We start from the raw sequence: 57,671 nt of genomic DNA on the forward strand, positions 1-57,671 counted from the left end.
TGCTCTCGGGCAGGGCCCCCACCTTGACGGTAAATTGTAATCCTGTGCTGTCTGCCATGAAGCGCTCCTTAACCTGCCTGTCCGCTGCCTGAGCCAATCACCACACCGCCGCAGCCGACGGCGGTGCCGGTCACGGCGATGGGCTTGCCGTTGACCAGCACAGAGCCGACCCCGCCCGAGATGCTGCGCGGATGGGGTGGGTTGTTGGGTTTGTCGTGGGGGGCCAGCGGATCACCCTGGCGGGCCACCGGCTTGCCATCGAGGAACACATCCGGGCTGGCGGCAATCACGGGGGATGGGTGGAAACCATCGTGGTCGGTGCCGATGTCACCGAGCAATGCAATAGAAGGACACATCTGGATTCTCCGTGGGGCAACCATGGTGCAAGCGCAGCCTGGTGCAGAGACAGTTGGAACGGCGACCCAGCAGCCTCCATGCCATGCCTAAGTCGCCCACAATCACATTAAAAATCAGTCAATTACGATTCAAGATCGCTGCTTCTGACCAATCTGCTGCAATCCATTGCGCAAGACAGGGCAAGTTTCCCGGCAAACCTTGCCTTGCCAGTCAAACCCACCATGTCTTGCGCAATTTTTTGCTCAAGGCAGTACTTTCAGCTACCAGGAGCACCCTGCTGCAGCTGATAGAGGCGGATATTGAGTGCTTTCAGATCATTTTCCAGGTTTTTGAGCTCGGCAGCCGTGATGGGCTCCTGTGAGGCTTTTCTCGCCTCCAGTTCACCGAGGCGCAGACTGAACGGGATGTTCTGCATCAGGTTCTTCTGTACTTCGTAGAGCTGGGACTTGAGGTAGGAGATGGTCACCGTCTTGCGCTGGCGCTCCAGCTCCAGCAGCTGATCGAGCAGGGCATCCACCCCGGCGCGGGCATCCAGGTAGGTGGGCACGTTGATGACATCCCCCTGCTGACCGCCAAGCTGCGTCTGCCACTGCTTGTCCAGCGCCTTGACCGCCAGCGAGTCGGGATAGAGCATCAAGAGCGAGTTGCGCAGCCCTTCGCCGTAGCGATACCAGTAGAGCGGCGACGTCTGCTCGAGCCGGGTCAACTGGTTCTGGTAGCGGGCCACCAGATCGCTCTCCATGTTCTGCAGGGTCTGCTCCCCCAGCACGATGCGTGCCTGGCGAATGTCGTCATAGCTGAGGGCTCGGGGCAGTTCGGCGGCTGGCTGCACCAGACGCTGGGCTGCCACGGTTTTCTCCTGCTGATGTTGCTGCCAACCGAGCCACCCCATCACCGGCAAGGCGCAGCTGAGCAGGCCGCAACCAAACCAGAACCAGGCCGGACGCTGTCGGCGGTGCTGCTCTATCTTGAGCACGGTGGGCTTGACCTGCCCCTTCTCTCGCCCCACCAGAATGCTGCCCTGAGGCAGGTGCGGGGTCGATGCCGAAACCGTGCCGCCGAGATCACTCTCCAGGTCGGACTTGAAGAACACCATGGGCGGGATCTGCAGATCCTCCTTGAGGCCCGGCTCGTCGGAAACGATGACGATCTCGGTCTCGTCAAAGAGGTGGGTATACCCCTCGATGAAGTGCACCAGATTCTCGACCCGGGGAATGCGGCTCAGATCCGCGTTGTGCAGCTTCTCGCTGATGAGCTGCAGCGCCCGCTCGCAGCGATAGATCAGCCGCTTGTCCCCGTGGCTGATCTGGTACTGGCGAATGACGTCGCTGATGCGGGCGATAAACCAGTCGAGCATCTCGATGCGGGCCCGCTCCTGATGGACCGGTGGCCAGAAGCTCTCCCACTGGGTGACGATGAGGTTGGCGAGAAACTCGCATCCTTCGGTAAAACCGCTCAGCCCCTGCAGGCGCGAACGCGCCAGGGTGAAGTAGATGGCGGTCTGCAGATCCACCCCGTGTTTTTCGAAGATAAGGCTGGCGAGCTGATGGATCCGCTGCCAGTCCACTTCGGGGCGCGAAGCGTGGCTGAGCTTGTTGATCTCGGCCCGCAGCGCCTCATACTCCGGCAACATCCTGGGGTCGCGCCCCACTTTCAGGGCCTGCTGACCTTGTTGATTCTGTGACATATGAACTTCCAACGCAGGAAGGGGGCACAACGTGCCCCCGACGCGATCAATAGAGGGATTCGGGCAGTCTGAACTGGCTGAACAGGCCGCCGGTGAAGGGGTTTTGCGCGCTGTCGGTGTAGACGCGATAGGTCATGGCCCCCTGATCCACCGGGAAGCGCACATCGAAGGTGGCGTCATTGACCTGGGTCAGCTCCCCCTTGTCCATCAGGCGGAACATGGCCCAGGGGCCGACGAAGCCTTCACTGCGCGGTGAACGCTCGCGGGCGGCCGGCACCAGGGTGATCTTGCTCTCAGCCCCGTCGCGCATGGTGTTGGGCCACACCAGCGGGATCTTGGTACGACGGCCGTGGGCGTATTCCAGCAGCTGGCCATCCAGGTTCAGCACGCTGCGCCGCTTGTTGGCGGTGAGCTCGATGGGCTCGAGGGCGAACTGCACCTCCAGGTTGCCCTGCTGACTGAAGAAGATCTGACGAATGCGGGCAGCACGGTCCAGCTGCTTGACCAGCTCTGCCTGGATGGGCGAGCTGAACTCCCCTTCCATCAGGCCGCTCTCCACCATGGGTTTGAGGTTGACCTGATAGAAGCTGTCCAGCGTCCCGTTGGGTGCGAAGAAGCGCTCCATCTCGGAGAGGGGCACGTCCTTGTTCGAGCTCGGGTCAAACGGATAACGACCGGCCAGCTGGCTGTTGAAGGGGGCCAGCACCTTGTCCTGCCACTCCTGGTTGAGGGAGGACATGGCAAGGTCGATCACCAGCCGCGAGCTCTGATCGGAGAGTTGACCCACCCAGCGATCGAGCGGGGCCGGCAGGCTGCGGGCATATTGCTGCAGGGCGAACACCGGATCGGCGTACTTGTTGGTCATGCGCAGCTGCACCGCTTTCAAGGCGGACTGACCCGGCTCGGTGGCGTTGACGATGAGCTCCAGGTAGTGCTGCAGCTCCACCAGCTTCTGGTTGACCTCCTGAATGAGCGGTCCCTGCTCACCACGTCCAGCCAATACTCCATTAGTGGCCATAAAGGGACGACCGATACGGGCGCTGATGGCCTGGGCCGGGTCCCCTTCCACATCGGAGATCTTGCGAATGCGGGTGTTGTCATCCAGCGAGGCCAGTACCCGTTGGAACGGCTGATCGTTGCCAGTAATGGCGGCCAGCACGTCGAGCGCCTGCTCCGGGCTCTCCAGGGTCTGCACGTCCAGATTGGTCAGCAGTTTTTGCCACTGGTTGACGTAATCGGTGACGTAGCGGTCGTTGACCTGACGGGTGATCTCCTTGCGATCGGCCTCGCTCAGCTGGCTCAGCTTGCGCTGGCCCAGCACCCAGGCATCCATCGCGGTGAGATCGATGAGTGCCTTGTCTTGTTTCAGGAAGAAGTCGTTGAAACCGGGCCAGGTGAGCAGCCGCGGCACCTGGCCGGCGTTGTCGCTGCGCAGGGCAAACACGGTGTCGAAGGTAGGGCCCACCTCGTCACGCACGTTGAGATCCGGCGGCAATACATCGCCCGCCTTCACCACCAGATTCTGGTAGACCCGCTGATACATGGGCAGCTTGCCGAGCTCGCGCTGGGCACCGTAGACCGGCTCCTTGAACGGCACGAAGGCGGTGATGGCGGCCTGATCCCGCTCGGCCCTGGCGCCATACCAGTTGGTGTGATCGAGGGCATAGTCCAGGTGCCCCATCAGCTGCTCCTGTACCGCGCCCTGCCCCGGGAAGGCCTTCTGCCAGCGGCTCGCCATGTACTGCGCCACCAGCTCCTTGTTGCGACCGGACGCATCGTCCAGCATCCGCATCACCCGCAGGATGGCAAGCTTCTCTTCGCTGCCGGCAGGCGCCTGGTTGAGATCCGCCAGCAATCCCTGCATCTGGGCCGGCAGGAAGCGCAGGCTCAGCAGTTGCAGGTAGGAGCCTTCCACATAAGGACCGATCTCGTCCCCCTGGTAGAGGCCGAGGTCGGCCACCAACGGCATCCGCTCGCGGTAGTTGCCAAAGGAGAGGGTCGCCTCGCGAATGAGGTTCAGACGCGGCAGCTGGCTCACGCCGAAGGCGTGGGCGTCGGCCACCTCGTTGGTCTCCATGAAGGCCTGAGCCTTGGTCAATACGTTGCGGCCCGCCTCCTCGTTGACCCGGTAGAAGTAGTGCCAGCCACCGATGAGGGCGGCCGAGAAGAGCGACAGACAGCTGAGGCCGATGGCCATGCGGCGCCGGCGATAGAGGGTATGCAGCCGGTTTTCGCCGGCCAGATGGGCCTCCGGGAAGATGATGGAGGAGAACAGCTGGCGCACGAAGTAGGTGTTGGACTCCCCACGCAGGGCCGAGTGGATGGGCTCTGGCAGGTTGTAGCGGCGGGAGGCCGCCTGGGCAAACGCATCGAACGGCACCCCTTGCTGATAAACGGAGCTGACATAGACCCCGCGTACCAGCAGCGGCTTGCTCTCCTCGATGGCCAGGGTCTCGGCCAGCAGGCTGGTCACGTAATCCTTGAGGCCCGCCAGCTGGCGCACGAACGAGAACAGCGCGTTGCGCTGGGCGGCATCGAGCCGGCTCAGCATCAGCTCGGGCAGATTCTGGTTGAGGTTGTCCACCCACTGATCCCAGAACAGGGCCAGATCCTGCTGCCAATCGGCGCTAGGCTTGAAGGTCACCCCCAGCACGGCCTCGCGGGCCTCCTTGTCGAGCTGCTGGTAGATCACCTCAAAGCCGCGCAGCAGATCGAGCTTGGTGAAGACGACATAGAGCGGCAACCGGGTATTCATGGTGGCCGACACCTCCTGCAGGCGCGAGCGCATCAGCTGGGCATAGGCCTTGCGCTCGGCCACGCTGGCGTGGGAGAGCCAGGCCAGATCCACGGTCAGCACCAGGCCGTTGAGGGGCTGGCGACGACGGTGTTCATTGAGCCAGCCGAGCAGGTGCAGCCAGAGCCGCTCATGCTTGCGGGCCTGGGGATCCAGTTCTGCTTCGCTCTGGGAGAGCAGCACCCCGGCAGGATCCAGCATCACCGCCTGTTCCCCCAACCAGCAATCCACCAGCTGATCCTGCGCCACGTCGCGCAGCTCGGTATCGAGTCTCGGGTTGAGCTTGTTGGCCGGGTTGGCGCGGTGAATGAGGCTGCTCTTGCCGCTGCCGGGCAGCCCCAGCACCAGATACCAGGGCATGGCGTAGAGCGCCCCCTTGCCCAGATGGGTATTCAACGCCTGCAGCCAGCGATCGAGGAACAGCGCCTGCCTGTCGATGAGCCCCTTGACCGGATCCTGCTCCAGCACCACCTCGTGCTGACGCTCGGCCTTGAGCTGCTGCATCTTGCGCCACACCCGCCAGGAGACCACTCCCAGCAGCAACCAGAGCAAGAGCAGGGTGAACACCACCCGCCCCCACAGCGGCTCGAACGGCTTGGCGTCGCGCACCTCGAGACGAGGGCCCAGCCACCACACCAGAATGAGAGCCAGCACCCAGAGCACAGCACCGAGCAGGGGCCAGGAGGGTTTCAATTTCGGCAGCTGTTGCCGCAGAAAAGTAAAAATGGTTTTGAACATAAAATGTGATCCAACTCCGACTCAATGACTCATTTCGGCATTCATTTCGACAACGGCGCCGCCAGGCTCTCCAGGCGGTTGACCAGCCCGGGCTCCCAGTGCGACAACCCAAGGCGACTGGCCTCTTGCCACAAGTGTTGATAGTGCTGGCGCGCAAGCGCCTCCATGCCTTCCTGCGCCAACAGCTCCGCCTGCACCAGCAAGGCGTGGAAGCGATCTCTTGGCTCTTTCAACTGCGCAATCCGCTCATCGAGCAGGGCGAGCGCCGCCGCGACCCCCTGCTCGCCGTGGCGCTGGGCGACCTCCTCGGCCAGCCCCGCCTCGCCACTGCCCGCACTGCCGCCCTTGGCCGGTTGCAGCCAGCGGCTGCACTCGGGGGAGAGAAACGGCGTACCGTCACTAAAGGCGAGTTCCCGCAGGGCCGGCAGGCGCTGCAGAAAAGTCCCGAGCTCCTCGGCGATCGCCTGGGCCACCGCCCCAAAGCCGAGCTTCTGGGCCACCTCGGCCGAGAGCCTGTGTCCCTCGAACCAGTAGGGCGCCAGGGTCAGGCTCTGTTCGATGCGCTGCCAGAGCCCCTGATCAGGGCTGTTCATGGCGGCGCGGTACTCATCCACCATGTCCGCCGACATGGGCGCCAACGGGGTTTTATTGCCCGCCCCGCTCATGGGGACCGCCGTGATCCCGGCCCAGACAGCGTGACGGCGCAGTCGATAGCCCACTGCCGCCTCCGGCTGGCGCTCGATCAGGAGCTCCGCCACCTTGAGCTGGGTCTGGCGCCAGGCGCGATCGTTGGAACTGTCGACGTCGACGCCGGCATTGCCGCCACCGCCGCTGAGCACCATGGCGCCGACACCGCTGGCGGTCGACGCCACCGATACCGGGGAGCCCGCTGCCGCCGCGCCGCTGCTCTGGGGCTGCCCTGCCGCATTGGCCTCGGCCTGTGCCACCTGCTGGCGCTGGGCCCGCTTCAGTCCCATCACCAGCGGGTCGAGCAGCTCCCCCTTGTCGGGACACTGCGCCAGCCAGACCCGCTCCAGCTGCTCGGCCTGGGCCAGCAGCTGGGCCAGCTCGGCCGCCGAAGCGCTCTCGCAAATACGCGGCAGGGCCCCTTCGAAGCGCTTGACGATCTGCACCATCAGCCGCTGCTTCTGGCTGGCATTGCCGGGCCAGGCCAGCAGCCAGTAAGCCTGGATCCAGGCCTCCAGCAGGCTGATCGCCGCCCCCAGCGGGGTCGCCTTGGCCGGGTGCTGCAGACAGCGCAGCAGCTGGGCCAGCACCCGCATGTCCTTGGTGCGGCTCTCCAGCAAGCCGAGGCAGGCCTCGGCCACCGCATTGAGATCGACCTGGCTGTGAGCGAGGGATCCCAGCTTGACCAGCTCGGTCTCCACGTAGTCCCAGCGCGGCTCGTCGGCCAGCACGGCGCCTCTTATCTGTTCATCCGGCAGGCTGGTGAGCAGGCGTGCACACCAGGGATGTTGATAGCTCATCGCCCCTCCTACCAGCGGCACTGCTGACGCAGCGGTGCCAGCGCCTCTTTCAGGCCGCTCAAATCGACCCGCAAGAGGGAGCCGTTGTCGGCCCGCACCTGCAGCTCGCGATGGCCCTGCCAGCGCTTGAGCTCCTCGATGGCGGGCAGACCGCGGCCATATTCCAGCAACAGACCCTGATCCCGGATAAACCAGCTCTGGGAGCCGGCACTCGGTTGACCATCCAGCTCGACCTGCACTTTCTCGCCGCTCCAGGGGCTGTCCAGCCGCAGCCGGATATGGGTGATGCTGTCGACGCAGCCGATGGCCAGGGTCGCCCCGCGCAGTGCCGGGCGGGTGAGGGTTTCACTGCCACTGCCTGCGTCGCTCTGCAGCAGAAAGGGCGCGCTCGCTGGCGTGCGGGCCTGCTCCTGGGCCCAGATGGCCTGCCAGGCCGCTGACTTGGGGGCTGCCCCTTCGGCGGCACTGGCCGCACCATTGCCGATGGCGTCGTAGCAGGCGAGCCGTACCAGCGGCGAAGGTTCCTGCCGGCAGGCCTGCCAGCGCGCCATGTCCAGCGGGACCTCGGCCGCACTGGTGGCCAGCAGCAGCGGCAACAAGCCGAGGATGCTCATCAGTTCACCTCCAGTTTCTGGCACTTGTGATCCAGGGTGCGCTTGGGAATGTTGAGGCTCTCGGCCACCAGCATCCGATTGCCCTGGAAGTGGCGCAGCCGCGCCTCGATGACGGAGGCCTCGTACTGCTGCATGGCCCGGCGCAGATCTCGGATGTGGTTGTAGTCGTCCATGGTGCCGGGCAACTCGACGCAGACCCGCTCGCGCAGCTCCGGCGGCAGCGCCTCCAGCCCCACTTCCTCCCCGTGACGGGTATGGGCACAGGCCACCTCCAGCAGGTTGCGCAGCTCGCGCACGTTGCCGGGGAAGTCATAGGTCTGCAGCTGTTTCAAGAACTTGCGCTGCAGCCCCACCAGGGTCTTGCCATCCTGGGCGGCAAACTGGGCCATGAAGTGCTGACAGAGCAGCGGCACGTCATCCATGTGCTCGCGCAAGGGGGCGATCAGCAGCAGGCACTGACAGAGACGGTGATAGAGGTCGGCCCGAAACTGCCCCTCCTCCACATGGCGGGTGAGCGGCTGATGGGTGGCGGCGATGAGGCGAAAATCGGAGTGATACTCCTGCTCGGCCCCGAGCGGCCGGTAACTGCGGGTTTCCAGCACCCGCAGCAGCTTGGCCTGCATTGCAGCGGGCATGTCCCCCACCTCGTCCAGAAACAGGGTGCCGCCGTTGGCCTGGGCCACCAGCCCGGTCTTGTTGGCAAGGGCGCCGGAGAAGGCCCCCTTCTGGTAACCAAACAGCTCGCTCTCGATGAGGTTCTCCGGGATGGCGGCGCAGTTGATGGCGACAAAGGGCTTGTTGGCGCGATCGGAGCACTGGTGCACCAGCCGTGCCACCACCTCCTTGCCGCTGCCGGTCTCCCCCTGGATCAGCACGGTCAGCTTGTGCTGGCCGGCCTGATTGATCTGCTCGCGCAGCCCGCGGATCACCGCCGACTGACCGACCAGCTGATCGCCGAGCAGTTTCTCGTGCTGGCGCAATCGCTCCCCCTCTCCCTTCATCTGGCGCAGGGAGTCACGCAGTACCCCCTGATCCCGCCGACTGCGACCGAGATCGCGAATGAGGGTGAGCTGGTTGCAAAAGACCTGGGAGAGCTGGGCCAGCTCGGGGCCGTCGGCCCAGGCCCGCAGCACCTCCCCTTCATCCATCAGGGCCAGCACGGCAAACGGCTTGCCGTTGCCATCCAGCAGCGGATACGCATGCAGCCCACACTGCTGGCCAAGGTTGGCCAGCAGTGCGCGAAAACCGGCGTGCTCGATGCGAGCACCGCCGTAGAGGGAGTCCCAGGTGCGGGACTGGGCCTTGTGCAGCACATAGGCAAGGGGGTGGGAAAAATCGTCCACCGCCAGCCCCAGCGCCACTTCCTTCCCCCTGACCCAGCCTTGGCACTCCAGCTGGCGGCCGCTCACATCCAGCATGCCGAGCAGCAGCCCCCTGGGCTGGAAACTGGCATGGACGGTCGAGCTCCACCAGTGGCACAGGTGCGGCTCATCGCGCTGGGCGGTGAGGGCCAGGGCAAATGCGAGGGCTTGCTCCATACTCAAGCCCCCACCTCGGCCACGAACTGGTGATCGGCCACGGAAAAGTGGACGCGCTTGATGGGTTCACCGGCCGAGAGGCGCTGCAGCAGCTGCAGGGAGACCGGCGGCAGCAGGGCACCATCGATGACGGATTCGAGCATGCGGGCACCGTTCTCGCTGCGATTGGCCCGCAGCAGGATCTCCTCGGCCACCTCGTCGTCCAGCACCACCTCGGCGCCAAAGCGCTCCTTGAGCAGCTTGACCAGCCGGTTGAGCTTGCCGCCCACAATCTGCACTAGCGTATCGTGACCCAGCGGCAGATAGGGGATCACCTCCATGCGCGCCAGCAACGCCGGCTTGAAGAAGGCGGCGAGCTCCGGATAGAGGGCATCCAGCAGCACGTCGGGCTGCTCGGCGTGATCGACGATGGTCTGGAAACCGAGGTTGGAGGTGAGGAAGAAGACCACGTTCTTGCAGTCGATGATGCGCCCTTCCCCGTCCGCCAGCTCGCCCTTGTCGAACGCCTGATAGAAGAGATTGAGCACGTCCGGGTGGGCCTTCTCCACCTCGTCCAGCAGCACCACGGAGTAAGGTTTCTGCCGAATGGCCTCGGTCAGCACGCCCCCCTCACCGAAACCGACATAGCCGGGCGGCGAGCCGATCAGGCGCGAGACGGTGTGCTTCTCCTGATACTCGGACATGTTGATGGTGGTCAGATACTGGCGGCCACCGAACATCAGCTCGGCAATCTGCAGCACGGTTTCGGTCTTGCCGACCCCGCTCGGCCCCACCAGCAGGAAGGCGCCGAGCGGGCGGCCGGGACGACGCAGATCGGCGCGGGCGGTCAGCAGGTGCTTGTGCAGGTGGGCCACCGCCACATCCTGCCCCTTGATAAGCTCGCCAAGGTATTCCGGCAGGCGGGTCACCACATCGAGCTCCCCCTGGGAGATACGATTGAGGGGCACCCCGGTCCACTCGGCGATGACGGCGGCGATCTGGGTCTTGTCGACGTGGGCGGAGACCAGCACTTCTCCTTGCTGCAACTCGGCCAGCTCGCGCTCGAGGGTGGCCAGCTGCTCGGCAGCGGCCTGCGGATCGAGCGGTGCATCGGCGAGATCCAGCGCCTCTCTGGTCAGCATCTCATCCTGCTGATCGGCCAGCAGGGCTGCACGCAGCTCGACAATCTGGTGCACCAGCCCTTGCTGCTGCTGCCACCGGGCTTCCTGCTCGGCCAGTTCTTCACGGCAAGCCTGTTGGGCCGCCTGCAACTCGGCCAGGCGCTCTGCGTTGTCACCGAGACCGATCAGGCTCTGGCGCTCCAGCTGGCGGATCTCCAGCTCACGCTGACGCAGCGCGTTTTGCAGGTGGCTGACCGCGCGTGGCGGCGTGGTGAGGTTGATGGCCACCCGGGCACAGGCGGTATCGAGCACGTCGATCGCCTTGTCCGGCAGCTGACGGCCGGAGATGTAACGGGCTGAGAGCTGGGCAGCGGCCTGCAGCGCCTCCTCGTCGATCAGCACCCCGTGGGCCTTCTCGTAGATGCTGCGCAGGCCGCGCAGGATCACGGTGGCCTCGTCGGCATCGGGCTCACCGACTTTCACCAGCTGGAAGCGGCGCGACAAGGCCGCGTCTTTTTCCACGTACTTCTTGTACTCGCCCCAGGTGGTAGCGGCGATGGTGCGCAGCTCGCCCCGGGCCAGCGCCGGCTTGATAAGGTTGGAAACATCCAGCCCGCCGGCCTGGTTGCCGGCCCCGATCAGGGTGTGCGCCTCGTCGATGAACAGAATGACCGGTTGCACGGCGTCCTTGACCTCCTGCATCACCCCCTTGAAGCGCTTCTCGAACTCCCCCTTGACCGAGGCGCCGGCCTGCATGGCACCCAGATCCAGGGTCATCAGCTCGACCCCGCGCAGCTTCTCGGGCACCTGACCCGCCACCATGCGCAGAGCCAGCCCCTCGATGAGGGCGCTCTTGCCGACACCGGCCTCCCCCACCACGATGGGGTTGTTCTTGCGACGACGGGAGAGGATGTCGATCATCAGGTCGATTTCGTGATCCCGGCAGAGCACGGGATCCAGGCTGCCCTGGCGGGCCTGTTCGGTCACGTTGACGGTAAAACGGGCCAGCAGGCTGGCATCGGCCGGCAGGGCTGCCTGGGCCGTCTTGCCGCCGGGGGCGGTGGTCACTTGCGTCTCGGCGGACTCCTTGACCCACTCGTCAAACTGCTGGCGCAGCAGCTCGCGATTGACCTTGGCAAGCAGGCGGGTCACCGAGCCCGGCAGGTAGCGCTGGGGGGTCATCAGCAGCACCAGCAGCATGACGCCGCTGCGCAGCTGGGCATGTTGCAGCTCGGCGGAGGCGAGCAGCCAGCTGTCTTGCAGCCACTCCACCAGCATGGGCGAGAAGGAAGGGTAACCCTGGCCATAGCTGCTGTCGGCAGCGGACGGTTGCAGCAGGGTCTTGAGCTCTTCCACCTCCACCTCGGCCACCTTCAGGATCTGGCGCACGTCGCTCAGCGGGGTCTCCAGCATCTTGAGCAGCAAATGCTCGATGCGGATCTCGGCTCCCTGGTGATTGACACAGAGGGCCGCGGCCTCCTCCAGCATGTGACGGCAGATGGGGTTGAGTCTTTCCACCAGTACCGGTAGCTCTATACGAATCAAGGCGTGCTCTCCTTAGTATTTTATTTTAATAATTCGCCCAGTTGACGCAGAACGTCCTGGGTCTGGTTATTGAGTTGGTGGTGATAGAGGCCGAAGATCAGCGCCAGGATCAACGCCCCGCCCATGAACAGGCTGCGCAGGGAAACCTGCTTGCGCAGCTGGTAGCGGGAGGCCTGCTGCCCCAGATCGAGGTGAAACACGCTGGGCGCCTCGCCACCGGCCTCGGGGGCCAACTGCTTGTGCAGCTGGCGCACGATGCGCTCGAACTCCCCTTGTCCCTTGCTCATCACCTTGTAACGCCCCTCGAAACCGAGGCACAGACAGAGGTAGATGAACTCCAGAATGTCGCGATAACGCACCGGGTCTTCCTGCAGGCGGGCCAGCAGCACGAACACCTTCTCGCCGCCCCAGGTCTCGTTGTGAAAGCGGGTCAGCAGGGAGTGCTCGGACCATTCGCTTTGACTGCCCCAGTCGCGGCCCATCACGGCCTCGTCGATGAAGGTGCAGAGGATGTAGCGAAACGACAGCACCACCCCGTTCTCGTAGCCCTGGGCCATCAGCTCCTGCTCGATGGCCTGGATCTCGGTCACCACCCGCTGGTAGAGCTCGGGCACCCGGTCGTAGCGCGACAGCAGGCGTACCCGCTGCACCAGCCCCAGCAAGGGGGTCACCGCATCGATCATCGGGTTGATGCTCTGGCCGCGCAGGCGGAACCAGTAGTCCGAATCCATGTCCAGCTGCTCGGCATGATCGAACAGCAGGTCGCTGAGTTGCTCGTTCTTGATAATGTCCGTGGTCATCTCTGCTTATTCCTTGGTGCGATCACTGGCTGCGAATGGCCCAGAGCTGCATGTCGAGCTCGGGGAAGTCGCCGGCGATGTGGAAGGCAAGGGTGTTGCCCACCGCCAGCATCTGCCAGGCCGGGCTCTGCCGATCGAGCTGGAAGTAGCTGTAACCGGCGTGATAGGGCAGCTGGCGCGGCGCCACCGGCAGCGGCAGCAGCGGAATACCGGGCAGCTGCAGGCTGATGAGCTCGCGGATCTTGTCGCTGGAGGCCACCTTGGTCTGCTGCAGCAGTTGTTTGCGCAGCTGCTCCTGCGGCATGCGGGCACGCACCGCCAGCACGAAGTCGGCGCTGGTCATCAGCTCGCTCTCGTTGACCATGGCCACCATGATGCCGTACTGGTGCTTGCGCAGCTGGATGGAGACGGCGCGCGGCGACAGCACTGTGCTGAGCGCCTGGCGCAGGGCCAGCATCACCGGCTCGAAGCTCACCTGCTGATCGTCGTGGCGATAGGCGGGGAACTCGGGCGGCAGGCGGGACTCGTCGGTAAAGGTCATCAGTTCGCCGCAGAGCTGCACCAGCGCCTCGTGCAACCGCTCGGGGTGCAGAGTGCCAAGGCGCGCCAGATGGGAGAGCTGGGGCTGGGCTCGGTTGAGCAGTTGCAGCATCATGAACTCAGCCACGTCGGCCACCCCCTGCTGACCCGGCGCGGCGATGCGCTGGGAGAGACTGCGGGCCCGCTCGGCCACGAGGCCGGCCGACTCGCCGAGGAAGCGCTTGAGGGTCGGGATGGCGGAGACGCTGATGCTGCAGGGCATGAAGTTGGGATCCAGCACCAGGCCGCCGTCCGGCCGCTTGTCCAGAATGCGGGCGATGGCCAAAGATGCGTAGGCACTACGGTCTTCTCGCTCCAGCATCAGCCGCAGGCTGACCCGCCCTACTTCGAGGGAGACCACGTCCCCCCCTTCGCTGTGCAGATCGCGCACGTCGTGGCGATGGGCCTGCAACCGGGTAGCCACCTGGCCGCCCTGATTGACCTCGTTGACGCCGCTCACCGAGAGCGGCAGTGCCAGATAGACCTTCTGGTTAGCCACCGAGGCGTCGGTGACTTCCAGCGGGGTCGGCAGCACGTCGTCATTGGGGATGTTGAACACGGTGCCGTCCGGCAGGATGCCGGTGGCCCCCACCAGGGCGATGCGGCCAAAGCCCAGGTAATCCTCGTTGATGGCGAGCGACTGCAAGCCATAGAAATAGTCGGACAGCGCGCTCAGGCGAGCGTGCAGCGCGTAATCCGAATGTCTTTGTTGTTGCTGGAAGTGCTGGGGCTTGATGAACAGCCCCTCACGCCAGATAACCCGATTTCGACTCGACATGGTTATTCTTCTTCTTTTTGCAGTTCCACTTCATCCAGGCGCAGGTGCACCAGGATTTGATAAGCCGTTCCCTTGCTCTTGATCTTGATGACCTTGCGCCACTCGGCGCTGTCGGGGTCGGCGTAGCGTGCGATCACCCCGATGTAGCGGGTCTTCTCGTCGAGCTTGATGGGGGGCAGGTATTTGAACTGGCCCGGCAGCAGGGTGTAGTCCTGATGATCCAGGTAGTTCTTGCCAAGGGCCTTCTCCACGTCCGCAGTCACCTGGTCGTAGTCGGTGGCGAGCAGCTTGGAATCCTCCGCCAGCAGCACCACCTGAAACTCGATGGGCGCCGCCTCCCCGCTCTCGTTGGGGTTGACGTCAGGCTCCGCCAGCAGGCTCAGTCCCAGGGTCGTCGGTTGACTGTCATTGCTGCCCACCTGGATATCCGGGTTCATGGCCACGTCGGCCATCTTGCCCATGGTGGTACAACCTGCCAGGGCCAGCAGCGCGGCGCCCAGCATCAGCGCACGTATCATCAAATCAGTCCCTGTTGCTGACGCACGGCCTGGTCATAGGCCTGGGCATACACCTGGTGGAACAGCTTGTCGAAGCCCTGCTGGCGGGCGGAGGTGAGCTCGCGGTAGTAATGCTGGTACATGTCCCAGGCCCAGCCTTCGTCGGCCGTGCCCGGTGCACCGCTGCGGCGGTATTGCTCGAAACGCCCCAGCAGGGCCTGCGGCGAAAACGCCTGCAGGATGCTGTCAAGCGCCGCGCCGATGGCCTGCTGGTTCGCCACGTGGTGGATCCGCACATTGTGCAGGCTCTCGGCCACCGCCGCCGGTGCACTCAGGTGGACCGGGCTCTTCTGCTCGGCAAACAGCACCGCCAGGGTCTCGTCATAATCGAGGCCCAGACGCAGCGGGTTGTCCTCGATGGGGCGCAGGTGCTTGTCCGCCAGCGCCGCCTGTTCGTTTTGCAGCTGCAGCAACCCCTCCACCATGGCCCGCACCGTCTTGCCCATCTCTTCGAGCATGTCGTGGGCCTGCTGGGTGTCCTGCAGTTGCAAGGGTTGACCCAGGCCGCGCATCAGCGGGGTCAGGGCCACGTGATCGACGCCGTCCAGCGACAGCTGATAATCGGGATGGTTCTCGATGGCGGGCATATCCAGAAATTCTTGGTTCATGGTGTTCTCGACAGCAGAAAAAGGGGCAAGAGGGGGAACGTCCACATCCGGTTGTGAACGCAGTGAAGCCTGCAGACGACCGTCCGCCAGCGGGCCATCCATCAACGGATTGGGCGCCCTGCGCTCCTGCTGCAATGCCAGCAAGGGATCGGCCGCCAGGGTACGCGGATCGTCTGCGGGCACGACGGGTTCATCGCTGGTCAGCCACTCGTCCAGCTGCTCGGTGGGGCGATTGCCCAGCACCTGTTGCAGGCTCTGCTCGGGGGTGATGGCCCCCAGATAGGCGCGCAGCCGGAACGGGCCGACCACGAGCTCGTCCCCCTGCTCCAGATGCACCTTTCGGGCCCGCCCGATGGGCGAAGTGGCCCCGTTGATATAGGTCTGGCCGCTCAGATCGCACAGGCAGAAGCGACCGTCGTTGAGCTCGATGCGGGCGTGGGCGGGCATGACGGCCCCCAGCCTGTCGCGCAGTTGCCAGTCATCCTGTTCGGAGGCCCCCAGGGTCCCCCCCATCTCGTCGAAGCGGTACTGCACCTGCTGGCTGCCGTCGAGCTGTTCGCTGTTGAGCACCACCAGGGAAAGTTGCTGGTTAAAATCGTCCACAGTTACTCCTGCACTGATTCCTGTAGTTAAATTTTCTGCGCTGCTGATGTCTGCACTTATTCCTGCACGCAGATGGTCACGAACGGATCACTCGGCGGCTGGCCGAGAAAGGTACTCCACCCCAGGCGGGCACTCTGCTCCTCACCCAACCTCAGTCCCCTCGCCTGTTCCTGGCCGAACCCCAGGCGCAGATCCCAGGCCAGCTGATCGCGCAGGATGAAGGAGACGAAGGTCACCAGGGCGTGAAAGTGCTCCCCGTTCGGCAGAAAGCCGAGAAACTGGCCAAAGCTCAGGTTGTTGATCTTCAACAAGAACTTGCCGGCACAGTCGTTCACTTTGTCGCCTATGACAAAATCGCTCCCTAGAGTGGCGCAGGCGCCGCCGAGGCGATTTTGCTGATCCTGATGAATAGGCACCTTGCGCCACTGCCAGGCGCTCACCTGCACATCGGCCAGATCGAAACAGTGAGCCACCAGACCGGCTACCACCTCGGGGGAGCGGCTAGGGCTGGCCAGCATGCCCGCATAGGAGAGCATCTTGGCCCGGTTGACCGGCAGGCTCTGACAGACCGCCTCGTTGCCAAGCCCTACCAGGGCAAACATCAGACGGGAGAAGCCATCCTCGCCGTTGTCCTGAAACCGCACGTGGTAGCGATACTTGCGCCAGATCCGGTGCAGCAGGGTCAGCAGACGGTGGTGGAAGAAGTCCAGAAACAGGCCGAGCTTCTGCTCCCCCTGGGCGTACTCCCACGCCAGCGAATCGAGGTAATAGCCGGGCATCGGCGACTGACTGCCGTGCAGGCCGAGGAAGGCCACCTCCAGCTCGTGGCGCCCCTGCCCGTCCCGACCAATCTGCAGCACGTCGCTGGTGGGGAACCCCAGAGAGGCGGTCGCCTTGAAGCGGATGTTCTCGTCACCGGGCAGGTAGTCGAGCCCCCGCTCCTGATCGGCGCCATCCAGCCGGTTGAGCAGCTCAACCAACTGGAAAAAGTTGAAGCGGGGCGCCTCCCGGGCGGCGTTCACATCAGGGAGTGCTGACCGATCTGGACTGGCCATTGGTAGCGCTCCTTGTTGTCGAGATTGACCACCTCAAGCAGGTGGAAGGCGTTGACGCTGGCATAGAGCGAGAAGAAGTGGGCCAGCACGGTACTGAACAGATAGAGCTCCCCTTCGCTGCCAAAGGCGGACTGGCGGATGGAGAGCACCGACTTGAGCCCCCGCACCGGCATGCCGCGCACCAGCCGATCCACCGGCTTGGTCTCGATCTCCTCGATCCCCGCCAGCCGCTTGCGCGAGGCCTGCTCGGCCTGTTTGTCGTGCAGCGCCGGAAAATCGTAGGTGCGCAGCACCTGCACCAGGGCATCGCGGCGCAGCAGGGAGACATAGTTGAGCGACAGGTTGGAAATCAGCGTCCAGTGCAGACTGCCGTCCAGCGCCGGGCGCAGCGGCCGGGTCGGCCGGATCAGGTTGCGGAAGGTGGCAAACGAAGGAGAACTGCCGGTCGGCACGCAGACACTGCCCACCTTGAGACGGGCGGCGCGAGAGCGGTTGGTGCAGGTGAGCGTCACCGAGATGGATTCATCCAGTTCGACCGTAGTGGTTTCATCCCCGCGCACGAACGAGAGGCTGTGCTCGAAACCATCCCCGCTCACCGCCTCCTTGACCCGCACGCGGTAGTAGAGCGCCAGCCGCTGTTTGGCCCGCTCAATCTGGTGCTGGAAGCTCTCGAATGGCTGATAGATTCGCGGCGTACCGCGGGAGCGGCCGAGGTTCCCCTCGACCCAGCCTTCCACCTGATCCACCGAGAAGATCTCGAAGCTGTCGGCGTGGCGATAGCTCGCCTTGAGGGGATACTCCGCCTGACGGCCATTGAGGTTGACCGGTTCGCTGTCGTGCTGGAACAGGTTGATGGCCGGCACGCAGTTGAGCATGAAGGAGTCGGGACGGATCTTGAGCTCCGCCGGCAGCGGCCGGTCGAAGCAGAAGTGCACCTTGAATTCGCTCACCGGCAGCGGCTGTTTGGGCCACTCGCCACCGGAGAGTTCGAAGAAGAGGAAGCTTTCCGGGAAGCAGAAGTACTCCTGCAGGATCCGGTAGCCGGAATAGACGTTGTTCGGATAGGGCAAGAGCGCGTCGTCGCGCTCGAAGCCGACCGATTTGAGGGCCTTGGCCTCCTGGCGAAAGCGCTTGCCGTCGATCTCCAGCTCGATATGGGAGAGCTGGTTGGAGAGCCAGAAGTAGAGCTCATAGGCGGTGTAGCTGTCACCACCGAGGAAGAAGCGCAGCTTGTCCAGCTGCAGCTCGCTGAGCGGCAAAGGAGCATGCAGGGCGATGTCCAGCGAGATGGTAGAGAGATCGTTGCCACTCTGGGCAGCGATATGACGGATATCGGCCGGATAGACCCAGGTATCGTGACAGGTCTGGAAATGACAGGTCACCTCGTCCAGGGGCAGACTGTCGAGCTGACAACCTTGCCTGACCAGCGCCGGCTGGGCGATGGCACCCGGAATGACCGAAAACTGCATGATGGTCATGCTGGGCACGGGACGCAGGTAGTTGGGCCAGAGCATGTTGAGCAGACCGTGGGTCAGCTCGGGAAACTCATCCTCAATCTTGGCGCGCAGGTTGCCCGTGAGGAAGGCGAACCCCTCCAGCAGGCGCTCCACGTCCGGATCGGTGTTCTGCTCCGACAGAAAGCGGGTGAGCTCGGGATAGGCGTCGGCAAATTCGCGCCCTTGCAGGCGCAAAAATGCCAGTTCATCCCTGAAGTAATGTTCCAGCGACATTGATCAGACCATGCGGTAGTGACGGTGACTGTCCATATGGACGTTGAACGAGGTAACTTGCTCGATATGCTCCAGCCGCACGTGGGCCGTCACCTGAAACGACATCTCAAGCGGACTCGCCTGATAGTCGGGTGAACGAACATCCACATGGATGATCCGTGGTTCATAACGACGGATGCATTGCCGGATCGCCTCCCGGATCCGCCCCTTGATATCCGCACTGCCCTGAGTGGCGTCATTGAGATCAATGACCCCCAGATCGGGTGCACTGCGGCAATTGCCGGGACGGGTGTTGAGGATCTGGTCGAGCTGCCGTTTGACAGAGTCGACCAGTTCATCAACTTCCGAACGAGGGGAGGAGCCAAGCCCCTCCCCCCGGATGCGATCAAACAGGCTGGCCGCATTTCCTCTATCCCAGGAAGAGAGATGCGGCATCGGGCCTTATTCCTTGTCCAGTCGACCTACCAGAGAGAGCTCGAAGCTCGCCCCCATGTACTTGAAGTGCGGGCGCACGGCCATGGCAACCTGGTACCAGCCCGGCTCCCCTTCCACATCCAGCACCTTGATCTGGGCGGCGCGCAGCGGACGACGGCTACGTACGTCTGCCGGCGGGTTCTCCTGATCGGCAACGTACTGCTTGATCCAGCCATTCAGCTCTCGTTCCAGATCCTGACGCTCCTTCCAGGAGCCGATCTGCTCGCGCTGCAGCACTTTGATGTAGTGCGCCAGGCGGTTGATGATGAACATGTAGGGCAGCTGGGTACCCAGCTTGTAGTTGGTTTCCGCTTCTTTGCCTTCCTTGGTGTTCGGGAACACCTTGGGTTTTTGTACCGAGTTGGCGGAGAAGAAGGCGGCGTTGTCGCTGTCCTTGCGCATGGTCAGGGTGATAAAACCCTCTTCCGACAGCTCGTATTCGCGACGGTCGGTGATCAGCACCTCGGTCGGGATCTTCGCCTGCAGCTGACCCATGGCCTCGTAGACGTGCACCGGCAGGTCGTGGATGGCACCACCGCTCTGCGGGCCGATGATGTTCGGGCACCAGCGATACTTGGCGAAACTGTCGGTCAGGGAAGTGCCCATCAGGTAGGCGGTGTTGCCCCACAGGTAGTGATCGTGGTCCGAGCTGATGTCTTCCTGATAGTTGAAGCCCTTGATGGGGTTTTCGGTCGGGTCGTAGGGCAGACGCGCCAAGAAGCGCGGTGCGGTCAGACCCAGATAACGGGCATCTTCCGATTCACGCAGGGAACGCCACTTGGTGTAGGCCGGCCCTTCGAATACCGATTTCAGATCCTTGATGGAAGGCAGATCGGTAAAGCTGTCGACGCCGAAGAAGGCTGGTGCGACGGAAGAGATGAACGGCGCATGGGCCATGGCTCCCACCGCACTGACATACTGCATCAGCTTGATGTCGGGTGAGCTGTGAGTAAAGGCGTAATCACCGATCACGGCGCCGACGGGCTGGCCACCGAACTGACCGTAGCCAGTCGAGTAGACATGCTTGTAGAGACCGGACTGGGTGATTTCGGGCGAGAACTCAAAATCTTCCAGCAGCTCTTCCTTGGTGGCATGCAGCACCTGGATCTTGATGTTCTCGCGAAAATCGGTGCGATCCACCAAGAGCTTCAGGGAGCGCCAGGAGGACTCCATCTCCTGCAGCTCTTTGGCGTGCAGGATGACGTCCATCTGCTTGCTGAGCTTCTTGTCGAGCTCGACAATCATGCTGTCCACCAGCGCCTTGTTGACTGGCTCGCTGGTGGTACCGCTGTCCAGAATGTTGGCGATCAGGGCTGCAACCCCCTGCTTGGCAACGCTGTAACCTTCATCCACCGGGGTAATGCGGGCCTGCGCCATGATTTCGTCCAGCAAGGACGAGGAGGCGGCACTCGCCCCCGCTTGAACCTGTTCTTCGACCAAAGACATGTTTATTCCTTTCTCGTTCAGTCAATCCAACCCGGCGATCACTCGGCAGGCTTAATCAAATCCAGCTCTTTGAGCAGCTGCTCACGAGCGTCATCACTGGACAGCAGATCCTGCAAACGATTGCGGAAGGCGGGGATATTACCCAGCGGCCCCTTCAGGGCAACCAAGGCTTCGCGCAGTTCCAGCAGCTTGCGCAGCTCGGGCACTTGCTGTGCCACGCTGTCAGGGGTGAAGTCTTCCAGAGACTGGATCTTGATCGAAACCGGCAGCTCATCCTGGCTGTTTTCTTCCAGACGATTGGGAACGGAAAACTTCAGTTCCAGCGCGGATTCTTTCATGACAGACGAGAAGTTATTCTTGTCGATAGAGACGGTCTGACGCTCCTCGATCGGAGTGTCTTCAGTACGGCCCTTCATATTGCCGACCACCATCATGGTCAACGGAAGCTCTATTTCCGCTTGCTGACCACCGGTTGCCGGTACATATTTGATGTTGATACGTTCTTTGGGCGCAACAGTGCCGCCGTCAATTCCTTTTCCCATGCTCTAAATACCAAGTTAAGGGTCAACCAAGACCCTAAAGCTTATAGCCAACGCCCTTACCAACAACTGTCAAAAATGACAGTTGACTGAACCACCGATGGATTCAGTGAGAAGTTCATCAGCTGACGATGCGTCTCCGATATACCAAAGCAAAAGCTCTAATAACCAAAAACGCAGTATGCATCTTGTTATCTATACAATCCGATTTTGCCTCTACTCTTTGTTAGAGGTCATATTGACCTAAGAGCCATTTGCGCCGCATGGTATATGTGTGTAGCACCGATAGTCAATTTATTATTTATCAAAGAAGAGACCTTAAAATACAAAAACAAAGCAAAAACAGACAGTTACAATCAAATTGAGACAGTTGCATTTGATTATTGAAAATAGGCCTCACTCTCATAAAAATAGATTCCAGAGTCAATAAATTTGAATGTTAGTGATTCATGCATCTCACCATGAGGCAGTGCGACAAAGACGGTCGCGACCAGACAAAAATATGTAACAAAAAATGACAATTCAAGAACAAAAAATCCCTTCACCATGCAAAACAATGAAGGGACTGAAGGACATAATATGCACGATGATGTCACTAAGGTGAGCCTGCTTATATCAATCACTCTGAGTCATCGACAGTTCAGGTAGATTGTAAGCTCACCGCTGTTGACAAAAAAACTACTAACTGTTCAATTTCTTCCCTTGGGAAAGCGCTACAAACCAATGCTGAGCAAGTTTTTGCCCTGCGCTCTTCTCTTTTTCAGTCATACCTTTTTCAAGCTCATCACGTGCTTCAGAAGCCTCACTATTTCCATCCGTGGCAGCAAGCAGATACCACGCATAAGCATGCAGTCTATTGCGTGGAGCTCCCAACCCCTGCTCTCGCATCATGCCCATGCGGTATTGGGCTGATCGGTGCAGGGCATTGGCGGCCAGTCGATACTGTTTAAGCGCCTGCGGGTAGTCTTCCTTGCCGCCCAATCCCAGCCGTAGCATCTCGCCATAGGCATAATGAGCATCGACGTTGCCCTGTGCTGCTGCCAAAGCAAAATACTGGCGCGCTGTGACGAGATCCCCTTGCTCTTGCTGCCATTGCGCCAATGCCAGCTGAGCTTCGCTGAATCCCCCTTCTGCGGCACGTGTCAACCAATGTTCTCGCGCGGCGCTATCGCTCTGTTGCAGGCTCAATTGATATTCGGCCTCATGGGAACCACTGCCTGCTGCCAGCTCCAACCAATAACGGCCAAGCGCAAGATCCTGGGCAACCAGATCACCGACCAGATAGGCTTGTCCCAACCACAACTGGGCCGATACAGCCCCCGCATTGGCAGCTCGCTGATAGAGGCCGAATGCCTCTTCAGATGGCGCCTTGCGCGCCAGCACCAACAAGGCATCCGGCTGTTGCTGGGCAGCAGCTTTCTCATACCAGCGCAGGGCAAGATCGGGGCGCCTGCTCACCCCTTTCCCTTGTTCATAGCGAGTGCCAAGCTGGAATTGGGCATCACGATTACCTTGTTCGGCGGCTTTCTCCAACCATTTTACGGCATCTGCATCAGCCCCCGCCTGACCTGCATACCACTGCCCCAGAGCCAACTGGGCATTCGCATGATCGCGCTTGGCCGCCTGTTCGAGCCAGTCAAGGCACTCACTGGCCAGCTTGCCCTTGTGCCGTTGCCGGCAGTCCTGACTCAGTTGATAGCTGGCCTCCGAATTGCCCAACTTGGCGGAGCGCTGCCACCACTGCTTGGCCAGTACAGGATTTTTAGGTTCTCCCAACCCCGCCTGATACCAACTTCCCACCTGTAGTGCAGCCTTGCCCCTAATATCGGCATCTGCCGCCAGCGGACCGACTTGATCGGCGGCCTGCTTCATCCAGCGCATCGCCTCGGGATAATCCGGCTTGGTCGCCAGACGCTTGGCTAGCTCATATTGCGCATTGCCCTGGCCTTGCTGGGCGGCTTGCAACAACTGCTGCTCATTCTGAGTTGACATATTTACCGAGCATCCTGAAATTGTCCAGGACAATAACAGAATACCAGTCACTGACATTAATTTTAAAAACATATTCCCTGTCACTACCTTGTAATAAAAATCAACGAATAACAATGAGAAACATTGAATTAAAGGTGTATTTGTTTTTTGAAATTAAAACATATTTACACTGACCTCATGCTATTCACACATGGCAATGCGACACATTTTTTCAAAAACCATTGGTTTTTATTTCATAACTTAATGGAAGTGTATCGCCATTCCCATCATCAGTATCAAAAGGTTTGCAAAAATCAAACCCAGGATCTCTCAGTGCGCTTATCAGCAACTCCACAAGAAATTCTTTATGTGAAATTGATAACCCACTGGTACTAGGATCATGGAAAAACATTTTTTCAATAAGTTACAAACATCACCCCTATTGTTTGGAGCAAACTTATTAAAATACACGCCTAGCGTCTCTTCACGACCATAGATATCTAAATTACCGATGAAGTCAGATACTGAAGGTTTAAATTCAATTTTTGTGTTTTGGCAATACACCTCATATCTTCCTTATGTTCTTATATGAAACCGAACCCTCATCAAAGAAAAAACTCCAGCGTGGAATTTTTCAACATACAAGTGATGAATAAATACTCATATAAAAAGATGACTGGTCTTCACCAACAGAATAACTGTATTCATCTTTAGAAATAAAGATAACGTTCCCATCTTTATTTATCATAACAAAGTCATCAAGAAATCCATTTGATGTTACAGACTGTTTTATAATTCTCTCTAAAACTCCCCCGTCAGAGCTTAGCTGAACCTCAACATCTATATTCACATCTTTAGAGTTAAAGATAAGCAACCATGCGCCTCCCTCCCCTTTAGAAATATGGATGAAGTGGCGAATCAAGGCAGTTATTGCAGCATCAGAATCATGATACTCATTGATGACATTAGCTCGAGAAAAAACCTTCTTATAAAACTCTGAAGCAGGGGATTGTTCAATAAAGCGATAGTTACAGTTAAGTCCCTCAAAAAACATCGAGGTATTTTTCTGCTTCATATAGAGCTTAAGTCTAGAATTCATTTCTTTACCTTCCCTTTTCTGAAACCAAATTTTATTTCAGGAAAATGCCCTGGGTACTGTTTGTACTTGCCGGGAAGCATGGGAGAACCTTTACTATCATCAGCGCCATGAAAGTGAGGGCCTCGACCAAACTTGTCATCATCATGAAGCACGATATATTTTTTGCTCCCATGAACATCAAACTCATAGACAGTTCGATTCTCATATTCTTTATCATAAACATATTTATGTGTTTTATATTGAGCTGAACGTGGGATGCCTGCTGCTTCTTTTGCAGCGCGAAAGCTCTCACGCCTTGAAGGCGACGCAGCGGGACACTGTCCCGGCACATTACTTAACCCCAGTGGATCCACCCAGCCAGTCGGGTTCGGAGCATACTGATAATTGTTAAGGCCACCGGCCAAGCCTATCGGGTCGGGGGTGATAAATCTACCCGTGTCGGGCTGGTAGTAACGGTGGCGGTTGTAGTGAAGCCCCGTCTCGGCGTCAAAATACTGCCCCTGGAAACGCAAGGGCGTTGCCACCTCGGCGATCTCTTCGCGCCAGACATTGCCATAGGCTCGATAGCGCACCTGCCAGGCGGTAGCCCCGCTTGTGCGGGTCAGTGCCAATGGTGTACCAAGGTGGTCAAGCTGGTAATGGAATACCTCAGCCTTCTGCCCTTCCCCTTCCAGTTGTGCCAAGGGTTTGAAACTGCCGGGTTCATAGATAAAGCTGCGGTACTGCTCGTCAGTACGGCGCTGATCATCACCGAGCTGATAACTGCTCTCAGCAATCAGGTTGTTGGCCTGCCACAAGAATTCGGTGACTTGCCCGCCTTTTGCTCCGCTCACTGTCTTGCGAATGCGACGACCAAAGGCATCGTAGTCATAACAGGCGGTGCTGCCATCGGGCAGCTCAGCCCGCACCAGTTGATGCTGACAATCGTAGTGATAGCGGGTCACCAGTTGCTGGCCCTTGCCGCGCCGCTCTACTGCCAATCGGCCAAATTCGTCGTACTCGAAGTGACGATCGCCACTCAACAGCAGCCGGTTCCCCTGGGTACGGGCCCCATCGAATGGACCACCCGAGCTTTCACCCAGGAGGTTGCCGGCAGGGTCATGCAGGAAGCGCTCGGTCAACTCGCCCCGCACTTCCAGCAAGCGGTCCAGCGGATCGTAGCGGTAGTGCACCTCTCCCTGCACGCTGTCATCAATGCGTAGCAGGTTGCCCGTTGCGTCATAACCGTAACGCCGCTCGCGGGAGACCTGTTTGCCCCGCTGCAGACGCAATGCCGTCAGGCGCCCCTGCTCGTCATATTCGTACTGCTGGGTAAGCGCCCCTTGCTGCCTGCGCAGCTCAAGCCCACCCACCACCTGGTGGCGCGTGAGCTCGGCACCGTTGAGATCAATTCCGCCAAGCGCTCCGTGCTGATAGTGATAGCCAAGTTGGTTGCCGTCGGGCAGTTGCCAATGTGACAGCCGCCCCATGGCATCGTATTGGAAATGGCTTGAGGCCCACCCCTGATGCTCCGCCAGCAGATGACCGGCACTATCGTAGTCAAATGCCATGGGCCAGGCGCCATCATCGACCCGGATGAGCTGACCGTGACCGTCGTACTCAAAGGCGATCTCGCGGCCATCTGGCAGGGATTTTGTCAACAAGCGCCCCATGGGGTCGCGCTCATAGCGAGTGACCAGTTCGGTCTCCTGCTTGCCGAACTCCACCTTTTCGCTCAGACGTCCGTTGAGGTCATAACGGTAGACGGTGGTGCGCCCATCAAAACCGGTTTCCCGTGCCACCAGCCCGTTGGGATGGTAGTGGATACGATGCTGTTCACCATGCTCGTTCTCAATCTCGCTGAGGAAGAGCTTGGCGTTGTCATAGCGGTATTTGAGCTCGCTGCCATCTGGGTTGATGCGCCGACTCACGAGATGAAGGCCGGGGTGATATTCAAAACGTGTCTCACGTCCCTGCTCGTCCCACTGCGCCGTTACCTTGCCATAGGCGTTGTACTCATAGCGACGAATGCCGCCTCCGGGCAAATGAACGGTACTCAGACGATCGGCCGCGTCCCATTCATAGCGTGTGATTGCGCCACGCGGATCTTGCCGCACGATCTGGCGGCCCCGCTCGTCATAGCGCCAGCGGCTTATCCCGCCATCAACCCCTTTCTCTTCGATCAACTGGCCTAGGCGGTTCCACACCAGCTCGGTGCGGCTCCCGTCTGGGTGAACCACAGCGCAGAGCTTGCCCTGGGGGGTATAGTCATAACGGGTTTCGCTCCCCAGAGGATCCCGCCTGGTAATCAGATCGCCTTGCAGGTTGTGCTCGAAACGCCATTCGCGCTCCCCCTGCACTATCTTGCGAACCCGGCCATCCCAATATTGATAGACAGTTTGAGTACCATCGGGAGCAACTTCGAGGGACAAAAGCCCTTCTTCGTCATAGTGATAATGGGTCTCGGCCCCCAGCGGATCACGGACCAGCACTTTCTGCCCTTTGGCGTTGTAGGCAGACTCGGTAATCGCACCATCCGGATCCTGCTGGCGAACAAGACGCGCCTGACTGTCGTGCTGATACACTTCCTGACTGCCATCGGCATTGATGACCGCTACCTCACCTTTGTCATCATCCCAGCTATAGGTGACATCAAAGCCCGCCACATCGCTCCAGTGACGGATGGCTCGGGCGGCCTTGCCTTCCCCTTCCCCTTCCCACTCCCAGAAGAAGGCGGCACCCCCCGCCAGACGGCGCTCCACAATGACCCCATCATCACGATAGCGATATCGCTCGCACTCCCCGGCCCCATTCTCAGCCGCCACCAGGTGACCATGGGCATCGTAGTGGTAGCGTTGCAGCGTGGCTTGGGGCTGCCAGGCAATGCTATCAAAGCGCAGCGACTCGAGCGCCATGATGTGGTCGCCCTCATAGGCGAGACGAAGGGCCAGCCCCCCTTCGTTTTCCACCCAGGCGGGGCGTCCTTGACAGTCAGAGCGTACCGTCAGCCGATTGCCGTAGGGATCGGAAAAACCGCTCAGCCGCCCGCTGTCGCCATGCCAAGTGAAATGCAGGAATGGCGAGCCGGCCTTGGCCACGATGACCTCATCAGTCTCGTCACCGAGGTAGACCGCCGCCTCCGACAGCAGGTTGGTCACCATGGGTTTGGCTATCGATGGCAATGGCAGTTCAGTTGCCAGGGACTCCTCATCCCACCAGGTCAGGGTATCACCGTGACGTTCAAGCCGGTGCGCAAGGGCATGAGTCCAGCCGCTCCCCATGCCGCAGGATTGCGAGACGGCGGACGTGCGATAGAGGCGCCCAAAGACAAAGGACAGCAAACCGGGCAGTTCGCCATCTTGCAAGGCCAGCAGTTCTTCCCCGGTCACCATGGAGACCGGGCAGTTGTTTTTGCAGGTTTTGGCTTCAGGTTGATGGGGGCGATTGGCCGGGGTAACTGCCTGTTTGGAGGCATCAGGAGTCTTGTTCACCTGCTTGATCTCGGTGTGCCCCTGGAACCGGCGTTTGGCCGCCGTTCCTTTTTCCACCAACGTTTTGGCATTGCCATCGACCAACTTGAGATCCGCTTTTTTGGCCGGGCTCAACGGAGCCGCCCCCGCGACCAGCACTTTTTTCGCCTTCTGGGCGTGCTGGGCCAGGTTGTGTTTCTTGGAGAGATTGACCAAGGAGGTGACCAGTCGCATGACCCGGTCACTGTTCTTGGCCATGGAAGCAGCCTTGGCACCATAGCGCGCCGCAAGGCCAGCCCCTCCGGTCAGCACCACACCGATGATCACATCAATCAGCACCGACGAAATCACCTGAGCACCAAACTCGGTTTGCTGATCAGGGGGCAACATCTTGACCCAGCACACCAAGGCATAGGCATAAAGATAAAGCAGCGCTTCATCTTGTAGTACCAGCATGGCAGCTTCCATCTGGGAGGCCCCAGCCTTGGCCATTGCAGCTGCGTCCACTCCGAAGGCGGCCAGCTTTTTGGCGTTGCCTACCGGATCGGCCAGCAGGTTGTAGATGGTTTTAAGATCGTCCCACACCCCGACCAGTGCCTTGCCGATACCGCTTGCTGCCGCAAGAGCATGGCTGCCAAACCCACCACCAGTACCGCTGTAACGAGCCCAGGCAGCCTTGTGCTCACTGTTCCACTCCTTGGTAAGCCATGCCTCCAGGTCTTTTTGAACGGGAACATAAGAGGTGAACAAGGTATCCAGATCGCTCTTCTTCACATTGGGGTAGAAGGTAACCCGATAGGACTTGCCCGGGGTTAGCTTACCGACCTCGGCAATGCCCTTGCCATCCAGGGTTCCCTCCTTGGCTACCGCCTCGCTGACAAATCGTCCGCGCACCAGTTTCCCCGCCTCCACCTTGTACGGGGTATTGCCGATGGGAATAAAACGTACGGATTCAAACAGATGAACCAGACGCAAGGTGCCGCTTAGCGGGCATTGCGTCACCACGGACTGCGCCTTCTTGCTGCTGGACGATGCCGTGATGGTCTTGTCGCCCACCTTGATGGTCTGCTCCATGTCCATGCTGAGCATGTCGCCCAGAAAGAAACTCTCGGCATCCTTGCGATAGGCATTCAGAACGTTGCGATAATCGGCGATCACTTCGTTGAAGACGGCCTGGCCGGCATTGCTCATGCTTGAACCTCATTGATCAGCGCGGCTTCCAGCGCCGGAAATAGATCGATATCAGGGGATGAATGACGGGAGACAAAGCGAGCAACCTTGCAGCGCAGGTTCGCCTCTGGAAATGACCAGTAGAGCTGACCGTTTTGATCCGCCAACTGCTGCATCAGGTTGTTGACGAGGGGACCGGTATCCTGCCTCGCCAATGTCGCGGCAATGACAGGGGGCAGCTCCCACCAGGGAAAAGGGCGCGCAGCACGCGGCTCCGTAAGCTCCCATGAGAATACACTCCCAAGACACCACAAGCTCCTCATCTCAGGCAGCAGTGCAGTCACACCATCACCAAGCTGATTGACAATGCTCGACAGGTACTTCCCATCCCAATAACGAAAGAAGACCGCTTCCCCCTGATGCCAAACCTGGGTCAGTCCCTGCAGATGAGCATAAAGGGAATCGATAGACTGATCGCTTGCAACGAGCCAACCCCAGTCATGCGCATCCGTCGTCTCTGCCCAATCGATGAATGGGCTGTCTTTGTCGAGCGCCACCAGATAGGGCATCACAGACAACCAGTCATGGTAAGGGGTGCCCAGATACAACCCTCGTGGTGTGTCTCGACCATCCAGCTGGTAATAATGCTGCAAAGGCGCCGCGTCACTCGCCGCCGCCAATAGGGCGTAAAGGGGAGCAGATTGCATCTGCACCCATTCCTTCAGCGCTGTGGTCTCAAATTTCACAACCACTCTCCTTGCATTTTTCGCACTCTTCGCAGAAAGGAGCGGCACTCTTCATGGTGGCCAGTTGGGCAGGGCTAAGCGGTACCTTGGGTATAGGGGGTACACTGACTCCCAAGGGCCCTAGTGGCGATTTTCCAGCCCACCCAGTTCCCGAGCCGGCGCTGCCACCCGAGTTCATCTTGATGGTGGGGCCGACCAGGGTGACACCGCCGCCATCAACCTTGATGAAGCAGCCGCCGACCTTGACGGTAATTTCAGAACCCGCTTCCAGCACCACCTTGGCACCGGCTTTTACGTGCACTTCCTGCCCCGCCTGGGTGAGCCAGCTCTGACCGAGTTTTTGATGCATGGAGGTATCGACACTCAGCGAGTAGTCGGCTTTTATCTGGTCCCGCTTCTCACCCTCTACCGTCAGGTGGTCATTGGCCTTGATGCGGGACACCCGCTCATTGTCGATATCGGTGTGCTGGTCGTGCTTGATGTGCCAGGCAGCATCGTTCTCGATAAGCACGTTCAGGTCTTTCTGACCGTGGATGTAAATCTCTTCCTGCCCCGTCTGGTCTTCAAAGCGCAGCTCGTTGAAACCCTCACCCTGGTGGGTTTCGGTGCGCAGCACGGTGCGGGTCTTGTTGGCCGGCAACTCATACGGCGGCCGGTTGGTGGCATGATAGGTGCGACCAGTCACGATGGGCTGGTCGGGGTCCCCTTCCAAAAAGCTCACGATGACCTCGTGGCCGATGCGCGGGATGGCCATCATGCCGTACTGACCGCCGGCCCAGCCCTGGGATACTCGCACCCAACAAGAGCTCTGGTCGTTGCTCGAACCGTAGCGGTCCCACGGGAATTGTAGTTTGACCCGGCCATGCTCGTCGCAGTAAATCTCCTCCCCTTCGGGGCCCACCACCATGGCGATTTGCGGGCCATCCACCATCGGCTTGTGAGGGGCCTCCGGGCTGCCGATGCGTGCCCGCCAGGTGGTGCTCGCTTTCACCACCCCGAATTCGTTGTGGTAGACGGTCGGGCCGCTGCCGCCTTCTTCTTCTAAGGCCTGGGGTTGCTCACCGGTATGGCGGATATGGACGATTTGCCAGTCGGTGTTGAGGCTGCCGTTGGGATGTTCAGTGAGTGAAAAGTGCTGACCCGGCAGCAAAGCCGCGCAGTTGGACTTAGCCTGGCCCGCCACCGCGTCATTGCGCAGCGCATCGAGCCGATGTTGGGCAAAGGCCTTGCCGCTACCATCCTGCTTGTAGCGGCCCGGGAAATCGAAGTGCTGGTAGGTGTCGCGCTGGTGCTCGAGCTCACAGCCCTGCTTCTTGTGAGAGAGGCCATAAGCCGGGGTCTTGAAGCTGTAGTCCTTGAGCTCCACATCCGAGGAGCGCACCGCCTCCCGATAGTGGAACTGGCGCACATAGGGGCCTTGCTCCAGCGAACGGTTGCCGAGGTTGAAGAAGAGCTCGGGGCCGGCGGTCAGGGCGGCTGCGTCATCGGCAAACACGATGCGGTGCTTGCCCGCTTCAAACTCGTGGAAGTAGAACATCCCCTCTTCGGCGGCGAGTCGGTTCACGAAATCGAGGTCGGTTTCCCGGTACTGGACGCAGTACTCCCGCTGGGCATGCTCGTTCTTGAGGGCAAAGGCATAATCGGTGATGCCGTGCTCTTGCAACAGGATGGAGAGGATTTCATCGGGCTTTTGCGCTTGGAAGATGCGGGAGTTCTGGCGAAGCGACAGACGCCACAACGCCGGCTGCACCAGCAGCTGATAGCGGGTGCGGCGAAAACCGCTGTCACCCTGCGCAAAGTCACTGACCACTCCGCACACCCGACGCTGCAGCTCACCGTTGTACCACACCAGCAGCTCGCACGGCTGGTCCAGCACGGCGCCAAAGTCGATGTCGGGCTGGGCACTTGCCAGTTCCAGGCGCAGGTTGAACGGCCGGTTGAGCCCTTCATCCAGCGCAAACTCGGCCACCACGAAGGTGCTCTCGGGCAGGGCCCCCACCTTGACGGTAAATTGTAATCCAGTGCTGTCTGCCATCGCTGAGCGCCTCTGAGATGTCGTGTAGCCCCATCAGGCGGGGCACTGCAAGCCAGGTGAGAGATCCGCCATCGCCCCGGTTTTTCTGACACCATGGCTACCGCACGCCCTTGACGGCGTGCGGCAAGACGTAAACCCGGATTTTTTCTTGTACCCGCTCACACCAGGCAAACGGACATAAGAAAAATGAGGGGGAAATAAGCTGACTCGGTTGAAAGCAACAGCTAAGCGTTAAGAAAACAAGGGGCACCGCACGCAGTGCCCCTGATGGGCAAGTTACGCCTCGATCGGCGCACGCCAGTCGTCCGCACCGGAAGTGCCGGCAACGGTGTGTTCCCAATCGATTTTGCGGTAGGCCAGAGAGACCTGGATCAGCTGGGTGAAGTCAGACTTCGCCGGATCCTGGCAGTGGGGCATCTGGCAGTCGATGTCAACGATGGTGGCATCGGTCAGCACGGTAGAGAAGAAGTGCTCCTGCTTGCCCTCGACGGAGGTGCGGTACCACTTCAGGGTCACTTTCGGCAGCATTTCGCCGGAGGCCAAGGAGTTGTACATCAGCGGCACGGCCTTGTTCAGCGCAACGGTGAACTTGAACGGCTTGTGGACACGCTGACCAGCAGGCTGACCGGATTGCGGATCGGTCGGCACGGTCACGACGTGCTGGAACTCTTGTACCAGCATCTCGTCTTCGTGGCCCTGCACGAAGATGTTGCCGACGGAATCGGAGGTGAAGGCACCAGCGGTGATGTTGCCCTGAGTTTTACCTTCGATGCTGATATAACATGGAGTTGGCATGGGTATGCTCCTGATTGGTTGAACGGTAATGACACTCGACCGAATCCGTTAGCAGTGACCATGCCAAACAGTTTTTTCGTTAAAAAACAAATAATTAAAATAAACTCTCACTTGCACAGCCGCCATGCGGCGCAACAAGTTGCGTAGGTGGCACATAAAACTACACGACTTTGCACAACTAGCATCAATCACTAAAAGAATGGCAACCTATTGCGCAAGGCAGAGTTTGTATCTGTCTTCTTCACCTATTACCCGACGATCACTTACTGAAGATAAGCACTTGGCCAATCAAAGCCTGAGCGACCAAAGACTCTCACCATTGGCAGAGAGAAACAGAAAGAAGCGCGCCAATATGTCTTCGAAAAACAGACCTCTTGGCGCCAGCGTAATAAGGAAGAAGGGAGGCAACGTGGTGAGCGCGCTGCTCAATGAGATGGACAGCTTGGCAAGCCTCCTTGCATAACGCCCAGGCGGGCTACCCTGCCCACAGGTCGAGCCTGGGCCAGAACCGGGCTGTCTTCAACCCATAAAGTAAAAGGGCCTGTCTTTCGACAAGCCCTTTTACTTTATTTGGCGATGAAGGAAGAATGATTCGCCACTGCGTGGCCCACCCCTTCGGGGCGGCCTGCGGCCGTTCATCGCAGCAAGCTGCTCTGCTCGAACCCGGCGAGAGTTCTCCCCCCCCTCTTCGACATGAGCGGATAATTCTTCCCCCAAAGCAAAAAACCGTCCATCAGGTCGGTTTTTCAATCTGCACGCTGGGTCGGGATTGACTCGCGCCATCCATGACGCTCGCCCTGCGGGCGGTCTCTGGCCGTCTAGGCGGACTATCCTGCCCGCCTGTCGAACCAGGGCGCGAACCGCGCCGCCCGTCACCGGATAAAACAAAAGGGCCTGTCTTGTGACAGGCCCTTTTGTTTTATTTGGCGGTGAGGGAGGGATTCGAACCCTCGATACGTTGCCGTATACACACTTTCCAGGCGTGCTCCTTCAGCCACTCGGACACCTCACCAAATTTTGGTCTGTTGTTTAACGTGCTCAGCCAGCACGGTGTTCGCTGCGCCGTTGCGCTGGAACGGGGCGTAATTTAGGGGAAAGCCCCGCCGGCGTCAACGGCTTTTTGCATCAGGCGAACCGTTCGCACATTTAACGCACAAATTAGTGCACAGACTCCGGTGCAACCTGGACTTCCGGCAGATTCAGGAAGCCCAATCGCTCGCATTCGGAGACCACTTCATGCGTGGTAGCGATGGTGCTTTCAACGAACAGCAGGAACTGCTCGACCGACAGACCGGCCTTGGTGAAGACGGTGTGGCCCACCACCAGACGCGGCAGGTTGTCATCGATGATGTCGAGGAACACCTTGAGCGACGGATACTGCATGTTGAGACGACCCAGTTCGGCCACCAGCGGCAGCAAGGCGGAGGGACGCACCTCCAGCTCGGATGAAAACAGCAGCCCTTCCTCTTCGACGAAGATCCGGCTCTCCTGAATGCCTTCGACGGACTGCAGAGAGACAATGTGGATACCGTGGCACTGATCACAGACGTAGTGCTCGATACGAGCCTGCTGCAACCAACGCATTATCATTTCGGAGCTGGGGATATTCATCATTTCCACGACACAATTGGGATCAAGGGGCGCAGTCTAAACCAATTTTCCGGCAACCAAAAGCGCACTGGCCGGATAAGCACATGCCTCGCTTCTTTTTGGCAAGCCGCCTGCATATACTCAGCCCATTCCAGCGCCACACTCGCCCCACAGGGGGCTAAATGACCATCCAAGAAAAGTACCGCCTGCATCTGAAATCCCTCTCGGATGAACTCTTGATCCTGCAAAAGCCCATCCGCATTCTGGATGCCATCAAGTGGCCCCGTCACCTGCAGGCCGACTTTCTGGCCAGTGGCGGACGCAAGCTGCCGGCCGTCGACAAGGTCTTCTATGATGGCCTCCCCCTCGGCTTCGATCCCCGCAACAAGTATCTGGAGCTCAAGGAGCTGCGGGACAGGATCCGCCGCCGACTCGGCCCCCAGGACGAGCTTGGCCGCATCCTGCAGGAGACGGTGGATCAATACATGGTGGTCATCGAGATGCTGCGCCAGCGCGGCCAACCGGATTTTCTGCGCTACAGCCAGCTGCTGTACGGTTCGGCCGGCGATCACCTGCGCGGCGATCGCAAGACCCTCAAGGAGCTGGGCGCGAGGCTGTGCGACATCTTCTCCCTGCCCGGCGCCCGCCACCTGGTTCGCCCCTACCCCAAAGAGTTCGAGGGGGAAGCGGCGGTGGCCAAATTGCAGGACAAGCTGTCGAGCTATTTCAGTGACGGCACCGTGCAGGTCAAGCTGAGCGATGGCATCGTCTCGGACGCGGCGGCCGGCGGCGATTACATCAAGCTCAACTCCCACGCCCGCTTCTCCGAGCTGGATCTGCAGGTGCTGGAGGTCCACGAGGGCTGGGTGCACGTGGGCACCACCCTCAACGGGCGCCAGCAACCCTATGCCACCTGGCTCAGTGCCGGCTCGCCGCGCATCACCGCCTGTCAGGAGGGGTTGGCGGTGCTGATAGAAACCCTCACCTTCAGCTCGTTCCCAGACCGGGCCAAGCGCATCTCGGATCGGGTGATGGCCATCGACATGGCCGAGCGCGGCGCCGACTTCATCGAAGTGTTCCAGCACTTCGTCGGCCAGGGCACCAGCGAACACGACGCCTACAAGATCACCCAGCGAGTCTTTCGCGGCGGCATGGTCGAGGGGGGAGCCTGCTTCACCAAGGATCTCTCCTATGTGAAGGGCTATGTGGAGACGGTCAACTTCATCCGCAGCGCCGTGCTGGAGGGGGTGCCCGAGATCCTGCCCATGCTGTTTGTCGGCAAGGTGACCCTGGACGACATCCCGGTGCTCTATCAGCACTATCTGGAGGGGCTCATCAGTGCGCCCCGTTATCTGCCACCCATGTTTCGCGATCTCACCGGTCTCTACGTCTGGTTTGGCTTCGCCTCCGGCATGTCGCTGGTGGATATCGGCCGGGTGCAGCAGCACTTTCGCCAGCTGTTCCACCGCCTGCCGGTGGCCGATCCCATCATAGCCCCCGTCGACATCGAGATTGACTGAGCCGCCAGCAACAAAAAAGGCGCCAGATTGGCGCCTTTTTCTATCCACCCATCGCGATGAAGAGCGGGTTATTTGAATGCTCGTCCTTCCAGATAGTGTTTGCGGCACAGGGAGACATAACGATCATTGCCGCCGATCTCCACCTGCTCGCCATCGCGCATCACCTGACCGGCCTCATTGACCCTGGAGTTCATGTGCGCCTTGTTGCCGCACCAGCAGATGCTTTTCAGCTCCTCGAACTTGTCGGCCAGGCAGAGCAGGTGGTAGGAGCCGGGAAACAGCTCGCCGCGAAAATCGGTCTTGAGGCCGTAGGCGATCACCGGAATGTCCTGCTCGTCGACGATGCGGGCCAGCTGATAGACCTGCTCCTTGGTCAGGAACTGGGCTTCATCGACGATGAACACGTCGATGTGCCGCTCGGCATGGCGGGCTTTTACCATCTCGAACAGATCGCAGCTATCGCTGAACACCTCGACTCTCAGCTCCAGCCCCACCCGGGCACTGATCACCCCGACCCCGAAGCGGTCGTCGATGGCGGGTGTCATGGCCAAGGGATGCATGCCCCGCTCCAGATAATTGAAGTGCGCCTGAATGAGCTGGGTCGATTTGCCTGAATTCATGGTGGCAAACTTGTAGTGCAGTGAAGCCATGGTACTGTTCCGAAACTGAATTTATGGAGCGCATGCTAACCAAAGCCCCCAACAAAACCAAGGGGCCTGGCGGCCCCTTGTTCTTTTTATGCGATGGCCAGGTCCGCTTGGGACCTTGCCTTGCGCAAATGGTAGCTGGAGAAGATGACGAACCAGAGCGCACTGACGCTAAAACCTGCCAGCACCGAGTGCATCAGCCCCATTACCAGATAACCGAGGGCGGCACCAAAGGCGATGGCCAGGGCATAGGGCAGCTGGGTCATCACGTGGTCGATGTGGTGGCAACCTGCACCGGTGGCCGACAGGATACTGGTGCTGGAGATGGGCGAGCTGTGGTCGCCGAACACGGAACCGGCCAGCACGGCGGCCAGCATCGGCAGCATCAGCGTGATGTCACTGGCCGCCGCCATGTCGCCGGCCAGCGGCAGCATGATGCCGAAGGTACCCCAGCTGGTGCCGGTGGCAAACGCCATGGCGCAGGAGAGGATAAAGACCACGGCAGGCAGCACTTCGATGGGCAGGTTGCCGTTGGCAAGCGATGCCAGGTACTTGCCGGTCTCGACGTCACGCACCACGGCGCCGATGGTCCAGGCAAACAGCAGGATGTTGATGGCCGGCAACATGGCCATGACCCCTTGCGGCGCAGCCTTGATCCAGTTCTTGGCGCCGAGCTTGAGACGCATGGCCAGACCGATGGAGACCACCAGGCTGCACAGGGCGCCATACACCAGGGACGAGCCGACGTTGGTATTCTCGAACGAGCCGAGCACGCTGAACGGCTCGCCATTGGCAGCCAGCACGGCGGCGCCGGAGTCAATCATGAAGTAGACGGTGGCCGCGGTCAGGGTCAGGATCGGCAGCACCATGTCGATCATGCCGCCGTTGCTCTCCTCCGGGCTCTCCATGTCCAGGCCGATGGGGCGGCCCTTGGACTCATCCCACAGCTTGCCTTCCAGCGCCCACTGCTCGTGCTGACGCATCGGGCCGATGTCGAGCTGGAACGCGATCACCACCAACACCATGATCAGGGTGAACACCGCATAGAGGTTCATCGGGATCATCTCGACGAAGGCGGAGATGGGGCTCTGCCCGGTGATGCCGTGAGCCGCCATGATGCCGCCGACCAGGGCGATGATATAAGCACCCCAGGAGGAGATGGGCATCAGCACGCAGACCGGTGCGGCGGTGGAGTCCAGCAAGTAGGCCAGCTTGGCGCGGGAGATCTGGAAGCGGTCGGTCACCGGACGGCAGATGGCCCCCACCGACAGGCTGTGGAAGAAGTCATCGATGAAGAAGGCAAAGACCATCATGCCGGTCAGCGTCTTAGCCCCCTTGCGGGTCTTGGCGCGCTTGGCGGCCCACTCGGCGAAGGCCCGGGTCGCACCGGAAACGCTCATCAGGCTGATGAGGCCGCCCAGCAGCAGCATGAACAGCAGCATGTTGATGTTGTCACGGTTGAGTGCCCCGTCGACCCAGAAGATCTTGAGCACGGTGTTCAACATGTAATGCAGGGAATCGAGGGGAGAAAACTGGTTCAGCAGCAGGCTGCCAGTGACTATGCCCACCCCCAGCGACAGCAGGACGCGGCGGGTCAGGATTGCCAGGGCGACGGCCAGCAGGGGCGGAATGATTGACCAACCGGAGTCGGCGTAGTGAATGATGTCCATGATCTCTTTGCACCTAAAGACAGCAGGTGGAGATCTACCGAGAGGATAAAGAAACAAAACCCATGGGGAGGTAATACTCCTCAGCCCCTTCAGGTAGCGCTCCATAGTGGATGACTATGGCAGTCCTGCACCTATTAGATGCAGAACCAGCAGCCCGGTATGATGGCCTGGCCACTTCGGCGCTGACTCCTTTCCTCGTGCATCACAGGCATCACCCTCCGCACAAGTAGTCATAGGCAGCGCGCCTCTACTTAAAGGTATTCGAGGCACATTTTATCGTGCCGACACGTTATAGCAAGTTTTTTGATTAAATCACCAAATGGCGTGGCTTAAAATGGCATGGTGGTAGTCAAATGGTGCAAACATTATGATTTTGTCGCTATTTTCATCTATCAAGAACTCAGTCGAGTATGTACATTGCCAATATTGCTGAATCGGGCCTGAATCCAAAATAGATCACTTAATTTCCACTATGAATTTATTAATTCAGCTGACTTGACTTGATCATAAATGGCCGTATAAATTAGCCAAAATTACTATATCTATTTAATTCACTCTTTTGCTCGCGTGGTGAACACTATGAACGAATTTTTGAAAGTCCTGCTGAATGTCCGTAGCCTGCGTGCCACTTGCCGTGAGCTGACGCTGGAACAATTGGAAGAAGGTCTGGAAAAGCTCTCCGCTATTGTCAGCGAGCGCCAGCAGGATGAAGCCGCCGAGCGTCAGGCTCGCGAAGAACATCTGCGTAAAATTAACGAATATGCCGAAATGCTGAAAGCCGCCGGTATCGATCCGGCCGAATTGGTTGGCACCGTGGCCGTTGAACCAGCCAAGGCCAGCAAGGGCAAACGTGCCCCCCGCCCGGCCAAATACCGTTATATGGACAACGGCGTGGAAAAAACCTGGACCGGCCAGGGCCGCATGCCTTCCGTGATTGCCAAGGCCGTTGCCGAAGGTAAATCCGTCGAAGAATTTGCCATCTGATAAAGCCGCATCGGCGCAATAAAAAACCTCGCATCGCGAGGTTTTTTATTGTCTGTAGCCTGGCTATCAGCCCCGCTCTGCAGCCTTGACCCAGAGCACTTCGGGGGTCGCCGTACAGGCCAGCAGGTAGCGGGCAATGGTGAAGAACCAGTCACTCAGCCGGTTCATGTAGGGCAGAATGGCCGGATTGAGCTGCTCGCTGCGGCTCAGGGTCAGCAGCAGACGCTCGCAGCGCCGGGTGAGGGTTCGCACCACATGGGCTTGCGCCGCCGCACGGGAACCACTGGGCAAAATAAAATTGCGCAGCACAGGTAAATTGGCGCTGTAGGCATCGATCTGCTGTTCCAGCCGCAAGGTCCACTCATTATTCACCTGCCAGATGGCAGCTTCCTGAGCGGCGCTGGAAAATGCCAGCTCCCCTCCCAGATCGAACAATTCCTGTTGCAATAATAACAAGTCAGCCAATAATCCGGTTTCGGCCGCAGGCACCTCGGCAATAAGAAGACCTATATGAGAATTTAATTCATCAATATAACCATAGGTTTCTACCCGCATATCGTCTTTGGCCAGTTGCAGCCCATCGGCCAGGCGAGTCATGCCCTTGTCGCCCTGCCTCGTATATATCCTCATACCGACATCCTGTTAATAATGGGAACAATCATGGATTCCAGCCCGTTGAGCTTGATTTCATAGGCCAGCGCCAGCGTTTGACCCAGTGAACCGGCGGGAAAACCGGTGCGGGCCAGCCACACCAGATAAGGCTCCGGAATATCGATGATGCGACGTCCCCGATATTTGCCGTAAGGCATCTTGTTGGCCAGGGACAACAATACCCGCTCGTCGGACAACCACTCCATCTCAATCGATATCCAGATATTTATGAGTCTGGATGGAGAGCCGCCAATTGCGGGCAATGCAGGTTGTCATCGCCAATTGAGTGGCCCTGGGTTTCTGGCTGATGGGTTGCAGCGCGATCACCACGTTTTCACGCAAGCGGGCGGTGGCCAGCAGCGCATCCAGCTCCTCTACATGGCGCTCGGTGGCCACCGGATGCTTGATCTCGTTGGCCCGCTCGAGGGCAGAGACCAGCACTGGCAGCCCTCCCTTCATATTGATCTTGGGAGATACGGTGACCCAGGTCTGCTCATGGGTCTGGATCTCGCTGGTACCGCTGGTTTCGATCTGCACCTGATAACCCGCCTCAATCAGAGCGGCAGAGAGATCCTGCAGATCATAGAGGCAGGGCTCCCCCCCCGTGATCACCACGTGGCGCGCCTGATAACCGAGCTGCTGGAAGCTGGCCAGGATCTGCTCCGTGCTCATCTTGCTCCAGCCATCGGATTCGTTGGAGCAGTCGAGTACCGCCTGTACCCCCACTTCACGAGCAGGATCGACCACCCAGGTATGGCGGGTATCGCACCAGGGGCATCCCACCGGGCAGCCCTGCAGGCGAACGAAGATGGCGGGCAGGCCGGTGAAGACCCCCTCTCCCTGGATGGTCTGGAATATCTCGTTGATTGGGTAGTGCATCTTGGTCACGGCTGGTTGCAAAAGTCGCGGATTATACCCCAAGCATGGCCGAGACGCAGGTTCAGCATCCGCTTTTCTCGCCCAGCCCGGTTTTTTGGTGCAAGCGAGCCGCCACGCCCGCCTTGTCGGCCAGGTACTGCTGCAGGCCGCGGCTGCGCAAATCACAAGCCGGACAGGCACCGCAACCGTCGCCGGCAATGCCGTTGTAGCAGGTGAGCGTCTGCTGGCGCACGGTGTCGAGGTGGCCGTAGTGATCCGCCAGTGCCCAGGTCTCGGCCTTGTCGAGCCACATCAGCGGGGTCTCGAAGCGAATGGCGCGATCCAGCCCCAAGGAGACTGCCTGATTGAGCGCCTTGACGAACTCGTCACGGCAATCGGGATAACCGGAGAAATCGGTCTCGCACACCCCGGTGATCACCGCCTCGGCACCCACCTGATAGGCGTAGATAGCGGCCAGGGTGAGGAACAGGATGTTGCGGCCCGGTACGAAGGTATTGGGCAGGCCGTTGTCCTGCAGCTCGAAGCTCACCGGGATCTCGTCCCGGGTCAGGGCCGAGATGGCCAGCTCGCCCAGCATGGTCACGTCCATCACCTTGTGGGCAGCGATGCCGAGCCCACTGGCCAGACGGCGCGCCGTCTCGATCTCTTCCCGATGGCGCTGACCATAATCGAAGGTGATGGCGTGCACCTCGTCATAACGGGACAAGGCCTGAATCAGGCAGGTGGTGCTGTCTTGACCACCACTGAATACCACGACGGCTTTTTTCACGAATTATTCTCCTCTGGGCAGTTCAACTGCGCCGGCCCTGGGCAAAATCATGCCACTGCCGGTTCAAATGGGTAAAAAGGGTCATCAGCGGGGCGAAGCGATCGGGCGCCCTCTCCCACTGGGACAACAGATGGTAGCCCGCTTCCAGGGTCGACAGCGCCTCTGCAAACGGCTTCTTGCGAATGGAATATTGCCCCGCGATGGCGTCCAGCTTTATCCGCGGCAGCTGCTGCAACTCAGGGTTGCTGTACAGCATCCGGTAGGCCTTGCGCCAGGTGCCATCGAGCAGCAAAAAACAGACCCGGCGAGCCGGCTCGGCCGTCTCCCTCTCCCGCACCCTGGCAAGCGAGATGGCTTTCTCATCCGGCCACAGCAGATAACACTGCAGCGCGGGATCGGCCAGCAAGGCCGCCAGCTCGGGAACGTCGGCCACCTGTTCGCCCACATGCAGGCGGGCCTGCGCCAGCGAGGCGGCCAGCAGGATGGCGGTTCCCTTGGGATGCCCGACTTCGCTCGGATGCTGCAAAATATGAAGAGGGGCGAGATGCGGCACCTGCCGAATATAATCACACAGACAGGCTTTGAGGGCTCTGGTGCAACGTGTACAGTAGCGGCTCTTGTTGTCGTCGGACTGTTTCATGTTGTCAGAAAAATCAGGATTGCTCTGGGTCATCACGCTTTCACTCGCCAGTTTGCTGCTCTTTTTCATCGTGCCGAATCACCAGCTCTCCTTCGATCGCACCCTGATAGCCCAGGGTGAAGGGTGGCGCATCATAACAGGCAATGTGGCCCACACCAATCTGTGGCACCTGCTGCTCAATCTGAGCGGGTTGTGGGTACTTTACAGCCTGTTTCGCGAATACCTGACCGGTTGTCGGCTGCCGCTGCTGCTGTTGCTGCTCGGCGCCGCCGTCGGGCTCGGTATCTGGTGGTGGTGTCCGCAGACCCAGTGGTACATGGGATTGTCGGGCGCGCTGCACGGCCTGTTCGTCTGGGGCGCGCTGCAGGATATCCGCTATCGCCGCTACTCCGGCTGGTTGATGCTGGCAGGGGTGGCGATCAAGCTCGGGGTGGACTTCTACAGTGCAGGAGAGAGCCCGGTGTCCGCCCTCATCGGCGCCAGGGTACACATTGAATCACATCTGATTGGCTCGGGCGCCGGCCTGTTGCTCGGCCTGCTCCCGATCACTCTGCGCGAGCCTGCTCCCAAGGAGTGAGCCGCCCCTGATGCAATGCCGGCCCCATCGGGCCGGCATCCTGTCCATTATCGATTTGCCAGCTCGGCGTTGATGCCTGCCAGCATGGCGGCAGGATCGGCCGCCTGGGTGATGGGGCGGCCAATTACCAGATAGTCGGCCCCCGCCTCCACCGCCGCCAGCGGTGTCATGACCCGGCGTTGATCCCCGGCAGCCGAGCCAGTGGGACGGATCCCCGGCGTCACCAGCTTGAAGTCGGCGCCGAGCTGTGCCTTCAATTCACGCGCCTCTTCGGCGGAGCAGACCACCCCATCGAGCCCCGCCTCCTTGGTCAATTTGGCCAGCCGAATCACCTGCTCGGCCGGGCCGACAGTGAGCCCCAGCGGCGCCATGTCGGCCTGCTCCATGCTGGTCAGCACGGTCACCCCGATAAGCCAAGGCGCCTTGTCGCCATAAGGCAGCAACGCCTCCTTGGCGGCCCGCATCATCCGCTCGCCACCGCTGGCGTGCACGTTCACCATCCAGACGCCGAGCTCGGCACTGGCAGCTACCGCCTTGGCGACGGTGTTGGGAATGTCGTGAAACTTCAGATCCAGAAAGACATCAAATCCCTTGGCAACCAGCTGACGCACGAACTGGGGGCCAAACAGGGTAAACATCTCCTTGCCTACCTTGAGACGGCACTGGGCCGGGGAGATACGTTCAATGAAGGCGAAGGCATCGGCCTCGTGCTGATAATCCAGCGCAACCAGTACTTTGGGATCTAGCATCTCACTTCCTATCGATGGTTATTCGCCGCCCGGAGCTTGGCCCCGGCTCGACCTGAAAACACCAGGCCGCAGGGGCCTGGCTCATGATCTTGTGGTGGCTCTTACTCCCCGTCCAGGCCGCGGATCGGCTTGATGGACCCCCACTGGCGGCAGGAGGGACACTGCCAGAACAGGGAGTGGGTGGCAAAACCGCACTGCCGGCACTTGTGGGTAGATTTGATCTTGATCTGCTCGCCAACCAGCTGCTGCAAGAGCTCAAGGCTCTCCTTGGCGGGGCCCTCCTCAGCGCTTGCCAGCTGGAACCCCACCAGCTGATAGAAGCCCTTCATGGAGGGATGACGGCGCAATTGGCGCAACACCAGCGCACGGGCCTGACTCAGACCATCGCGCTCCTCCACCAGCTTGGCCAGTGCCAGGGTCACACTGACGCCGGCATGATCCTCCACCGCCTGCTCCAGCAGAGGGATGAGATCGTGGGCACGGCCCAGGCGCTGGTAGCACTCATTGAGGGAGGGAATGGCTTCGGAGGCAAAGTCGATATCCTGCTCGAACACCCGCAAGAGATCCTTGCTGGCCTGCTCGTACTCCCCTGCTGCCATGGCCAGTTCCGCCAGACGCAGGCTGGCACGGGCACAGGCGGGGTTGACACTGAGCGCCCGCTTGAGCTTGGCAAGCCCGGCGGGTTTGTCCCCGTCACGCAAGGCGCTCTCTGCCTGTTCGCAGTAAAAATGGGAAATGGGCTCGGCCAGCTTCTTGCCCTGAAACTTCTGCAGCCGTACCGCCACGTCGATGGCCTTGTCCCAATCCCGCAGTTGCTGGTGAATGATCAACAGCTGGGCCAGCGCCGTCTCTTCATAGTCGCTGTCATCGCACAGCTCGTTCCACAGCGCCTCAGCCCTGTCCAGCAGACCGGCAGCAAGAAAGTCGCGCGCCAGCTCCTGCAACGCCAGCTGGCGCTGTTCCCGGGTCAGCTGGCGGGTGACCAGGTTCTGGTGGATCTTGATGGCACGGTCCACCTCGCCACGCTGGCGAAACAGGTTGCCGAGGGAGAGGTGGGTTTCGATGGTTTCGCTGTCCACTTCCAGCAGCTGGATAAAGAGATCCACCGCCTTGTCTGACTCATCGGACAACAAATAATTGAGGCCCGCCACGTACTGGCGGGAAAACTGGTTACTCTGTTTCTGGGTGTCCTGGCGAACACTCCTGCGCCCCATGTACCAGCCGTAGCCGGCAGCAATGGGCAACAGCAGGAAAAGCAGTTCAAGCATCGAGGGACATTATTCCTTGGCAGCCGACCGAGCCAGCTCCAACTCGCGGGATTGACGGCGCATGGTGCGATTGAGGGTGCGATTCTGCATCTTCAGACGCAGGAACAAGAGACCGAATACCAGCCAGCCCAGCAGGAAGCCACCACCAAAAAAGAATCCCAGCAACATGGAGAGTGAAAACTCGCCCTGGGCAATCAGATAGTTGAACTGCACCAGCTGGCCATTTTGCGAACCGACGGCCAGGGTCAGAATAAACACCAGCACCAGTGGAATGAGGGCCAAGATACGCTTCATAGGAGCTCCCTGTCAGTATCTAATGAAAGGCTGATTATCCTTAAAATCACCGGCAGACTCTAGAGCGAATGGGAAAAGACTTGGAGAAACCGGACAATTGCCACAAGGCAAACCATAAAAACAAAAAAGGCATACCCAAGTATGCCATTTTCTGCATTATTCAGCGATGTTCACACGCTCGCGTAACTCTTTGCCAGGTTTGAAATGGGGAACATATTTCCCGGTCAATTCAACCTTGTCCCCGGTTTTGGGGTTGCGGCCCACGCGGGGGGCACGATAGTGCAGTGAAAAACTTCCAAATCCACGGATTTCAATCCGGTCGCCGTTTTGCAAAGTCGATGCCATCTGCTCAAGGATCTCCTTGATGGCAGCTTCGACATCCTTGGCCGGCATATGCATGCGGCTGGCAGCCAATTGTTCGATGAGATCTGATTTGGTCATAACGTTAAATCTCCTTCCCCGATCACATGCAATATTCATTACGCCAATGATAAAAAAGGGCGGCGTGACACGCCGCCCTTTTCTTGCATCAAGGATTATTCACCCTTGGCGGCTTTGAACGCTTCAGCCATGGCATTGCTGAACACAACTTCTTCTTGTTGGTTCAGGCTGTCGATAGCAACACGCTCATCAGCCTCGTCCTTAGCGCGGACAGACAGGCTTACAGTGCGGTTCTTGCGATCAACGCCCATGAACTTGGCTTCAACTTCGTCACCAACAGACAGCACCAGAGTGGCGTCTTCTACGCGGTCACGAGCAGCGTCGGAGGCACGCAGGTAGCCTTCTACGCCGTCAGCCAGTTCGATCACGGCACCCTTGGCATCAACCTCGGTAACCTTACCCTTCACAATAGCACCTTTCTTGTTGTCAGACAGGTACTTATTGAACGGGTCTTCTTCGATCTGCTTGACACCCAGGGAGATGCGCTCGCGCTCCGGGTCCACTTGCAGAACAACGGCTTCGATCTCGTCGCCCTTCTTGAATTCACGCACGGCTTCTTCGCCCTGGTTGTTCCAGGAGATGTCAGACAGGTGAACCAGGCCGTCGATGCCGCCATCCAGACCGATGAAGATACCGAAGTCAGTGATGGACTTGATCTTGCCGGAAACACGGTCGCCCTTGGCGTGAGTTTCGGCAAACAGCTGCCACGGGTTGGATTTGCACTGCTTCAGACCCAGGGAGATACGACGACGCTCTTCGTCGATGTCCAGAACCATCACATCAACCACGTCGCCAACGTTAACAACCTTGGACGGGTGGATGTTCTTGTTGGTCCAATCCATCTCGGATACGTGTACCAGGCCTTCCACGCCCTCTTCGATTTCAACGAAGCAGCCGTAGTCGGTCAGGTTGGTCACGCGGCCAGACAGACGGGTGGTCTCCGGGTAACGCTTGGCGATAGCAACCCAGGGATCTTCGCCCAGCTGCTTCAGACCCAGGGATACACGGGTACGCTCGCGGTCGAACTTCAGAACCTTGACTGCGATCTCGTCGCCAACGTTGACGATTTCGGAAGGATGCTTAACGCGCTTCCACGCCATGTCGGTGATGTGCAGCAGGCCGTCAACACCGCCCAGATCTACGAATGCACCGTAGTCGGTCAGGTTCTTGACGATACCCTTAACTTCTTGACCTTCTTGCAGGTTAGCCAGCAGGCTTTCGCGCTCGGAGGTGTTCTCGGTCTCGATCACGGCACGACGGGAAACAACAACGTTGTTGCGCTTCTGGTCCAGCTTGATGACTTTGAACTCGAGTTCTTTGTTTTCCAGGTGAGCGGTGTCACGGATCGGACGCACGTCAACCAGAGAACCCGGCAGGAAGGCACGGATGCCGTTCAGTTCAACGGTGAAACCACCCTTGACCTTGCCGTTGATGATACCGATAACGGTAGCTTGCTCTTCGTAAGCTTTTTCAAGCTGCAGCCAGGCTTCGTGGCGCTTGGCTTTTTCGCGGGACAGCTTGGTTTCGCCGAAACCATCTTCGATAGAGTCCAGAGCCACGTCAACGGAGTCGCCTACGTTGATTTCCAGCTCGCCCATGGCGTTCTTGAATTCTTCAGCCGGGATAGCGGACTCGGATTTCAGACCGGCGTCAACCAGTACGAAACCATTTTCGATAGCAACGACAGTACCCTTGACGATGGAACCTTGACGGGTTTCAACGGCGTTCAGGGACTCTTCAAAGAGTTGAGCAAAAGATTCGATCATTGTTTATGTCACAAATGAAACATCCACTTGCAATCCGGCACAAGCGGGGTTGTTTTAAATTATCTGCGCCATCCATGGTGCAGACGACTGACATCAGTTTGTACTGACATCACCAAGTTGTTGCTCTGCATAGGCAAGTACCGTTACCAGCACTTCGTCTATGGACATGGCGGTTGAATCCACCACGAGAGCATCTTCTGCCGGTTTAAGGGGGGCAACGGCGCGATTTCTGTCGCGATCGTCACGTTCCCGAATCTCGGTTAAAAGACGCTCAAAGTTAACATCAAAGCCCTTATCTTGCAACTGCTTATAGCGGCGAGAAGCCCGTTCTTCGGCGCTGGCGTCGAGGAAAATCTTCACCTCGGCTTCCGGGAAAACCACGGTGCCCATGTCACGACCGTCGGCGATGAGGCCGGGGGCTTGGCGAAATGCTCGCTGACGACGCAGCAGGGCTTCGCGCACCCGCGGGAAGGCGGCAATTTTACTGGCGGCATTGCCCACTTCCTCGGTACGGATGGTACGGGAGACATCCTCCCCTTCCAGCACGACCTTCACCTGCTCGGCATCGACCTGGAACTGCACATCCAGATTGGCGGCCAGGGGAACCAGCGCAGCTTCGGCATCGAGCTCTACATCATGATGCAGGGCAGCCAGGGCCAGCACCCGATAGATGGCGCCGGAATCGAGCAGGTGCCAACCCAGTTTTTCAGCCAGCAACTGACACAGGGTGCCCTTGCCTGCACCACTCGGGCCATCAATTGTCATCACGGGGGCCATCTGCGGCATAACGTCTCTCCTGCACACTTGTTGCACACATCCCGGGAGGGATGGGGTAATGGGCGCCGATTATACCCAAATGTGCCGAGCCTGGCAGTCGTCGTGGCACACATTTGCGCAAAACCAGTCGCAACTGTCCTCTTTGTGTACCACCTGGCAAACCATTAAGTTGTGCAAGGTTTTGTTCTTATGGTCGTTCTGCACAAGGCGCGCTAAACTGGCCGCCCTTTTTTAAGCAGCTGTAGTAAGGAGCAACCTATGAGCAGCGTTACCCTCGTGGCCAAATCCAAGTTGCCGACCCCCTGGGGCACTTTCACGCTGGTAGGCTTTCAGGAAACCGGCACCGGCAAGGATCACGCCGCACTGGTGATGGGCGATATCACGGGTGATGAGCCGGTGTTGGGCCGCATTCACTCCGAGTGCCTGACCGGCGATGCCCTGTTCAGTCTGCGTTGCGACTGCGGCTTCCAGCTGCAGGCTGCATTGGAAAATATCGCCAAGGCAGGCCGCGGCGTCTTGCTGTACGTGCGTCAGGAAGGGCGCGGCATCGGCCTGCTCAACAAGATCCGGGCCTATCATCTGCAGGATCAGGGCGCCGACACCGTCGAGGCCAACGTGGCGCTCGGCTTTGCCGCCGACATGCGCGATTACACCATCTGCGCCGACATGCTCAAGCAGCTGGAGGTGAAATCCCTCAAGTTGATGACCAACAACCCGCGCAAGATGAAGGCGATGGAATCCTTCGGCATTCCGGTAGCGGAGCGGGTACCCCTGCAGGAAGGGCGCAATCCCCACAACGAGTTCTACCTCTCGACCAAGGCCAACAAGCTGGATCACATGTTCAAGAAGTGATCCCACCTCGCCGCTCGTCGCCATGAAAAACGCCTCCCATCGGGAGGCGTTTTTTGTTGCTCTCATATCGCCGCGGCGCTAGCGGATGGGCAGCTCGATATCGGCAAACATGGCATCCACGTCGTCGCTGGAGCGCAGGGCAATGGCACGCTCCACCACGTCCCGGGTCAGATGCGGGGCAAAACGGGTCATGAAGTCATACATGTAGGTACGCAGGAAGGAGCCCTTGCGAAAGCCGATCTTGGTGGTGCTGTGGGCAAACAGGTGGCTGGCATCGAGCGCCACCAGATCGGTATCGACCTGGGGATCCAGCGCCATGGTCGCCATTACGCCGATCCCCACCCCCAGCCGGACATAGGTCTTGATCACGTCCGCATCGGTGGCGGTAAAGACGATGTTGGGCTCAAAGCCGGCCCGGTTGAAGGCGGTGTCGAGTTCGGAGCGGCCGGTAAAGCCGAACACATAGGTCACCAGCGGGAAGCGGGCGATGTCGGCGATGGAGAGCTTGCCCACCTGGGTCAGCGGGTGGCCCTTGGGCACGATCACGCTGCGGTTCCAGTGGTAGCAGGGCAGCATGATGAGATCTTCGTACAGGTGCAGCGCCTCGGTGGCGATGGCAAAGTCGGCCTGGCCCTTGACCACGGCTTCGCTGATCTGGGTCGGCGTGCCCTGGTGCATGTGCAGGGAGACTTTGGGAAAGCGCTTGATGAAGCCCTTGATCACATCAGGCAGCGCATAACGGGCCTGGGTGTGGGTGGTCGCAATGTGGAGCGTGCCCTGCTCGGGGTGAGTGTGCTGACTCGCCACCGACTTGATGCTCTCCACCTTGCCCAGGATCTCGTTGGCAATCTTGATCACGTCCCGCCCAGCCGGGGTGATCTGGGTCAGATGTTTGCCGCTGCGCTCGAAAATCTGGATCCCCAGCTCATCTTCCAGCATGCGCACCTGTTTGCTGATCCCTGGCTGAGAGGTGTAGAGGCTCTCTGCCGTTGCCGACACGTTCAGTCTGTGGTTGGCAACCTCAACGATATAACGCAATTGTTGGAGTTTCATGATGTTAGGCTCTAAAGGCGACTTGAACTAATACTAACAAACTTTTGCCTGATAGCCTTTCCTTCTTGGCCATTTATGGCTGTGCCTGCGCCAGCAAAAAATCCCGCAAGGCGCGGTTCGCCATGGAGAGCGGATCCCCCCGCCGCCACGCCACGCACAGATCGAGAAAGATCGGGGGAGCAAACGGGATCCCGGTCAGGGCGGGCTCTTCGTCCAGCGCCATCCGCAAGAAGGTGGTCACCGCAAACCCCTGCTTCACCACCGCCTTGAGCAGCGGGATGAGGTTGCTCTCAAAGGCGATATCGGGCTCGCAGCCCAGCTCCTGGGCCAGCGCTTCCATGTGCTCGCGGTGATAGAAGCCGCGGCGAAACATCGCCAGCTCCTGGCTGAAGAACTCGCTCAGCGATACGCTCCGGACCTGACGCAGCGGATGCTCCTCCCCCACCACCATCAACATCTCTTCACGCAGCAGCTGGGCCCCCTCCAGCGCTGGCGGCAGATCGCTGGTGATGAGGATGGCAAGATCCAGCGAGCCGTCCACCATGCGGCTCAACAGCTCGCGGGTGCCCGCCTCCTCCACCCGGATCTTGAGGCCGGGGTAGCGATGCTTGAAGGCCATCAGGAGCGGCGGAAAGTAATAGGAGCCCATCATGTAGGGGATGCCGATGCGCACCTCTCCACGCTCCAGCCCCTTGAGCTCGGCCATCTCGGCCTCGGCCTGATGCATCTGGCGCAGCAGGCGCTCGGCATGGCGGCAGAGCACCTCCCCTTCCGGGGTGAGCCGCACGTTGCGATCCTGACGGTCGAACAAGCGCAGCTCGAGCTGCTGCTCCAGCTTGGCGATGGCCATGCTGATGGCGGGCTGCGCCACGTGCAACCCGTTGGCCGCCTTGGTAAAGGAACCGGCATCCCGTACCGCCAGCAGATAGGTGAGCTGTTTCAGGTCCATATCAATTTGTCTTATCAGATGGATAACTTAAATATATTATATTTATGTTCTGGCGCGCACTAACCTGCAACAAAGCTGTCAGGACAATTGCATATGATCGAAGTCGGTAGTCGTGAATGGATCCGCGCCACCCTGGCCCTCAGCCTGGGCTCCTTCCTGGTGTTTCTCAATCTCTATCAAACCCACCCGCTGCTGCCGCTGCTGGCCGAGGTGTTCTCCGTCAGCTCGCTGTCGGCCGGCTGGACCCTGGCCGGCTGCACCGCTGGGCTCGCCACCTCGCTGCTTGTCTGCGCCCGGCTGGCGGATCGCTTCGGCCGACGCAGGATCATGCTGTGGAGTCTGACCGGCGCCATCCTGCTATCCCTGCTCATCAGCCTAGTCAGTCAATTTGAACAACTGCTGCTGCTACGGATCCTGCAGGGGGTCCTGCTGGCGGGGCTGCCCGCCACCGCCATCGCCTACATGGGGGAAGAGTTCAGCAAGCGGGCCCTGCTCTCCGCCGTCGGCGTCTACATCGCCGCCAACTCGTTGGGGGGCATCGCCGGCCGGGTGGTCGGCGGTCTGCTGGCTGGCTGGTTTGGCGACTGGCAGCACACCTTTCTCGGCATCGGCCTCATCAGCCTGGCGTTGCTGCCTATCGTCATCTGGCTACTGCCGGCCCAGACCCGTTTCGTGCCCGTCATCGCCAAGCCGGGTCAGTTTCGCCAGGCGATCGCCAGCCACCTCGGCAATCCGCTGCTGGTGGGGGCCTACCTCATCGGCGGCCTCAACTTCATGGTGTTTCTGAACCAATACAGCTACCTCACCTTCCTGCTGGCCAGCCCCCCATTCTCCTTGCCTACCCAGTGGCTCGGCATGCTGTTTCTGACCTATCTGTCGGGGACGGTGGCCTCCTCCCTCAGCGGCCGCTGTGCCCATCGCTGGGGCGCGCAGCGCCTGCTGCTGGTCGGCATAGCCCTGATGGCGCTCGGCAGCGCCCTACTGCTGGGCGGCTCGCTCGGCGCCATCCTCTCAGGCCTGCTCATCTCGAGCTTCGGCTTTTTCCTTGCACACGCCTGCGCCAGCGCCTGGGTCGGCCAGCACGTGGAGTGCAACCGGGCGCTCGCCTCGTCGCTCTATCTGGTGGGTTACTATCTGGGGGCCAGTCTGGGGGGGCTCTATCTGCACCCTTTCTGGGAACAGGGAGGGCTTGGGGGATTGGTGCTCGGCATCGAGCTGGTACTGGTCATCACGGCGGGGTTGAGCCTCTGGCTTGGCCACTTGAAGGGGCGCCCCGCCCGCCCCCGCATCTGCCATCCCTGATGCTATCTCGGCTATGAAACGGGGCCGGTCAAGCGGCCCCGTTTCATCAAGGCTGGTCGTAGTAGCCGGCAGGCACCGGCACCACGGCGCCGCTCACCAGCTCTTCCTCGATCACCTCGGCCAAGGTGCGCAGATGAAATTTGATCTGCCCAGAGGCCAGCATCACCACCACGTCAGGATTGCGCTCATCGCGCAGGTTACCGGTTTTGAAGGGCACCTCGGGATGGGCTGCCAACAAGGCGTCCAGCGAAGGCACCACCAGTTCGATATGTTCCAGCCCAGCCTGGTGGTTGCGACCCGGTTTGGGCGCCGCCAGCTCGATGCAGGGCACGATGCCGTAGGTATGGGGCACCGGTTGATGCAGGCGGTAGGTGGCGATGGGCCGTCCGCCAATCATCCCCTCCACCAGCAGGTCACCATGGCTTGCCAATAGAGCCTTCAGGGCCTGGTATTCCGACAGGGTGGCGGCCCGGTAGCAGAGGTGGTCCACCTCGATGGCGGCGGGATGGATGGCGAGGGCTTCCAGCTCGGTCAACAGCTGGCAAACAAATGGGGCCATCGGCCCCAGTGTGGTATCGAGTGAGTGCGACATAATCACCATTTCTTCTTGGGTTGGAACAGGACGTCCAGCTCGTCCGCCTCTTTGTCCTTGATGCTTTGCAGCTCTTTCTCGCTGTGCTCCTGCAGGTGGGCATCGAGTCCGGCCAGGCCCTGCCGCATGTCCTCTTCACGGGCCATCAGGTAGGGATCCTTGTCGGTGACGCTGGCCAGGGCTGAAAGCCCCTTGGTGTAGAGCTGCCGGCAAGTGCCGAACTGCCCCTGGATCTGGGCATCCATGGCCCGCTTCACCAGGTTGGCGATGTTGATCTTGAGCTGCATCAGCTCGAGGCGGCGATCCTCCTGGGCAAAGCCCTGCGGATCTATCTTGCCCTTGTTGTGTTCGACCCGCAGCACGGCCCGCATCTTCTTGACCAGCTGCAGCATCTGGATGGCCTGGCGATCAGACTCCGGGGTCTTGAAGTGCCCCTCATCCTGGCTGCTGTAGTTCTCCTGCACGTTCTTGATCTGGGTCTGCACGTCGGCAATGCGCTGCTTGAGCTGGCCGCTCGGCATCACCAGGGCGATGGCGCGATAGGCATCGAGGATCCGGTGCTGCAACAGCAACACTATGTTCTTGGAGAAGGGCACCAGGTTGACGTTAAGCAGCATCTCTTCGGTTTCATCCACCACCGACTTGTGGCGGGCGATGGCGTGACGCTTGTCGGCCTCTGCCTTCTGCTTATATTGCTGCACCACGTTATAGGCGATGACCAGAAACAGGAGTGCGCCAATAGACAGCAATACCAAGGTTAAAATCATAGGAAGTCCAAACTCCTGTCCCAATCCAATTGCGTGATCCTACAACAGCTTACCTAGTTAAGGTAGTCCGCAGCGCGGAGCTTGCCCCCGATTTGTTGTGCCCAGACGGGCAGGAGCACAAGGGAAAGCCAGGATCACGCGGCGCTGGCGACACCGCCATTACCCCTTAGTATCGCCCATCGGGCCCATTACTTGAGGTTGAACCCTCTGGATCGCAGGAAATCCTGCATGAAGGGGCGTGCCTCCTTGCCCAGGATGCCCCGGATCTGGCCGCTCCAGCTCTGCTGCTTGTTGTTGCTGCTGCGGGACTGGTAGTAAGCCTCGATCTGCTGGTCGTAGCCGGCAAGCAGCTCACGATCCAGTTCGGTCTGATAGCGGTTTTCATGCACCACCAGGGCCCGAGGCAAACGGGGTTTCTGTTCGGGTGCCTGGGCGGGGTGGCCGAGACAGAGGCCGAACAGCGGGATCACCTGATGTGGCAGCCCCACCGCCTCGCTCACGGCAGCCGGATTGTTGCGGATCCCGCCGATATAGACGCCGCCAAGCCCCATGGATTGGGCTGCCAGCAGGGCATTCTGGGCCATCAGGGCGCCGTCGATGGCGCCTATCAGCAGTTGCTCCACAAAGCCGGTCTGGGCATCCGGCACCACTTCGCAGTGGCGATGATAGTCGGCGCAAAACAGCAGGAACTCGGCGGCCTGGGCCACATAGGCCTGGTGTCCCGCCAGCTCGGCCAGGCGGCTGCGCAGTGCCTTGTCGGTCACCCGAATGATGCTGTTGGCCTGCAGGAAGCTGGAGCTGGAAGCGGCCTGGGCCGCGCTCAGGATCTGGTCGAGCTGAATGTCGGTGATGGGCTCGGCGGTGAATTGACGAATGGAGCGATGGGCGAGAATAAGGTCGAGAGTCGGGTTCATGTTGCCTCCAGAGACGAAGCCCACACTCTACCCAAAAACAGCGAGGGGCCCAAGGCCCCTCGCATTAGCAGCGCCGCAGAGTCATCCGCTAGCCTGCCAGCGGATAGCGGCCGGCCTTGCAGCTGACCATGAAACGGCTCTCTTCCACCTGCGCCACCGTCATCGGCTTGCTGAACAGGAACCCCTGAAACACATGGCAGCCCTGGGTGCGCAGGGCGGCGAGCTCGTGCTCGTCTTCCACCCCTTCGGCCATGATGCCAAGGCCCAGGCTGGTGGCCATGGCGACGGTAGCGCGGATCACCGGCAGGTTGAGGCCCACCACGAAGGAACGATCCAGCTTGATGGTGTCGATGGGCAGCCGGTTGAGATAGGCCAGCGACGAGTAGCCGGTACCGAAATCGTCGATGGCAATCTTGATCCCCTGCGCACTCAGGGCGTCGAGGATCTCGATGCATCCCTTCATGTCCAGCATCAATACCGTCTCGGTCAGCTCCAGCGTCAGCAGACTGGCCGCCACCCCGAACTCCTTGAGCTGCTGGGCCACCAGTTCAGGCAGGGCGGAAGAGAGCTGAAAGCCGGAGAGATTGACCGACACCGGCACGTTCACCCGCCACTCCCGTTGCCAGTGGGCCATCTGGGCCAGCGCCGTCGACAGCACCCAGCTGCCTATCTCGCGGATCAGCCCCATCTCTTCCGCCAGCGGGATGAACTCCACCGGCGAGACGTGGCCCAGCACGGGATTGTGCCAGCGCAGCAGCGCCTCGTACCCGAGCAGCTTGCCCTGTGCCACATCCACTTGAGGCTGGTAGCAGAGGCTCAGCTCCCCCCGCCCGATGGCCTTGGCCAGGAACTGCTTCAGGGTCAGCTTGCGATGCAGAGTCTGCTGCATGCTGGGGGTGAAGCGCTGCCAGCGCAGCCGGCCCATCTGCTTGGCCTGGTACATGGCCATGTCGGCGCGGGTGATGAGGTTGTCGCCGTCGTCCGCATCGTCCGGATAGATGGCGATGCCGATGCTGCCGCCGATGGTCACCTCGGGCACGCCGCTCAGCTGCAGCGGCTTGGTCATCTGGGAGAGCATGAGGTCGGCCACCTCCTGCGCCCGATCGCTCGAGTGGCTGAGCGGCACCAGGGCAGTGAATTCGTCGCCACCGAGCCGGGCCAGCTCCACATCGCGCGGACAGATCTGCTTGAGCCGGCCGGCAACCCGCTCCAGCAGGCGGTCACCGGCCTTGTGGCCGTAGTTGTCGTTGACCAGCTTGAAGTTGTCCAAGTCCATGAACACCAAAGCAAAACGTCCACCCAGCCCGCAATAGGCCTCAAGTGATTTCATCAAGCCATAGCGGTTGAGCAGGCCGGTCAGCGAATCGTGCCAGGCCAGGTGGCGGTGTTCCAGCTCTTCCAGTTTGCGGTCGGTGATGTCGCGCATGGTGAGCAGGATCTGCGCCCCCTGCTGAATGTGGCGAAACTGGTACTGAAACCAGCGCATCCCCTTGAGAGTGCGGCACTCCCCCTCGGCCACCACTTCATCGAGGCGGGAGAGCTTCTGATAGAAAGCCTCGTCATTGCCGGAGAAGAGCTGGGAGAGGTAGCGGATCTGGTTGCCGAAACACATGTCGAAATGGTGGTTGCCGCTCTCCAGCTGGCCCTGATTGTCAAACAGACAGGCCAGGGTATCGCCGGTGGCGAGCGAGGACTCCTGATAGAGGGTATCGGCGTCGATCACCGCCTCGGTCATCATCATCAGCCGACCCGCCAGCTGGATGCCGGAGAGGCGCAGGTAGATCTGCTTTTTCACGCCCTTGGGGGAAAGCGTCCACCACTCGCTGTAGCTGCGCCCCTGCTGGAAATCCCCGAGGTAGCGCTGCAACAGCAGATCGATGGCCTGTGCCATGTCGGCCGAGAAATCGCGCGATTGCAGCTCGCCCAGCGAGCTCGCTTCCCACACGCTCAAGGCGGCGCGATTGGCCCAATAGATGTGGTGATGCCGGATGTCATAAACCCAGATTGGGGTATGCAGCACATCCATCCCGTTCAATAACCGTTCGTCTAGCGTATTCATCTAATATGGTGATTCATGATGTGTGATCACAGGGAAACCCAGCGACGGAGGGCCCTCCCGGGCACCCGGTGCTGGTACAAAATCGGATCCAGCCCATAATGTGAAACAAGCATGCGCAAAGGGCTGACTTCATATGAAAACGCTACATGTGAAACCCATGGTCAGAAAAAACGGACTCACGTTGGTATTGTTGGGCATCATAGTAACCATTGCTATGATTTTTATACTTTTTTTATTCGGTGAACAACCACTAATCCCCCTCGTCTCCGGCCTGCTGGCGGGTCTGATGATGATATTTATCGGCTCATTGAAGCTGATTGAGCCTCACTTCAGTCTCTCGCTCTGTCACGATTGTCTGCAATATCACCATAAATACGGCGGTTGGATCCTGAAATGGAGAAATATTCAGCGAATAGACCAGCCGCGCATTCATCTGGGCTGGGATCTGGTCCCCCTGCCCTATATCGGTTTGAAAATAAAAGATTACGACGATTTTTTGACATTGATCACACCCAGATTGGCAGTACGCCTGCTGACCGAGCAACGCAGCGTCTTGTTGCAGGCACTACGCAGCGAACAACCGGCCTGCAGCAGCGGGGGTTGTGCCTGTGCCTTTCAGGGCGAGGGATTGCTGGAGGAGAGCCATTTTCGCTCTCCCTCCGGCCAACGCTATGAGGGGGTGATCGCCATGCTGGCCAACCGCATGACCCGGCTGCGCGAGCTGCTCGGCTACGATCTGCTGGTGCCGGACAACAGCCTTGACCGGGATCCAGTCGAATTTGTCCGGCTGTTGCACCAGTACCAGCAGGAGTCGAATCTAATCCAGATCAATTAAACGCCGGATTGAGCTTGCCAAGGCGGGCGCCTCTTCTTAAGGTCACTGGCTTGTTACACCCAGAACACCGCTTATGAAGTACATCGAAGAGTTCTATCTGTTCGTCAAGGTGGTGCAAGAGGGAGGCTTCTCCCACGCGGCTGCCGCACTGGGCATGCCAACCGGCACCATCAGTCGACGTATTTCTCAGCTGGAAGAGCAGCTCGGCTGCTCCTTGCTACACAGATCCACCCGCAAACTCCGCCTCACCGACGAAGGGCTGCGCTACTACGAGCGCCTGTGCACCCCGCTGGCCGCGATCGAGCAGGCCACTGGCGAGATCCAGGGCAAAGAGGCCGACATCAACGGGGTGATCCGTCTGGCGGCCCCCATCGCCCTCTCCAACACCATCCTGGTCGACATGCTGGCGGACTTTGGCCTGCACTACCCAGAAGTGCAGTTCGACATTACCCAGACCAATGACCACCAGCATCTGTTCGACAACGATCGGGATCTGGTGTTCTTCAACGGCGAGCTGCCGCAATCCTTGCCCAACGCACTCTGCCTTGGCCACATCGAATACGGCCTGTTTGCCTCCCCGCTCTATCTGGAGAAGATGGGCACACCGGCGCATCCCGCTCAGCTGGAAGAGCACGCGCTGATCTACTGCTGGCCGCACCAGCACTGGCAGTTGACCGACCGGGACGAGCAGACGGTACAGATCAAGCGTACCGCCAAACTGACCGTCAACCAGACCCAGGCTGCCGTCCGGGCAGCCAGACGCCACCTGGGAATCGTCAATGCCCCGCTCCACTACGTGCATCCCTTCCTGCAGGATGAGCAGCTGGTCCCG

General features: G+C 59.9%; 49 protein-coding genes, 1 tRNA gene and 1 riboswitch (1 of these 51 running past the window's edge). Of the genes, 7 read left to right on the plus strand and 43 right to left on the minus strand.

Annotation, left to right across the window (positions count from 1 at the left end):
* Positions 1–68: 68 nt before the first annotated feature.
* The 24 genes from ACB032_RS06605 to ACB032_RS06720 form a co-directional block, all read right to left on the minus strand.
* Positions 69–356 (minus strand): type VI secretion system PAAR protein, encoded by a 288-nt coding sequence (locus ACB032_RS06605; RefSeq protein ID WP_017411057.1) that lies wholly within the window; start codon positions 354–356, stop codon positions 69–71.
* Positions 357–613: 257 nt separating this feature from the next.
* Positions 614–2,044: a VasL domain-containing protein gene (locus ACB032_RS06610; protein WP_371137608.1), complete on the minus strand. Its 1,431-nt coding sequence runs from the start codon at positions 2,042–2,044 to the stop codon at positions 614–616.
* Between the two features lie 46 nt (positions 2,045–2,090).
* Entirely contained in the window at positions 2,091–5,576 is a 3,486-nt protein-coding gene (gene tssM / locus ACB032_RS06615; RefSeq protein WP_371137609.1) for a type VI secretion system membrane subunit TssM, read from the minus strand.
* A 41-nt stretch (positions 5,577–5,617) separates the two neighbouring features.
* On the minus strand, positions 5,618–7,063 hold the full coding sequence (gene tssA, locus ACB032_RS06620) for a type VI secretion system protein TssA (RefSeq protein ID WP_371137610.1): 1,446 nt from the start codon (positions 7,061–7,063) through the stop codon (positions 5,618–5,620).
* An 8-nt stretch (positions 7,064–7,071) separates the two neighbouring features.
* Positions 7,072–7,677 carry a type VI secretion system-associated protein VasI gene (vasI, locus tag ACB032_RS06625; protein WP_254199819.1) on the minus strand — a complete coding sequence of 202 codons (606 nt, stop codon included), beginning with the start codon at positions 7,675–7,677 and terminating at the stop codon, positions 7,072–7,074.
* Positions 7,677–9,215 (minus strand): sigma-54-dependent transcriptional regulator VasH, encoded by a 1,539-nt coding sequence (gene vasH, locus ACB032_RS06630; protein ID WP_045790047.1) that lies wholly within the window; start codon positions 9,213–9,215, stop codon positions 7,677–7,679. Before vasH ends, vasI begins: the two co-directional genes overlap by 1 nt.
* Positions 9,216–9,217: 2 nt before the next feature.
* A complete protein-coding gene (gene tssH / locus ACB032_RS06635; RefSeq protein ID WP_371137611.1) occupies positions 9,218–11,860 on the minus strand; it encodes a type VI secretion system ATPase TssH in 2,643 nt (880 codons plus the stop codon).
* Positions 11,861–11,880: 20 nt separating this feature from the next.
* The gene (icmH, locus tag ACB032_RS06640; protein WP_010634228.1) at positions 11,881–12,660 is read right to left on the minus strand and encodes a type IVB secretion system protein IcmH/DotU; all 780 of its coding nucleotides are present in this window, start codon (positions 12,658–12,660) and stop codon (positions 11,881–11,883) included.
* A gap of 22 nt (positions 12,661–12,682) precedes the next feature.
* Positions 12,683–14,017 carry a type VI secretion system baseplate subunit TssK gene (tssK, locus tag ACB032_RS06645; protein WP_029301183.1) on the minus strand — a complete coding sequence of 445 codons (1,335 nt, stop codon included), beginning with the start codon at positions 14,015–14,017 and terminating at the stop codon, positions 12,683–12,685.
* A gap of 2 nt (positions 14,018–14,019) precedes the next feature.
* Entirely contained in the window at positions 14,020–14,535 is a 516-nt protein-coding gene (gene tssJ, locus ACB032_RS06650) for a type VI secretion system lipoprotein TssJ (protein ID WP_011705718.1), read from the minus strand.
* A complete protein-coding gene (tagH, locus tag ACB032_RS06655) occupies positions 14,535–15,785 on the minus strand; it encodes a type VI secretion system-associated FHA domain protein TagH (protein ID WP_011705717.1) in 1,251 nt (416 codons plus the stop codon). The genes tssJ and tagH overlap by 1 nt, the downstream gene beginning before the upstream one ends.
* A gap of 56 nt (positions 15,786–15,841) precedes the next feature.
* On the minus strand, positions 15,842–16,840 hold the full coding sequence (gene tssG, locus ACB032_RS06660; RefSeq protein ID WP_029303268.1) for a type VI secretion system baseplate subunit TssG: 999 nt from the start codon (positions 16,838–16,840) through the stop codon (positions 15,842–15,844).
* On the minus strand, positions 16,804–18,570 hold the full coding sequence (gene tssF, locus ACB032_RS06665; protein ID WP_011705715.1) for a type VI secretion system baseplate subunit TssF: 1,767 nt from the start codon (positions 18,568–18,570) through the stop codon (positions 16,804–16,806). The genes tssG and tssF overlap by 37 nt, the downstream gene beginning before the upstream one ends.
* Positions 18,571–18,573: 3 nt before the next feature.
* A complete protein-coding gene (tssE, locus tag ACB032_RS06670; protein ID WP_005299981.1) occupies positions 18,574–19,005 on the minus strand; it encodes a type VI secretion system baseplate subunit TssE in 432 nt (143 codons plus the stop codon).
* A 6-nt stretch (positions 19,006–19,011) separates the two neighbouring features.
* Positions 19,012–20,490, minus strand: coding sequence for a type VI secretion system contractile sheath large subunit (tssC, locus tag ACB032_RS06675; protein ID WP_005299978.1), 1,479 nt, complete (start codon positions 20,488–20,490; stop codon positions 19,012–19,014).
* Between the two features lie 38 nt (positions 20,491–20,528).
* Complete coding sequence (tssB, locus tag ACB032_RS06680) at positions 20,529–21,032, minus strand: type VI secretion system contractile sheath small subunit (RefSeq protein ID WP_005299975.1); 504 nt, start codon at positions 21,030–21,032, stop codon at positions 20,529–20,531.
* 678 nt (positions 21,033–21,710) lie between these two features.
* A complete protein-coding gene (locus ACB032_RS06685; RefSeq protein WP_371137828.1) occupies positions 21,711–23,093 on the minus strand; it encodes a tetratricopeptide repeat protein in 1,383 nt (460 codons plus the stop codon).
* A gap of 541 nt (positions 23,094–23,634) precedes the next feature.
* Positions 23,635–24,099 (minus strand): hypothetical protein, encoded by a 465-nt coding sequence (locus ACB032_RS06690; RefSeq protein ID WP_371137612.1) that lies wholly within the window; start codon positions 24,097–24,099, stop codon positions 23,635–23,637.
* Positions 24,096–28,739 carry an RHS repeat-associated core domain-containing protein gene (locus ACB032_RS06695; protein WP_371137613.1) on the minus strand — a complete coding sequence of 1,548 codons (4,644 nt, stop codon included), beginning with the start codon at positions 28,737–28,739 and terminating at the stop codon, positions 24,096–24,098. The genes ACB032_RS06690 and ACB032_RS06695 overlap by 4 nt, the downstream gene beginning before the upstream one ends.
* Positions 28,736–29,464 (minus strand): DUF4123 domain-containing protein, encoded by a 729-nt coding sequence (locus ACB032_RS06700; RefSeq protein ID WP_371137614.1) that lies wholly within the window; start codon positions 29,462–29,464, stop codon positions 28,736–28,738. The genes ACB032_RS06695 and ACB032_RS06700 overlap by 4 nt, the downstream gene beginning before the upstream one ends.
* Complete coding sequence (gene tssI, locus ACB032_RS06705; protein ID WP_371137615.1) at positions 29,454–31,499, minus strand: type VI secretion system tip protein TssI/VgrG; 2,046 nt, start codon at positions 31,497–31,499, stop codon at positions 29,454–29,456. Before tssI ends, ACB032_RS06700 begins: the two co-directional genes overlap by 11 nt.
* 276 nt (positions 31,500–31,775) lie before the next feature.
* Entirely contained in the window at positions 31,776–32,294 is a 519-nt protein-coding gene (gene hcp1, locus ACB032_RS06710; RefSeq protein WP_010634822.1) for a type VI secretion system effector Hcp1, read from the minus strand.
* A gap of 924 nt (positions 32,295–33,218) precedes the next feature.
* Positions 33,219–33,306, minus strand: a tRNA-Ser gene (locus ACB032_RS06715).
* A gap of 146 nt (positions 33,307–33,452) precedes the next feature.
* Positions 33,453–33,908 carry a YbjN domain-containing protein gene (locus ACB032_RS06720; protein WP_371137616.1) on the minus strand — a complete coding sequence of 152 codons (456 nt, stop codon included), beginning with the start codon at positions 33,906–33,908 and terminating at the stop codon, positions 33,453–33,455.
* 158 nt (positions 33,909–34,066) lie between these two features.
* On the opposite strand from ACB032_RS06720, the gene ACB032_RS06725 reads away from it, so the two are divergent.
* Positions 34,067–35,404, plus strand: a complete 1,338-nt coding sequence (locus ACB032_RS06725; protein WP_371137617.1) for a flavohemoglobin expression-modulating QEGLA motif protein — start codon at positions 34,067–34,069, stop codon at positions 35,402–35,404.
* Between the two features lie 68 nt (positions 35,405–35,472).
* Here the strand turns inward: ACB032_RS06725 and ACB032_RS06730 are convergent, their stop codons facing one another.
* Together ACB032_RS06730 and ACB032_RS06735 are read right to left on the minus strand one after the other, a co-directional pair.
* Positions 35,473–36,054, minus strand: coding sequence for a thymidine kinase (locus ACB032_RS06730; protein WP_011705703.1), 582 nt, complete (start codon positions 36,052–36,054; stop codon positions 35,473–35,475).
* 86 nt (positions 36,055–36,140) lie between these two features.
* Complete coding sequence (locus ACB032_RS06735) at positions 36,141–37,721, minus strand: Na+/H+ antiporter NhaC family protein (RefSeq protein WP_011705702.1); 1,581 nt, start codon at positions 37,719–37,721, stop codon at positions 36,141–36,143.
* Between the two features lie 86 nt (positions 37,722–37,807).
* Positions 37,808–37,979, minus strand: a riboswitch (Lysine riboswitch).
* Between the two features lie 321 nt (positions 37,980–38,300).
* Between ACB032_RS06735 and ACB032_RS06740 the strand changes: the two genes are divergently transcribed.
* Complete coding sequence (locus tag ACB032_RS06740; protein ID WP_270826966.1) at positions 38,301–38,705, plus strand: H-NS family nucleoid-associated regulatory protein; 405 nt, start codon at positions 38,301–38,303, stop codon at positions 38,703–38,705.
* Between the two features lie 66 nt (positions 38,706–38,771).
* Here ACB032_RS06740 and ACB032_RS06745 read toward each other — a convergent pair whose 3' ends face one another.
* From ACB032_RS06745 to ACB032_RS06765, 5 genes are all read right to left on the minus strand, one after another.
* On the minus strand, positions 38,772–39,335 hold the full coding sequence (locus tag ACB032_RS06745; RefSeq protein ID WP_011705700.1) for a cob(I)yrinic acid a,c-diamide adenosyltransferase: 564 nt from the start codon (positions 39,333–39,335) through the stop codon (positions 38,772–38,774).
* Positions 39,332–39,562, minus strand: coding sequence for a DUF3820 family protein (locus ACB032_RS06750; RefSeq protein WP_005299948.1), 231 nt, complete (start codon positions 39,560–39,562; stop codon positions 39,332–39,334). Before ACB032_RS06750 ends, ACB032_RS06745 begins: the two co-directional genes overlap by 4 nt.
* A gap of 1 nt (position 39,563) precedes the next feature.
* Positions 39,564–40,235 (minus strand): 7-carboxy-7-deazaguanine synthase QueE, encoded by a 672-nt coding sequence (gene queE, locus ACB032_RS06755; protein WP_045791049.1) that lies wholly within the window; start codon positions 40,233–40,235, stop codon positions 39,564–39,566.
* 61 nt (positions 40,236–40,296) lie between these two features.
* On the minus strand, positions 40,297–41,004 hold the full coding sequence (gene queC / locus ACB032_RS06760; RefSeq protein WP_201975256.1) for a 7-cyano-7-deazaguanine synthase QueC: 708 nt from the start codon (positions 41,002–41,004) through the stop codon (positions 40,297–40,299).
* 22 nt (positions 41,005–41,026) lie between these two features.
* The gene (locus tag ACB032_RS06765; protein WP_371137618.1) at positions 41,027–41,713 is read right to left on the minus strand and encodes a tRNA-uridine aminocarboxypropyltransferase; all 687 of its coding nucleotides are present in this window, start codon (positions 41,711–41,713) and stop codon (positions 41,027–41,029) included.
* Here ACB032_RS06765 and rrtA point away from each other — a divergent pair.
* Positions 41,643–42,221 (plus strand): rhombosortase, encoded by a 579-nt coding sequence (rrtA, locus tag ACB032_RS06770; protein WP_230599436.1) that lies wholly within the window; start codon positions 41,643–41,645, stop codon positions 42,219–42,221. The genes ACB032_RS06765 and rrtA overlap by 71 nt on opposite strands.
* A gap of 47 nt (positions 42,222–42,268) precedes the next feature.
* On the opposite strand, the gene pyrF is transcribed toward rrtA, so the two are convergent.
* The 6 genes from pyrF to cmk form a co-directional block, all read right to left on the minus strand.
* Positions 42,269–42,970: an orotidine-5'-phosphate decarboxylase gene (gene pyrF, locus ACB032_RS06775; RefSeq protein WP_252377016.1), complete on the minus strand. Its 702-nt coding sequence runs from the start codon at positions 42,968–42,970 to the stop codon at positions 42,269–42,271.
* Between the two features lie 101 nt (positions 42,971–43,071).
* On the minus strand, positions 43,072–44,238 hold the full coding sequence (gene lapB, locus ACB032_RS06780) for a lipopolysaccharide assembly protein LapB (RefSeq protein WP_371137619.1): 1,167 nt from the start codon (positions 44,236–44,238) through the stop codon (positions 43,072–43,074).
* A gap of 9 nt (positions 44,239–44,247) precedes the next feature.
* Positions 44,248–44,532, minus strand: a complete 285-nt coding sequence (locus tag ACB032_RS06785) for a LapA family protein (protein WP_011705692.1) — start codon at positions 44,530–44,532, stop codon at positions 44,248–44,250.
* 156 nt (positions 44,533–44,688) lie between these two features.
* Positions 44,689–44,973, minus strand: a complete 285-nt coding sequence (gene ihfB / locus ACB032_RS06790; protein ID WP_011705691.1) for an integration host factor subunit beta — start codon at positions 44,971–44,973, stop codon at positions 44,689–44,691.
* Between the two features lie 95 nt (positions 44,974–45,068).
* Complete coding sequence (gene rpsA / locus ACB032_RS06795) at positions 45,069–46,739, minus strand: 30S ribosomal protein S1 (protein ID WP_011705690.1); 1,671 nt, start codon at positions 46,737–46,739, stop codon at positions 45,069–45,071.
* 93 nt (positions 46,740–46,832) lie between these two features.
* Entirely contained in the window at positions 46,833–47,525 is a 693-nt protein-coding gene (gene cmk, locus ACB032_RS06800; RefSeq protein ID WP_101148903.1) for a (d)CMP kinase, read from the minus strand.
* Positions 47,526–47,774: 249 nt separating this feature from the next.
* Between cmk and ribA the strand changes: the two genes are divergently transcribed.
* Positions 47,775–48,368 (plus strand): GTP cyclohydrolase II, encoded by a 594-nt coding sequence (ribA, locus tag ACB032_RS06805; protein ID WP_010634253.1) that lies wholly within the window; start codon positions 47,775–47,777, stop codon positions 48,366–48,368.
* A gap of 78 nt (positions 48,369–48,446) precedes the next feature.
* On the opposite strand, the gene cysB is transcribed toward ribA, so the two are convergent.
* Together cysB and ACB032_RS06815 are read right to left on the minus strand one after the other, a co-directional pair.
* Positions 48,447–49,421 carry an HTH-type transcriptional regulator CysB gene (gene cysB, locus ACB032_RS06810; RefSeq protein WP_010634254.1) on the minus strand — a complete coding sequence of 325 codons (975 nt, stop codon included), beginning with the start codon at positions 49,419–49,421 and terminating at the stop codon, positions 48,447–48,449.
* A 73-nt stretch (positions 49,422–49,494) separates the two neighbouring features.
* Entirely contained in the window at positions 49,495–50,370 is an 876-nt protein-coding gene (locus ACB032_RS06815) for a LysR family transcriptional regulator (RefSeq protein ID WP_044799810.1), read from the minus strand.
* 93 nt (positions 50,371–50,463) lie between these two features.
* Between ACB032_RS06815 and ACB032_RS06820 the strand changes: the two genes are divergently transcribed.
* The gene (locus ACB032_RS06820) at positions 50,464–51,672 is read left to right on the plus strand and encodes an MFS transporter (protein WP_371137620.1); all 1,209 of its coding nucleotides are present in this window, start codon (positions 50,464–50,466) and stop codon (positions 51,670–51,672) included.
* A 46-nt stretch (positions 51,673–51,718) separates the two neighbouring features.
* On the opposite strand, the gene ACB032_RS06825 is transcribed toward ACB032_RS06820, so the two are convergent.
* The 4 genes from ACB032_RS06825 to ACB032_RS06840 form a co-directional block, all read right to left on the minus strand.
* Entirely contained in the window at positions 51,719–52,273 is a 555-nt protein-coding gene (locus ACB032_RS06825) for a VOC family protein (RefSeq protein WP_371137621.1), read from the minus strand.
* Complete coding sequence (locus ACB032_RS06830; RefSeq protein ID WP_011705685.1) at positions 52,267–53,031, minus strand: DNA repair ATPase; 765 nt, start codon at positions 53,029–53,031, stop codon at positions 52,267–52,269. Before ACB032_RS06830 ends, ACB032_RS06825 begins: the two co-directional genes overlap by 7 nt.
* A 188-nt stretch (positions 53,032–53,219) precedes the next feature.
* On the minus strand, positions 53,220–53,945 hold the full coding sequence (gene nfsA / locus ACB032_RS06835) for an oxygen-insensitive NADPH nitroreductase (protein ID WP_043162912.1): 726 nt from the start codon (positions 53,943–53,945) through the stop codon (positions 53,220–53,222).
* An 88-nt stretch (positions 53,946–54,033) separates the two neighbouring features.
* On the minus strand, positions 54,034–55,971 hold the full coding sequence (locus ACB032_RS06840) for a bifunctional diguanylate cyclase/phosphodiesterase (protein WP_016350432.1): 1,938 nt from the start codon (positions 55,969–55,971) through the stop codon (positions 54,034–54,036).
* A 166-nt stretch (positions 55,972–56,137) separates the two neighbouring features.
* On the opposite strand from ACB032_RS06840, the gene ACB032_RS06845 reads away from it, so the two are divergent.
* A complete protein-coding gene (locus tag ACB032_RS06845; protein WP_371137622.1) occupies positions 56,138–56,839 on the plus strand; it encodes a DUF2982 domain-containing protein in 702 nt (233 codons plus the stop codon).
* 73 nt (positions 56,840–56,912) lie between these two features.
* Positions 56,913–57,671, plus strand: partial view of a LysR family transcriptional regulator gene (locus ACB032_RS06850; protein ID WP_011705681.1) — the 5' portion only. It continues 180 nt past the right edge of the window; only the first 759 of its 939 coding nucleotides appear in the window; its start codon is at positions 56,913–56,915; the stop codon falls past the right edge of the window.

It is taken from the genome of Aeromonas sp. S5(2024) (assembly GCF_041403025.1).
GTDB lineage: Bacteria > Pseudomonadota > Gammaproteobacteria > Enterobacterales > Aeromonadaceae > Aeromonas > Aeromonas hydrophila.

Bases quoted from the DNA above. Each gene is read 5' to 3' on its own strand.
- ACB032_RS06605 (WP_017411057.1), bottom strand. From the start codon at position 356: ATGTGTCCTTCTATTGCATTGCTCGGTGACATCGGCACCGACCACGAT.
- ACB032_RS06610 (WP_371137608.1), bottom strand. From the start codon at position 2,044: ATGTCACAGAATCAACAAGGTCAGCAGGCCCTGAAAGTGGGGCGCGAC.
- tssM (WP_371137609.1), bottom strand. From the start codon at position 5,576: ATGTTCAAAACCATTTTTACTTTTCTGCGGCAACAGCTGCCGAAATTG.
- tssA (WP_371137610.1), bottom strand. From the start codon at position 7,063: ATGAGCTATCAACATCCCTGGTGTGCACGCCTGCTCACCAGCCTGCCG.
- vasI (WP_254199819.1), bottom strand. From the start codon at position 7,677: ATGAGCATCCTCGGCTTGTTGCCGCTGCTGCTGGCCACCAGTGCGGCC.
- vasH (WP_045790047.1), bottom strand. From the start codon at position 9,215: ATGGAGCAAGCCCTCGCATTTGCCCTGGCCCTCACCGCCCAGCGCGAT.
- icmH (WP_010634228.1), bottom strand. From the start codon at position 12,660: ATGACCACGGACATTATCAAGAACGAGCAACTCAGCGACCTGCTGTTC.
- tssK (WP_029301183.1), bottom strand. From the start codon at position 14,017: ATGTCGAGTCGAAATCGGGTTATCTGGCGTGAGGGGCTGTTCATCAAG.
- tssJ (WP_011705718.1), bottom strand. From the start codon at position 14,535: ATGATACGTGCGCTGATGCTGGGCGCCGCGCTGCTGGCCCTGGCAGGT.
- tssG (WP_029303268.1), bottom strand. From the start codon at position 16,840: ATGGCCAGTCCAGATCGGTCAGCACTCCCTGATGTGAACGCCGCCCGG.
- tssF (WP_011705715.1), bottom strand. From the start codon at position 18,570: ATGTCGCTGGAACATTACTTCAGGGATGAACTGGCATTTTTGCGCCTG.
- tssE (WP_005299981.1), bottom strand. From the start codon at position 19,005: ATGCCGCATCTCTCTTCCTGGGATAGAGGAAATGCGGCCAGCCTGTTT.
- tssC (WP_005299978.1), bottom strand. From the start codon at position 20,490: ATGTCTTTGGTCGAAGAACAGGTTCAAGCGGGGGCGAGTGCCGCCTCC.
- tssB (WP_005299975.1), bottom strand. From the start codon at position 21,032: ATGGGAAAAGGAATTGACGGCGGCACTGTTGCGCCCAAAGAACGTATC.
- ACB032_RS06685 (WP_371137828.1), bottom strand. From the start codon at position 23,093: ATGTTTTTAAAATTAATGTCAGTGACTGGTATTCTGTTATTGTCCTGG.
- ACB032_RS06690 (WP_371137612.1), bottom strand. From the start codon at position 24,099: ATGAATTCTAGACTTAAGCTCTATATGAAGCAGAAAAATACCTCGATG.
- ACB032_RS06695 (WP_371137613.1), bottom strand. From the start codon at position 28,739: ATGAGCAATGCCGGCCAGGCCGTCTTCAACGAAGTGATCGCCGATTAT.
- tssI (WP_371137615.1), bottom strand. From the start codon at position 31,499: ATGGCAGACAGCACTGGATTACAATTTACCGTCAAGGTGGGGGCCCTG.
- hcp1 (WP_010634822.1), bottom strand. From the start codon at position 32,294: ATGCCAACTCCATGTTATATCAGCATCGAAGGTAAAACTCAGGGCAAC.
- ACB032_RS06720 (WP_371137616.1), bottom strand. From the start codon at position 33,908: ATGATGAATATCCCCAGCTCCGAAATGATAATGCGTTGGTTGCAGCAG.
- ACB032_RS06725 (WP_371137617.1), top strand. From the start codon at position 34,067: ATGACCATCCAAGAAAAGTACCGCCTGCATCTGAAATCCCTCTCGGAT.
- ACB032_RS06730 (WP_011705703.1), bottom strand. From the start codon at position 36,054: ATGGCTTCACTGCACTACAAGTTTGCCACCATGAATTCAGGCAAATCG.
- ACB032_RS06735 (WP_011705702.1), bottom strand. From the start codon at position 37,721: ATGGACATCATTCACTACGCCGACTCCGGTTGGTCAATCATTCCGCCC.
- ACB032_RS06740 (WP_270826966.1), top strand. From the start codon at position 38,301: ATGAACGAATTTTTGAAAGTCCTGCTGAATGTCCGTAGCCTGCGTGCC.
- ACB032_RS06745 (WP_011705700.1), bottom strand. From the start codon at position 39,335: ATGAGGATATATACGAGGCAGGGCGACAAGGGCATGACTCGCCTGGCC.
- ACB032_RS06750 (WP_005299948.1), bottom strand. From the start codon at position 39,562: ATGGAGTGGTTGTCCGACGAGCGGGTATTGTTGTCCCTGGCCAACAAG.
- queE (WP_045791049.1), bottom strand. From the start codon at position 40,235: ATGCACTACCCAATCAACGAGATATTCCAGACCATCCAGGGAGAGGGG.
- rrtA (WP_230599436.1), top strand. From the start codon at position 41,643: ATGTTGTCAGAAAAATCAGGATTGCTCTGGGTCATCACGCTTTCACTC.
- ACB032_RS06765 (WP_371137618.1), bottom strand. From the start codon at position 41,713: ATGAAAAAGAGCAGCAAACTGGCGAGTGAAAGCGTGATGACCCAGAGC.
- pyrF (WP_252377016.1), bottom strand. From the start codon at position 42,970: ATGCTAGATCCCAAAGTACTGGTTGCGCTGGATTATCAGCACGAGGCC.
- lapB (WP_371137619.1), bottom strand. From the start codon at position 44,238: ATGCTTGAACTGCTTTTCCTGCTGTTGCCCATTGCTGCCGGCTACGGC.
- ACB032_RS06785 (WP_011705692.1), bottom strand. From the start codon at position 44,532: ATGAAGCGTATCTTGGCCCTCATTCCACTGGTGCTGGTGTTTATTCTG.
- ihfB (WP_011705691.1), bottom strand. From the start codon at position 44,973: ATGACCAAATCAGATCTCATCGAACAATTGGCTGCCAGCCGCATGCAT.
- rpsA (WP_011705690.1), bottom strand. From the start codon at position 46,739: ATGATCGAATCTTTTGCTCAACTCTTTGAAGAGTCCCTGAACGCCGTT.
- cmk (WP_101148903.1), bottom strand. From the start codon at position 47,525: ATGCCGCAGATGGCCCCCGTGATGACAATTGATGGCCCGAGTGGTGCA.
- ribA (WP_010634253.1), top strand. From the start codon at position 47,775: ATGAGCAGCGTTACCCTCGTGGCCAAATCCAAGTTGCCGACCCCCTGG.
- cysB (WP_010634254.1), bottom strand. From the start codon at position 49,421: ATGAAACTCCAACAATTGCGTTATATCGTTGAGGTTGCCAACCACAGA.
- ACB032_RS06815 (WP_044799810.1), bottom strand. From the start codon at position 50,370: ATGGACCTGAAACAGCTCACCTATCTGCTGGCGGTACGGGATGCCGGT.
- ACB032_RS06820 (WP_371137620.1), top strand. From the start codon at position 50,464: ATGATCGAAGTCGGTAGTCGTGAATGGATCCGCGCCACCCTGGCCCTC.
- ACB032_RS06825 (WP_371137621.1), bottom strand. From the start codon at position 52,273: ATGGTGATTATGTCGCACTCACTCGATACCACACTGGGGCCGATGGCC.
- ACB032_RS06830 (WP_011705685.1), bottom strand. From the start codon at position 53,031: ATGATTTTAACCTTGGTATTGCTGTCTATTGGCGCACTCCTGTTTCTG.
- nfsA (WP_043162912.1), bottom strand. From the start codon at position 53,945: ATGAACCCGACTCTCGACCTTATTCTCGCCCATCGCTCCATTCGTCAA.
- ACB032_RS06840 (WP_016350432.1), bottom strand. From the start codon at position 55,971: ATGGATGTGCTGCATACCCCAATCTGGGTTTATGACATCCGGCATCAC.
- ACB032_RS06845 (WP_371137622.1), top strand. From the start codon at position 56,138: ATGAAAACGCTACATGTGAAACCCATGGTCAGAAAAAACGGACTCACG.